The 41,941-nt window shown below is 34.4% G+C and carries 38 protein-coding genes; 28 read left to right on the forward strand and 10 right to left on the reverse strand.

Annotation, left to right across the window (positions count from 1 at the left end):
• Nucleotides 1-80 precede the first annotated feature (80 nt).
• A complete protein-coding gene (locus tag J8281_RS18430; RefSeq protein WP_210199142.1) occupies nucleotides 81-1,148 on the reverse strand; it encodes a branched-chain amino acid aminotransferase in 1,068 nt (355 codons plus the stop codon).
• 166 nt (nucleotides 1,149-1,314) lie between these two features.
• Here J8281_RS18430 and J8281_RS18435 point away from each other — a divergent pair, with 166 nt between their 5' ends.
• Genes J8281_RS18435 through J8281_RS18445 form a run of 3 tightly spaced genes read left to right on the forward strand, consistent with a single transcriptional unit; the run spans nucleotide 1,315 to nucleotide 3,495 of the window.
• Nucleotides 1,315-1,815, forward strand: coding sequence for a DUF4920 domain-containing protein (locus J8281_RS18435; protein ID WP_210199143.1), 501 nt, complete (start codon nucleotides 1,315-1,317; stop codon nucleotides 1,813-1,815).
• Nucleotides 1,815-2,528 (forward strand): tRNA (5-methylaminomethyl-2-thiouridine)(34)-methyltransferase MnmD, encoded by a 714-nt coding sequence (gene mnmD / locus J8281_RS18440; protein WP_210199144.1) that lies wholly within the window; start codon nucleotides 1,815-1,817, stop codon nucleotides 2,526-2,528. Before J8281_RS18435 ends, mnmD begins: the two co-directional genes overlap by 1 nt.
• A gap of 55 nt (nucleotides 2,529-2,583) precedes the next feature.
• The gene (locus tag J8281_RS18445; RefSeq protein ID WP_210199145.1) at nucleotides 2,584-3,495 is read left to right on the forward strand and encodes a TIGR01777 family oxidoreductase; all 912 of its coding nucleotides are present in this window, start codon (nucleotides 2,584-2,586) and stop codon (nucleotides 3,493-3,495) included.
• A gap of 201 nt (nucleotides 3,496-3,696) precedes the next feature.
• Here the strand turns inward: J8281_RS18445 and J8281_RS18450 are convergent, their stop codons facing one another.
• Nucleotides 3,697-4,368: a YceI family protein gene (locus J8281_RS18450; RefSeq protein WP_210199146.1), complete on the reverse strand. Its 672-nt coding sequence runs from the start codon at nucleotides 4,366-4,368 to the stop codon at nucleotides 3,697-3,699.
• 156 nt (nucleotides 4,369-4,524) lie between these two features.
• Between J8281_RS18450 and J8281_RS18455 the strand changes: the two genes are divergently transcribed.
• The 12 genes from J8281_RS18455 (at nucleotide 4,525) to J8281_RS18510 (ending at nucleotide 16,615) form a co-directional block, all read left to right on the forward strand.
• On the forward strand, nucleotides 4,525-5,067 hold the full coding sequence (locus J8281_RS18455; RefSeq protein WP_210199147.1) for a nucleotide exchange factor GrpE: 543 nt from the start codon (nucleotides 4,525-4,527) through the stop codon (nucleotides 5,065-5,067).
• A 6-nt stretch (nucleotides 5,068-5,073) separates the two neighbouring features.
• Nucleotides 5,074-6,183 carry a molecular chaperone DnaJ gene (gene dnaJ / locus J8281_RS18460; RefSeq protein WP_210199148.1) on the forward strand — a complete coding sequence of 370 codons (1,110 nt, stop codon included), beginning with the start codon at nucleotides 5,074-5,076 and terminating at the stop codon, nucleotides 6,181-6,183.
• Between the two features lie 656 nt (nucleotides 6,184-6,839).
• The gene (locus J8281_RS18465) at nucleotides 6,840-7,769 is read left to right on the forward strand and encodes an ABC transporter ATP-binding protein (RefSeq protein ID WP_210199149.1); all 930 of its coding nucleotides are present in this window, start codon (nucleotides 6,840-6,842) and stop codon (nucleotides 7,767-7,769) included.
• The gene (locus J8281_RS18470) at nucleotides 7,762-9,078 is read left to right on the forward strand and encodes an ABC transporter permease (protein WP_210199150.1); all 1,317 of its coding nucleotides are present in this window, start codon (nucleotides 7,762-7,764) and stop codon (nucleotides 9,076-9,078) included. The genes J8281_RS18465 and J8281_RS18470 overlap by 8 nt, the downstream gene beginning before the upstream one ends.
• Nucleotides 9,079-9,082: 4 nt before the next feature.
• Nucleotides 9,083-9,976 (forward strand): mechanosensitive ion channel family protein, encoded by an 894-nt coding sequence (locus J8281_RS18475; protein ID WP_210199151.1) that lies wholly within the window; start codon nucleotides 9,083-9,085, stop codon nucleotides 9,974-9,976.
• A gap of 37 nt (nucleotides 9,977-10,013) precedes the next feature.
• Nucleotides 10,014-10,916 carry a hypothetical protein gene (locus tag J8281_RS18480; protein ID WP_246849163.1) on the forward strand — a complete coding sequence of 301 codons (903 nt, stop codon included), beginning with the start codon at nucleotides 10,014-10,016 and terminating at the stop codon, nucleotides 10,914-10,916.
• A complete protein-coding gene (locus J8281_RS18485; protein WP_210199152.1) occupies nucleotides 10,916-12,079 on the forward strand; it encodes a sigma-54 dependent transcriptional regulator in 1,164 nt (387 codons plus the stop codon). The genes J8281_RS18480 and J8281_RS18485 overlap by 1 nt, the downstream gene beginning before the upstream one ends.
• Nucleotides 12,066-12,644: a hypothetical protein gene (locus J8281_RS18490; RefSeq protein ID WP_210199153.1), complete on the forward strand. Its 579-nt coding sequence runs from the start codon at nucleotides 12,066-12,068 to the stop codon at nucleotides 12,642-12,644. The genes J8281_RS18485 and J8281_RS18490 overlap by 14 nt, the downstream gene beginning before the upstream one ends.
• A gap of 54 nt (nucleotides 12,645-12,698) precedes the next feature.
• Complete coding sequence (locus J8281_RS18495) at nucleotides 12,699-13,577, forward strand: PPK2 family polyphosphate kinase (protein ID WP_210199154.1); 879 nt, start codon at nucleotides 12,699-12,701, stop codon at nucleotides 13,575-13,577.
• A 189-nt stretch (nucleotides 13,578-13,766) separates the two neighbouring features.
• A complete protein-coding gene (locus J8281_RS18500) occupies nucleotides 13,767-15,152 on the forward strand; it encodes a M28 family peptidase (RefSeq protein ID WP_210199155.1) in 1,386 nt (461 codons plus the stop codon).
• A gap of 19 nt (nucleotides 15,153-15,171) precedes the next feature.
• Complete coding sequence (locus tag J8281_RS18505; protein WP_210199156.1) at nucleotides 15,172-15,873, forward strand: hypothetical protein; 702 nt, start codon at nucleotides 15,172-15,174, stop codon at nucleotides 15,871-15,873.
• Nucleotides 15,860-16,615 (forward strand): hypothetical protein, encoded by a 756-nt coding sequence (locus tag J8281_RS18510; protein WP_210199157.1) that lies wholly within the window; start codon nucleotides 15,860-15,862, stop codon nucleotides 16,613-16,615. The genes J8281_RS18505 and J8281_RS18510 overlap by 14 nt, the downstream gene beginning before the upstream one ends.
• Before the next feature lie 8 nt (nucleotides 16,616-16,623).
• Here J8281_RS18510 and J8281_RS18515 read toward each other — a convergent pair whose 3' ends face one another.
• The gene (locus tag J8281_RS18515; protein WP_210199158.1) at nucleotides 16,624-16,989 is read right to left on the reverse strand and encodes a hypothetical protein; all 366 of its coding nucleotides are present in this window, start codon (nucleotides 16,987-16,989) and stop codon (nucleotides 16,624-16,626) included.
• Nucleotides 16,990-17,075: 86 nt separating this feature from the next.
• Between J8281_RS18515 and J8281_RS18520 the strand changes: the two genes are divergently transcribed.
• The 4 genes from J8281_RS18520 to J8281_RS18535 all read left to right on the forward strand — a co-directional run bounded on the left by J8281_RS18520 (nucleotide 17,076) and on the right by J8281_RS18535 (nucleotide 21,057).
• A complete protein-coding gene (locus J8281_RS18520; RefSeq protein ID WP_210199159.1) occupies nucleotides 17,076-18,446 on the forward strand; it encodes an MATE family efflux transporter in 1,371 nt (456 codons plus the stop codon).
• A gap of 599 nt (nucleotides 18,447-19,045) precedes the next feature.
• On the forward strand, nucleotides 19,046-20,131 hold the full coding sequence (locus tag J8281_RS18525; protein ID WP_210199160.1) for an OmpA family protein: 1,086 nt from the start codon (nucleotides 19,046-19,048) through the stop codon (nucleotides 20,129-20,131).
• Between the two features lie 111 nt (nucleotides 20,132-20,242).
• Nucleotides 20,243-20,467, forward strand: a complete 225-nt coding sequence (locus J8281_RS18530; RefSeq protein WP_210199161.1) for a hypothetical protein — start codon at nucleotides 20,243-20,245, stop codon at nucleotides 20,465-20,467.
• Nucleotides 20,468-20,481: 14 nt separating this feature from the next.
• Entirely contained in the window at nucleotides 20,482-21,057 is a 576-nt protein-coding gene (locus J8281_RS18535; protein WP_210199162.1) for a phosphatase PAP2 family protein, read from the forward strand.
• Between the two features lie 498 nt (nucleotides 21,058-21,555).
• Here J8281_RS18535 and J8281_RS18540 read toward each other — a convergent pair whose 3' ends face one another.
• Nucleotides 21,556-23,799, reverse strand: coding sequence for a transglycosylase domain-containing protein (locus J8281_RS18540; RefSeq protein WP_210199163.1), 2,244 nt, complete (start codon nucleotides 23,797-23,799; stop codon nucleotides 21,556-21,558).
• A gap of 221 nt (nucleotides 23,800-24,020) precedes the next feature.
• Nucleotides 24,021-25,559 (reverse strand): BCCT family transporter, encoded by a 1,539-nt coding sequence (locus J8281_RS18545; RefSeq protein ID WP_256437922.1) that lies wholly within the window; start codon nucleotides 25,557-25,559, stop codon nucleotides 24,021-24,023.
• A 363-nt stretch (nucleotides 25,560-25,922) separates the two neighbouring features.
• Between J8281_RS18545 and J8281_RS18550 the strand changes: the two genes are divergently transcribed.
• Nucleotides 25,923-26,207 (forward strand): hypothetical protein, encoded by a 285-nt coding sequence (locus J8281_RS18550; protein WP_246849165.1) that lies wholly within the window; start codon nucleotides 25,923-25,925, stop codon nucleotides 26,205-26,207.
• Between the two features lie 112 nt (nucleotides 26,208-26,319).
• On the opposite strand, the gene meaB is transcribed toward J8281_RS18550, so the two are convergent.
• Together meaB and J8281_RS18560 are read right to left on the reverse strand one after the other, a co-directional pair.
• Complete coding sequence (gene meaB / locus J8281_RS18555; protein WP_371812638.1) at nucleotides 26,320-27,393, reverse strand: methylmalonyl Co-A mutase-associated GTPase MeaB; 1,074 nt, start codon at nucleotides 27,391-27,393, stop codon at nucleotides 26,320-26,322.
• A 62-nt stretch (nucleotides 27,394-27,455) separates the two neighbouring features.
• Nucleotides 27,456-28,010: a DUF2911 domain-containing protein gene (locus tag J8281_RS18560; RefSeq protein ID WP_246849166.1), complete on the reverse strand. Its 555-nt coding sequence runs from the start codon at nucleotides 28,008-28,010 to the stop codon at nucleotides 27,456-27,458.
• 373 nt (nucleotides 28,011-28,383) lie between these two features.
• Here J8281_RS18560 and J8281_RS18565 point away from each other — a divergent pair, with 373 nt between their 5' ends.
• From J8281_RS18565 to J8281_RS18580, 4 genes are all read left to right on the forward strand, one after another.
• The gene (locus tag J8281_RS18565; RefSeq protein WP_210199165.1) at nucleotides 28,384-28,875 is read left to right on the forward strand and encodes an RNA polymerase sigma factor; all 492 of its coding nucleotides are present in this window, start codon (nucleotides 28,384-28,386) and stop codon (nucleotides 28,873-28,875) included.
• Entirely contained in the window at nucleotides 28,859-29,464 is a 606-nt protein-coding gene (locus J8281_RS18570; RefSeq protein ID WP_210199166.1) for a hypothetical protein, read from the forward strand. The genes J8281_RS18565 and J8281_RS18570 overlap by 17 nt, the downstream gene beginning before the upstream one ends.
• Nucleotides 29,448-30,836, forward strand: coding sequence for a hypothetical protein (locus tag J8281_RS18575; protein WP_210199167.1), 1,389 nt, complete (start codon nucleotides 29,448-29,450; stop codon nucleotides 30,834-30,836). Before J8281_RS18570 ends, J8281_RS18575 begins: the two co-directional genes overlap by 17 nt.
• Nucleotides 30,837-31,227: 391 nt before the next feature.
• A complete protein-coding gene (locus J8281_RS18580) occupies nucleotides 31,228-31,872 on the forward strand; it encodes a hypothetical protein (RefSeq protein WP_210199168.1) in 645 nt (214 codons plus the stop codon).
• A gap of 255 nt (nucleotides 31,873-32,127) precedes the next feature.
• Here J8281_RS18580 and J8281_RS18585 read toward each other — a convergent pair whose 3' ends face one another.
• Nucleotides 32,128-33,888, reverse strand: a complete 1,761-nt coding sequence (locus J8281_RS18585) for an ABC transporter ATP-binding protein (RefSeq protein ID WP_210199169.1) — start codon at nucleotides 33,886-33,888, stop codon at nucleotides 32,128-32,130.
• Between the two features lie 78 nt (nucleotides 33,889-33,966).
• Nucleotides 33,967-35,322, reverse strand: coding sequence for a DEAD/DEAH box helicase (locus J8281_RS18590; protein ID WP_210199170.1), 1,356 nt, complete (start codon nucleotides 35,320-35,322; stop codon nucleotides 33,967-33,969).
• A 612-nt stretch (nucleotides 35,323-35,934) separates the two neighbouring features.
• Here J8281_RS18590 and J8281_RS18595 point away from each other — a divergent pair.
• Nucleotides 35,935-36,513 (forward strand): hypothetical protein, encoded by a 579-nt coding sequence (locus J8281_RS18595; RefSeq protein ID WP_210199171.1) that lies wholly within the window; start codon nucleotides 35,935-35,937, stop codon nucleotides 36,511-36,513.
• A 121-nt stretch (nucleotides 36,514-36,634) separates the two neighbouring features.
• Here the strand turns inward: J8281_RS18595 and J8281_RS18600 are convergent, their stop codons facing one another.
• On the reverse strand, nucleotides 36,635-38,716 hold the full coding sequence (locus J8281_RS18600) for a prolyl oligopeptidase family serine peptidase (protein WP_210199172.1): 2,082 nt from the start codon (nucleotides 38,714-38,716) through the stop codon (nucleotides 36,635-36,637).
• A gap of 357 nt (nucleotides 38,717-39,073) precedes the next feature.
• On the opposite strand from J8281_RS18600, the gene J8281_RS18605 reads away from it, so the two are divergent.
• The 3 genes from J8281_RS18605 to pabB all read left to right on the forward strand — a co-directional run bounded on the left by J8281_RS18605 (nucleotide 39,074) and on the right by pabB (nucleotide 41,937).
• Entirely contained in the window at nucleotides 39,074-39,946 is an 873-nt protein-coding gene (locus tag J8281_RS18605; RefSeq protein WP_210199173.1) for a hypothetical protein, read from the forward strand.
• 122 nt (nucleotides 39,947-40,068) lie between these two features.
• Nucleotides 40,069-40,602 (forward strand): NADPH-dependent FMN reductase, encoded by a 534-nt coding sequence (locus tag J8281_RS18610; RefSeq protein WP_210199174.1) that lies wholly within the window; start codon nucleotides 40,069-40,071, stop codon nucleotides 40,600-40,602.
• Between the two features lie 9 nt (nucleotides 40,603-40,611).
• Nucleotides 40,612-41,937, forward strand: a complete 1,326-nt coding sequence (pabB, locus tag J8281_RS18615; RefSeq protein ID WP_210199175.1) for an aminodeoxychorismate synthase component I — start codon at nucleotides 40,612-40,614, stop codon at nucleotides 41,935-41,937.
• Nucleotides 41,938-41,941: the final 4 nt, after the last annotated feature.

The raw sequence follows: 41,941 nt of genomic DNA on the forward strand, positions 1-41,941 counted from the left end.
AACCTCAAACCTCAAACCTCAAACCTCAAACCTCAAACCTCAAACCTCAAACCTCAAACCTCAAACCTCAAACCTCAAACCTATATCTTATATCTCCATCCAAAAGAGTCTTCGGCTTCATTATATTGAATATCCATGAGCGCTTTTTTAAAATAAGCCGCATATGGATGCTCTTGCTTCTCTACTTCATAGTGTTCTCCTCTATAGCTAAAAGCTTTGATCGGACTTATCACTGCGGCCGTACCGGCTCCAAAAATTTCTTTTAAACTAGTGTTGGCATGAGCTTCTATGATTTCGCTTACCTTTATCGGGCGTACTTCTAGCGATATACCTTCCTTTTCAGCAAGTGTAATTAAACTTTTACGAGTTATACCGTCTAAGATACGATCGCTTACGGGAGCCGTTAATAATGTATCGTTAATTCTAAAAAACACATTCATCGTTCCGGCTTCTTCAATATAGTCGTGAGTGTTCGCATCAGTCCAAATAACTTGTTGATATCCTTGTTCTTTAGCGAGCTTTGTAGGATAGAACTGTCCAGCATAATTTCCGGCTGCTTTAGCATAACCAAAACCTCCGCTGGCAGATCGGCTAAATTTTTCAGCAATGAGTACACTTACATCTCCACTATAATACGATTGTGCAGGACAACATATGATCATAAATTTATACTCATCAGCCTCAGAGGCAGAAACGCTGGCTTGTGTAGCAATTACAAATGGTCGTATGTATAAAGAATTACCATAACCCGGTTTGATCCAGTCATTATCTAATGTTAACAACATATGTAAGCCTTCAAAAAAATAATTCTCAGGAAACTCAGGAATTGCCAAACGCTCTGCAGATCTGTTTATACGCTTAAAGTTTTCATCAGGTCTAAACAGAAAAGTATCACCGTTGTCATCTTTATAAGCTTTCATCCCCTCAAAAACTGCTTGTCCATAATGAAAAACACGAGCAGATGGATCTAAAGTTAAAGGTCCATAAGGCTCAATTTTAGGAGTTTGCCATGCTCCATCGCGATAATCACATGTAAACATATGGTCGGTAAATATTTTTCCAAAATTGAGATTTTCAAAATCTACTTGCCCTATTTTTGACTCGTTTACCTTAGTCACTTGTAATGTGTTGGAGATGGTACTTTTCATTGTGGTTCTACTATTTTGAAGGTTAGCAGGTCAACGACCTTTAGTATTTGTCCGAAAACTAAGACTAATCGACAGACAAACATCTGCACAAAAATACCGTTTTCTTATAAAATAGGAATTTTTAAAATGCGTAATTTTGCAGTAAAATCTCTATAACTAAGAAATCATGAAGAAATATATCCTTTTTTTACTAGTCACACTACTTATCTTAAGTTGTATGAATAATAAGGAAACAACCTTATCGACTAATGACATTGCGGTCGAGAATTACCAATTGTTTGGCAAAAAAGTAGTTGCAGCTCAAATATATGATAACAGTAAGATCGCAAAAAAGTATGATCATCTTAGTGTAGGGGATACCATTACTATTGCATTCACAGGTAAAGTTAATGCAGTATGTAAGGTAAAAGGGTGTTGGATGAAAGTTGCCCTTGATCAAGATACCGAAACAATGGTGAAATTTAAAGATTATGGTTTTTTTGTGCCAAAAGATATCGAAAATGATACGATTATAGCTCAGGGGAAGGCATTTGTTACTGAAATGTCTGTTGAAGACCAGCGTCATTTTGCAAGTGACGCAGGAAAAACAGCGGAAGAGATCGCAGCTATTACTAAACCCAAAAAGACATTTTCTTTCATTGCTGATGGTGTTTTGCTGAAGAAGTAATGAATAAGGAAGTAAAACGAGAAATTATAAAAACGGGAGATGGTTCGACTACGATTCATCTGCATGGTCTAAATGAACAATATCATTCTAAACATGGAGCAATTAACGAAGCTAAACATGTTTTTATAGCGGCAGGTTTGCATCATGTATTGAATTTAAATACGATCAAAACTTTACATCTTTTAGAAATTGGTTTTGGTACCGGATTAAATACATTTCTTACATTTCTGGAAGCTAAAGAGCTTGGTATAGAAATTAATTACGTAGGTATAGAAGGGTATCCCGTATCTTTTGAAGAAGTACAGTCGATGAACTACCCAGGGCAACTCAATGTTCCTGACCAAAAGGCTGTATTTGATTTTTTGCATCAAACTACCTGGAATAAGTCAAAAAAAATTACATCTCATTTCTCGCTTACAAAAAGAAAACAATTTTTTAGAGATATTCGAGATACAAACGAATATCATCTTATCTACTTTGATGCTTTTGGTGCAAGAGTTCAACCCGAACTTTGGACAGTTGAAATTTTTAAAAAAATGTATAATGCTCTTCGAGATACAGGTGTTTTAGTAACATATTCGGCAAAGGGGAGTGTTAGGCGGGCGATGCAAGAGGTAGGATTTGACGTAGAACGATTACCGGGCCCCCCTAGTAAAAGGGAAATGTTACGGGCAACCAAAAAAATCGCGAATAAACGATTGTTAAACCTATAATAAAGAAATAGGTTTTGTTAAAAGGTGATAGTACATTTCCTTAAAAATAAAGGGAATGAAGATTTTAATTACCGGAGCCACAGGTATGATTGGGCAGGAAATTGTTACGCTATGCCACCAATCTAATATTGACGTACATTATCTCACTACGAGTAAAAGCAAACTTGAAAAGACTGCGAATTATAAAGGGTTTTTCTGGGATCCTGAAAATAACCAAATTGATGTTGAATGTTTTGACGGGGTTGAAGTTATTATCAATTTAGTAGGAGCAACAATTGCCAAACGTTGGACCTCTTCATATAAACAAGAAATTATTAATAGTAGAGTAGAGACCGCTAACTTGATTTTAGCTTCACTTAAAGATATCGACCATCATGTTCGTCATATCGTATCTGCCAGTGCTATCGGTATTTATCCAAGTTCGTTTCAAAAATATTATAGAGAGGATTCTCCAGAAGAAGATACCGGTTTTCTTGGTAAAGTTGTCAAAAAGTGGGAAGATGCAGTGTTAGCATTTCAAAATATAGGAGTACAAGTAAGTTTGCTTCGAATTGGTCTGGTATTGTCTAATGATGGAGGTGCTTTTCCTAAAATTGCCCAACCCATTCGATACGGTCTTGGGGCAGTGTTTGGTAATGGGAATCAATGGCAGAGCTGGATTCATATCGCTGATCTTGCCAGAATGTTCATGTTTATTGTAAGAGAAGAGCTATCAGGTATTTACAATGCAGTTGCGCCAAATCCGGTATCTAATGAAAAACTTACTCATACTATTGCCAATACCATGAATAAAAAAATTATACTTCCTGGAATACCAAAATTTGTAATGCAGTTAGTTTTAGGAGAAATGCATGTGCTTCTTTATGCCAGTCAGCGCGTAAGTAGTACTAAGATTTCGAATGAAGATTTCAACTTCAAATATGAAAATGTAACACCTGCCGTTAAAGATCTTATTAATGGAAACTAGAGGTTAATATGAATGGAGGTCAGTGTCTAAAAACTGATCGCCTATAGTTTAAATTTCACAGATAATTACCTCCTGACCGAAAAAAGAAAAAACCGTCTAAAAAGTTGACATTTCTTCCAGTCCAGAAGTCAAAATACTTCGTTATGGTGTTCTTCAATGTTTTTTAGACAGTTTCTGATCTAGTTGAAAGTTATAAGTAAACTATGCTTTGTTCGCCTTAACACTTATTTTCAATTCGATATCGTCATTGATAAACTTATCACCAAGATTTTCAAATACCGATTTCGAGCCATAGTTTACACCCCATTCTGTGCGATTGATTGTAAATACTTCTGTATCTAATGTCATAGTATCACCATTAATTGATGTAGTTGCGGGAAAAGAAATATTCTTTTTTGTGTCCTTAATAGTAAGATTTCCTTCTAGATAGGTTTTTCCTTCTTTTTCATTGATTCCGGTAATTTCAAAAGAAGCCGTAGGATGCTTGGCCACATTAAAGAAATGATCCTCTTTTCCTTCACCTTCACCTTTCAAATGCCCTTCCAATGATGCCTTTTCATCACCTTCCAAATCAGTTACTGTAATAGAGTTCATGTCGATAGTAAATGATCCACTTTCTATATTTTCACCTTGTACTTTTACAGTACCGTCAGCCAGATTAAGTGTCCCTGTATGTTTTTCGGTAGGCTTTAAACCCGCCCATTCAATCGTACTAGCCGTAGGATCTATTTTGTAAGTAACTGCAGTTGCCGGAGCTTCGATCACCTCTTCCGCAGTTGTTGCTTCTGTTTGATTTTGTTTTTCTCCTTTACATGCTATCATAGTTACAGAAATAGAAACGATAGATAGCGTAGTTAATAAATTTATTCTCATGAGTATTAGTTTATGATTAGATATCAAAATTATTTTTTTAAAAAAGGTATACTCTTAAATTTTTACTAAAATATCCCAATGACATTATGACATTAATTGAAAAATGGCAGTACTTTTGTTATTTCAAATTGAAAACTTATAAAAGGTACGTGTTACATGAGTAAGAAAAATAAAAATACTGACGATGTAAAAGATCAGGTAGATGAAGTACTTGATACTCCTGTCGAAGATACAGAGAAAGAAGAAATAGATGCTGAAGCACAGCTGAAAGAAGAACTCGGAAAAGAAAAAGATAAATTCTTAAGACTTTTTGCTGAATTTGAAAATTATAAAAAACGAACTTCTAAAGAACGTTTAGAACTATTCAAGACGGCTAGTCAAGATGTAATCCAGGCGATGCTTCCTGTTCTAGATGATTTTGATCGTGCCTTAAAAGAAATAGAAAAATCTGAAGATAAAGATCTTATCAAAGGAGTTGAATTAATTCATAATAAGTTGAAAGAAACTCTGAAAAGTAAAGGTCTTGCCGAAGTTGATGTTGATGCAGGGGACACGTTCAATGCAGATGATCATGAGGCTATAACACAAATTCCTGCACCTAGCGAAGAGCTAAAAGGGAAAATTGTAGATGTAATAGAGAAAGGTTATAAACTAGGAGATAAAGTGATTAGATTTCCTAAAGTAGTAACCGGACAATAATTAGATATGAAGGAAGATTTTTACGACATTTTAGGAGTAAGTAAGGGTGCTAGCGAAGCTGAAATCAAAAAAGCATACCGAAAAAAAGCAATCGAATACCATCCGGATAAAAACCCTGGAGATAAAACAGCCGAAGAAAAATTTAAGAAAGCAGCTGAAGCTTACGAAGTTTTAAGCGATCCTGATAAAAAAGCACGTTACGATCAATTTGGTCATCAGGCTTTTGAGGGCGGCGGCTTTGGCGGCGGCGGCGGTATGAATATGGAGGATATATTCAGCCAATTTGGAGATATCTTCGGAGGTGGTTTTGGGGGTTTTAGCGGCTTTGGCGGTGGTGGCAGACAGCGACGCGCTAAAGGAGGCAATCTTCGAATTCGTGTGAAACTTACCTTAGAAGAAATAGCCAATGGTGTCGAGAAAAAAATCAAAGTCAAAAGAAAAATTCAGGCACCGGGTACTACCTATAAAACATGTAGTACCTGTAACGGTACCGGGCAAGTAACCCGTATTACCAATACTATTCTTGGTAGAATGCAAACGGCAACTACATGTACTACTTGTGGGGGATCAGGTCAATCTATCGATCATAGACCATCTGACGCCGATGCACAAGGATTGAAAGTTACCGAAGAAACCGTAAGTATTAAAATTCCAGCCGGAGTAGAAGACGGTATGCAACTTAAAGTTGCAGGAAAAGGTAATGAAGCACCAGGAGGAGGCGTGGCAGGAGACCTTTTAGTAGCTATAGAAGAGCAAGAGCATATAGAGCTACAAAGAGAAGGTAATAATTTACATTATGATCTGTATATCAGCTTTTCTGAAGCTGCATTAGGGGCATCACGAGAAATTGATACAGTATCAGGCAAAGTTCGTATCAAAATCGAAGAGGGTGTACAAAGCGGTAAGATCTTGAGACTAAGAGGTAAAGGTATACCAAGTCTTAACGGATATGGCAAAGGAGACCTTCTGGTTCATGTAAATGTATGGACTCCTAAAACCTTAAGTAAAGAACAACGCGAGTTTTTTGAAAAAATGGCAAAAGACGATCATTTTAGACCCAGCCCCGATAGTGGTGACAAGTCATTTTTTGAGAAGGTAAAAGATATGTTCTCCTAACTCAATGAATAGAAATCGATCTTAGGAATACTGAGTTTTATTCATGTCTGATTAGGAAAAATTCGTATATTTGGAACATCACTATGCTTATAGTGATAATTTTTCTTTTTCATAGCAATTTTTTTCCCATCCTTAATACTTGTATTTAGGGTGGGTTTTGTTTTTTAAGAGAATTTGATGAATTAAGTGTTGTATACCGAACTTATCTAGATTTTTTCGCTTATATCAATGCTACTTTAAAATTACTCAAATAGAAAGCAGTCATTTTTTGTTTAGACAAAAAAGAAAACTCAATCATAGCCGTAGCTACGGTTGCTTTTTATGTTGACCTATAAACGGAAAAGGACAATCCTGCTATCCGCTAGGTAGGCAGGTTTTGATGAGTAATTTTAAAGTGGAAGTGGTATTACATCAAAAAAGTTTAAACCAGTTCTAGTATAAGTTTTTTAGTTTTCGTATTATTCAGAATTGAAAATGAACGCGTATATACTTTTTATTTTTCAATAGATCGATGTATGTGAAAAAACCATAACACCAATGTGGTAAGAAAAATAAGAGGCTATCAATAAATTTCAGCTTTACAGTAAGTAAGCAGATTTTAGAAAATAGAAAGAGTCAAATGGTGTTCAATAATTAAAAACTTATGTATTTTATTTATGTCTAATCTTTTAGAGGTGAGACAAGTCTCAAAGCGGTTTGGTGCCTTCACTGCATTGCAAAATGTCTCGATCGAAGTGCCAAAAGGTAGTATCTTCGGCTTACTTGGCCCCAATGGTGCGGGTAAAACGACCCTGATTCGCATCATTAATCAAATTACACAACCAGATGAAGGAACCGTATGGCTGGATCATCAACCATTACATCAGGAGCACATAAAAGACATTGGATATTTACCTGAAGAAAGAGGATTGTATAAATCTATGAAAGTTGGCGAACAGGCATTATATCTTGCCCAACTGAAGGGTCTTAGTAAGAAGGATGCTAAAGAACGCTTGATGTACTGGTTCGAGAAATTTGAAATCACTAGTTGGTGGAACAAAAAAATACAAGAACTTTCTAAAGGGATGGCTCAAAAAGTGCAGTTTATCGTCACGGTACTGCATCGACCAAAACTTTTAATTTTTGACGAACCTTTTAGTGGCTTTGATCCTATTAATGCCAATGTAATTAAAGATGAAATCTTACAATTAAGGGCTGAAGGGGCTACCGTTATCTTTTCTACACACCGTATGGAAAGTGTCGAAGAATTATGTGATCATATTGCATTGATCAACAAATCGAAAAAAATTTTAGATGGTAAAGTATCTGATATTAAAAAAGAATTTAGATCAAATACCTTTGAGATCGGACTTCTAGCCGAGCATCCCAGTGAGTTATTAACAAACTTAAAACAAAGATATAGCGTTGCTCCGGCAGATTTCAAAACAATCGACGACCAATTTAAATTAAAAATAACATTGGATCCAAAAACTTCTTCTAATCAACTCCTTACATCTCTTTCAGAAAAAGCACAAATACTAAGATTTAATGAGGTGATTCCAAGTATTAACGAGATATTCATTAAAACCATTACTGCTAATGAGTAATCTAAAACTAATTATTAAGAGAGAGTTTATTGCACGTGTACGCAATAAAACGTTTGTTATCATGACATTTTTAAGTCCAATGATTTTTGTTGGAATGATTTCTTTGATTGCCTGGTTAGCTACTTTGAATAATGATGAGGTGCGCAAAATCGCTTTTTTTGATGAAACTGGTAAATTCGAATCTGATTTTAAAGACACCGATCATATTGATTACATTAATTACAGTAAATTACCTCTAAATGATGCCAAAGATTCTGTAGTGATTAACAAAATGTATGGATTGCTGTATATTCCAAATAAGCAAACCAACAATGAGCTCGCTTCTGCTATTCAATTTTATGCTGAAGAAGCGCCTAGTATTTCTATTCTGAATAATATAGAGTCTATTATTGCTACTAAACTTACCAACCAAAATATTAAGGAAAAGGGTCTTGATTTAGACGTTATTAAAAATTCTAGAGCCAAAGTACGCATCCAAATCGAAAATTTTTATGGCGAAAAAACATCCAAAATGACCAATTACGTAAAAATGTTTTTTGGAGGTGCTGCAGGATATCTTCTAATGATGTTTATTATTATCTATGGTAACATGGTAATGCGATCTGTGATTGAAGAAAAATCGAATCGCATAATAGAAATCATTATTTCATCAGTCAAACCGTTGCAACTGATGATGGGAAAAATTTTGGGAACCTCGTTAGCCGGAATTTCACAATTTATAATTTGGGTGATTTTAGGTGGTGTTTTAGTAACCGTAGCTACTGCCGTTTTAGGAATTGATACAACGGTCACCGCTACTGGGTTTGGATCTTCTATTCAAGCCGTCGAAGAAACACAAGGAGAAACCATAGCAAGTGCCACAGCCTTAGTATTAGAAATACAAAAATTGCCATTAGGGGTGTTATTGTTGTCCTTTCTGATTTATTTTGTTGGTGGCTACTTTTTGTACAGCTCAATTTATGCTGCTATAGGGGCAGCTGTCGATAGTGAAACAGACTCTCAACAATTTATGTTACCCATTATTTTGCCACTTGTTTTAGGGATATATGTAGGTTTTTTTTCGGTTATAGAAAATCCGCATGGTACTATTTCTATGGTGTTTTCAATGATTCCGCTCACCTCACCAATCGTTATGTTAATGCGCATCCCTTTTGGAGTACCATGGTGGGAAGTATTAATTTCTATTTTTCTATTACTAGGAAGTATTATATTTATGGTATGGCTAGCCGGAAAAATATATAGAGTCGGAATTCTAATGTACGGTAAAAAGCCAAGCTATAAAGAATTGTTCAAATGGTTAAGATATTAATGTAATGATTCAGGAAGAAATTGCAGATCAGGTAAAAGAAGTTATACAAGAAGACATTTGGGGTGTTATCAAAGGTTTTCTTGAATATGAGATTTTTCATTTTGGAGAAAAGAAGCCGATTGTGCTTACCGTTGGGCTTTTGTTGTTTGTGATTATTGTTTTTATCGTAACTTCTGTATTCTTGAAGTTTTTGAAGCGAATTGTAACTCGCAGAATGGAAAATCAAGACAAACAAAAATTCGAGTCGGTTTTCTCATTCTCTAAGTACTTCGTTTATTTTATAGTTATATTTTTTGCATTAGACAGTATAGGATTTAATATTACTGCCGTTTTTGCGGCTTCAGCGGCATTATTAGTAGGTGTTGGACTTGCTTTACAAACCTTTATTCAGGATATTTTATCGGGTATTTTTATTTTTATTGATAAAACCGTACATGTAGGCGATATTATAGAACTAGAAGATAAGATCGGTAGGGTAGAAGAGATTAAACTAAGAACAACCAGAACGGTGACTATTGATAATAAGGTCTTAATTATTCCAAATCACAAATATCTTACTTCAACCTTATACAATTGGACTCAAAATGGTAGTCTTACACGAGAGTCAGTACATGTAGGCGTAGCTTACGGTAGCGATACACAATTGGTCAAAGAGTTACTTATTAAAGCCGCTATATCTAATAGTTATGTACTTAAAGAACCACCACCGCTCGTTTTATTTACAGATTTTGCCGATAGTTCATTAAACTTTAAAGTAGTTTTTACAATAACCGATAGTTTTATGGCAAATATTCATAAAAGTGAAATACGTTTTGAGATAGATCGCCTGTTTAGAGAACATGATGTTAGTATTCCCTTTCCTCAACGTGTAGTTACGCTAATAAAAGATAAAGAATAAATATAAAAATTAAAGAACCGTATACATACACGCCCCTATGATGAGAAATAAAAATTTGTACATAATTTTATTGTTTCTTGGCGTGTTTTGTGAATTAAGCGCTCAAGTTACAGATTTGATGCGGGTTGAGTATGCTTATATACCTCAGTCTAATAGCGATAATACCTATCGTAGATTCCGGATGTCTGCCAATTATCCCATCAAAATTAATGATGAGGGTACGTATTTGGTGATTTCTCCTCAATATCGATACAATGATCTCAATATAAGCGACAGGCTACCTTTTGAAGAAGGTGGAGATTTAAATGTATTTCAAACATTTTCTTTAGAACTCGGGTATACCTTTAAAATGAAAAATGACTGGCGTTTCGGGGCAAAATTAGGTGCTGGGATGTCTTCTAATTTTGAAGGCTCAGGTATAGAAAGTGACGATTTCAGATATACTACATCTGTATTTTTTGTAAAAAGCTACAAAAAACTACAAGCTCCCAAAACGGCAAGACTTATTATTGGGTTGCGCTATGCTACACCTGCGAGTATTACTTTTCCTTTACCCATTATAAATTATTTCAAAAGATTTCATCCAAATTGGTCTTACTCTTTAGGAACTCCAAAAACAAGTATTAAATACTTTATTAACCAAAAAAATACGATTCAGACCTTTGTGGGGTTGGATCGATTTTACGGAAATCTACAAAATAATAGAAGGTTTACAGATCAGAACGGAGAAACAAAAATTGCAGAAAATGCATCTATGCTTAATATTATAGGAGCTTTAGGGTACGAATATTATTTTACGGAACATTTATTGTTCTACACCTATTCGGGATATACATTAAGTAACGAAATTCGCTTGCGAGATAACAATCAGCAAAATGTTTTGGTCATCAATGAGGCAAACACATTTTACATTCGCAGTGGTATAAAATTGAAAATATAATGGCAAAAATTTTAGTTATAGAAGACGAGGCAGCAATTAGAAGAGTATTGGTTAAAATTCTTTCTGAAGAGAATGATACCTATGAAGTTGTAGAAGCTGAAGATGGATTATCAGGAATAGAGCAAATTAAATCAGATGATTTTGATCTGGTGCTTTGTGATATTAAAATGCCAAAGATGGATGGTGTAGAAGTACTGGAGGCCGTAAAAAAAATCAAACCAGAAATTCCTTTTGTAATGATTTCTGGTCATGGGGATTTGGATACGGCAGTAAATACAATGCGATTAGGAGCCTTCGACTATATTTCGAAACCGCCAGACCTTAACCGTTTACTTAATACCGTTCGCAACGCACTCGATAGAAAAGAATTAGTCGTAGAAAATAAGATGTTAAAGAGAAAGGTGTCCAAAAACTACGACATGATAGGCGAGTCTAAAGCTATTTCAGATATCAAAGATATGATTGAAAAAGTAGCTACAACAGATGCCAGAGTTTTGATCACTGGATCAAATGGAACAGGTAAAGAATTGGTAGCACACTGGATTCATCAAAAAAGTGAACGTTCCTCGGGACCTATTATAGAAGTGAACTGTGCCGCAATTCCTGGTGAATTGATAGAAAGTGAACTTTTTGGACATGTTAAAGGCGCATTCACCTCGGCCAATAAAGATCGTGCCGGTAAGTTTGAAGCTGCAAATGGAGGAACTATTTTTCTTGATGAAATAGGGGATATGAGTCTTTCTGCACAAGCTAAAGTACTGCGAGCTTTACAAGAAAATAAAATACAACGAGTAGGTAGCGATAAGGATATCAAAGTCAATGTGAGAGTACTTGCAGCAACTAATAAAGATCTCAAAAAAGAGATTGCCGAAAACAAATTTAGAGAAGATTTATACCATAGATTAGCAGTGATTTTGATTAAAGTACCATCACTTAATGAACGACGAGAAGATATACCTTTACTAGTGAACTACTTTGCACAAAAAATTGCTACTGAACAAGGATCACCTGTAAAAGACTTTTCAGCAAAGGCAATCAAACAGTTGCAGCAATATGATTGGACAGGTAATATTCGAGAACTGCGTAATGTTGTAGAACGACTCATTATTTTGGGGGGTAAAGAAGTAAGCGAAGAAGATGTAAAACTCTTTGCAGCAAAGTAAGGTTGATATAGATGCTTCGACAGAGTCTCGATATATTCCCGTGATGAAAAAAATGCTATGTTGTATACTAGTTTGGTATTATACCTTTGATAGTTCAGGGCAATATGATCCTGATGCTATAAATTATGGTATTGTAGCGATTAAAAGTTTCGGATTAGAGAATGAAATTGCTTTGGGAGCCAGAATCGAATACGCATCAAATTGCTATACCACGTTTATAGGTGAATATAACAGAACTTTTGCCATCAATGCTACAGATACATATCAAGAATTTAATGAGTTTGCGCTTGGGGTCAATTTAATTATGTTTAATTGGTATCCTACTACAATTACTGCGGGTATAGGTTATTTAGTGAATGATTATGATGAATTTGAGGCTATTCAGGATGAAGCTTTTTTAGGATTCAGATCAGGAGACTTTAACCACGGTGCGCAAATTAAAATGAGAGCATTATATCAAATAACTACTCCCATACATATTTTTGCAGAACTAAATGTTAAGAGTTTAGGAAGAAGATTCGATACGTTCTTAGTGGGATTTAGCTACAATTTTAGTGCTAGGTAACATGTAACAGACCTAAAACTTTAGTATCTTTCGAGATATAACACACAAACATTTATGAAAAAGGTTAATCACGAAGATTTTAAGGTCACAAGTGCCGTTGAGCTGTCAAAAATCCCTACTCATTATGATCTCAAAGCCAGTGAGAAAAAAATTGAAGATGAACTCGAAGAGGTTCGTGAAAAATTAGGAGAACTTCAGGATACGTTATACGCCCATGGTAAATACGCGGTACTGGTTTGCTTACAGGGTATGGATACGGCAGGTAAAGACAGTCTGATTCGAGAAGTTTTTAAAGATTTTAATACTCGTGGGATTATTGTACATAGCTTTAAAGTACCCACAGCTCTAGAACTTGATCATGATTATTTATGGAGACATTACATTGCTTTGCCACAACGCGGAAAGTTTGGTGTCTTTAATAGAACACATTATGAAAATGTTTTAGTAACTCGCGTACATCCTGAATATATTATGAATGAAAATCTTCCGGGAATAGCAAATGTAGAAGATATAACTGATGAGTTTTGGGATAAACGTTTTGAACAAATTCGCAATTTTGAACAACATATTGCAGAAAATGGAACCCTGATCTATAAATTCTACTTGCACTTGTCAAAAGAAGAACAAAAGCATCGACTATTGCGTAGGCTAGAAAAGAAGGAGAAAAATTGGAAATTTTCAGCAGGTGACTTAAAAGAACGCAAGCTTTGGGATCAATATCAAAGCTGCTATCAGGATGCGATTAATCGTACCTCAAAAACGCATGCCCCGTGGTATGTGATACCAGCAGATGATAAACCTACTGCCAGATATATTGTTGCAAGAATACTATATGATACTCTAAAAACATATAAGGATATCAAAGAGCCAGAACTTGATGTAGAAACTATGGCGAATCTCGAAGAGTATAAGAAACAACTAGAAAACGAATAAAAATCAGTAGAGTCCCAATTAAAGAAATTAGACCGCTACACTTTTAGAGAATAGAACAAAGACTTAACTTTGTGAAAATTTGTTTATCAAAATCTTTAGAACGTTAATTTAACTAATACATAATTCGGATTAAATTTTTTGTCTGAAGCCACTACTCACAAAATAAATACATCGAATATAATTACGCTTATGTCAAAAAAAATAATTTTTATTCTTTTAGTATGGTCTACACATTGTTTTGCCCAAAATAAGGTACAGCAGGATTCTACAATGCTCAAAAAATTGTATGACACTTCGTTACTTAATGGCAAAAGCTATACATGGTTGGATTATTTATCAAATCAGATAGGGGGTCGGCTTTCTGGTTCTGTTAATGCTCAAAAAGCAGTAGAGTGGGCTGAGAAAGAATTAAATACCTTGGGGTTGGATAAAGTTTGGCTTCAGTCGGTAATGGTTCCAAAATGGACTCGGGGTGTAACAGAGTTTGCCTATATTGAAACTGAACCCGGTAGAACTACAAACGTACCTATCTGTGCTCTAGGAGGATCTGTTCCTACGCCTATCGGTGGTATCAAAGCTTCGGTAGTAGAAGTAAAAGGAATAGAGGATCTTCGAAAATTGGGATCAGATCAAATTACAGGAAAGATTGTGTTTTTTAACCGACCTATGCAGGCAGATCTTATAGAAACATTCAAAGCCTACGGAGGATGTGTTGATCAAAGGTATTCTGGAGCTGCCGAAGCTGCAAATTTTGGAGCAGTAGGTGTAATTGTACGATCAATGAATTTGAGACTAGACGACTATCCGCATACGGGAGCTATGAGTTATGGTAATTTACCAGATGCCGATAAGATTCCGGCAGCAGCGATAAGTACGAATGGCGCAGATCTATTGAGTTCTATGCTTACGCTTAATCCTGATATCAAGTTTCATATCAATATGAATTGCCGAACCTGGAAAGATGTAGAGTCATTCAATGTGATTGGTGAGATTACGGGTAGCGAATTGCCTAACGAATATATGGTGGTTGGTGGCCATTTGGACTCCTGGGATTTAGGAGATGGTGCACATGATGATGGGGCCGGGGTGGTACAATCTATGGAAGTATTACGATTATTTAAAGAAATAGGGTACGCCCCTAAACGATCTTTGCGGGTAGTATTATTTATGAATGAAGAAAATGGATTAAGAGGCGGTAAAAAATATGCAGCAGTAGCAAAAAGTAAAGGTGAAAATCACGTTTTTGCTCTAGAAAGTGATTCGGGAGGGTTTACTCCACGCGGATTTTCGTTTGATTGTGATGATGCCAATTTTGAACAAGTCAAAAGCTGGACTACATTGTTTGAGCCTTATTTGATTCATTATTTTGCCAAAGGCGGAAGCGGTGCTGATATTGGTCCGTTAAAAAAAGAAGGTATAGTACTGGCCGGATTGCGACCAGATTCTCAACGCTATTTTGATTACCATCATGCTAAAAACGACACTTTTGATGCCATAAATAAGCGCGAACTCGAATTAGGAGCAGCAACCATGGCTAGTTTGGTGTATCTTTTTGATAGGTATGGGGTAAAATAATCAGTATTTAAATTTTTTGATGAAAGAAAATGTAATCGGGATATTAATACTTATCTTATATTTTTCTCCCGTTCTGTACCAATTGGTTATTGTTCTAAAGGAATATAAAGCAGGAAATAGAAAACCTTTCAAAAAGCTCAAAAGATTCTTGAAAGTCAGTTTTCTAATTCTAATTCCCATCCTAATAATATTCGTAATATTAAGCCATACAAATTATCTCAATTATGAAAGTCCTATCACATACGATAGGATTGACCAAATTACTTTTGAAAATTTCAGAGGGATAGAATTTTTTAAGAAGTCGTTATACGGAAATAAGCGTTTTGCTTACGTTGTCACATCAATAGAAAGTGATATTGATGGTAATGAAGTGACTGTTCAATCATATTTTCATCCATCCAGGTCATTTGTGTATAATAATCATTCTACTAGTAAGGAATTATTATCTCATGAATTGTATCATTTTAAAATTACGGAGTTGTACACTAGAAAATTAAAAAAGAAACTATCTAATCTTAAAACTAACAATACTGCGGTTATTGAAGAAATCATAAGCAACACTCGTATAGAAGAAAGAAGCTACCAAAAACAATATGATTATGACACTTTTCACAGTTACGTTTATGGAGAGCAAAAAAAGTACGAGAAAATTATTGATAGTTTATTAAATTTGCTTTCCAAATTTAAACAACCAAAAGTAATTATTAATGATGAGAGTTAAGTTTTTTTTACTCGTATTGGTAAGTCTTTCCTTTATCAAATGTGACGATAAAAACGCTAAATACCCTACTGATAAAAGGTATTGGGATCCAATGGATTATGCTAATGTTATAACAGAACTAAAGTATGGTTACGAATCAGATGAGGTGTTGCCGAGCTATAAAGATCCAGAAAGTAAAGTTGTATTTGAAAAATTGATTGATCAACAAAATTTCAAGGTGATCCTGGATGATGATGAACTGGGTAAAAAACATAGAAATGAGGTTGCATCTGACTTTTTCATGCGTTGGAGAGATATGAATTCAATTTATAGGCAACGAGACAGAAAGGATAATTTCATTTATGACCGAGAATTGATTAAAGTTTGGCATTTTGGTTTGAGTTTACAATTAAGATATTTCAAATTGGGAAATGATGTGATAACTAAAACTTCAGCAGATCCAAATTCTGGACAATCAAGTAGGTTGATAAATTCGAATATAAGAAGTTTACTGAGCAATTTCAATAATTATCTTGATGAAATTAATGAGGAAAAATCTTTTTCTGAAGAAGGAAAGAAAATGATTAGCGAAGGAATTGATGAATACTTTTCAAAATTAGTTGATTTGTATCCAGAAGCTAACTATAGCGCGATACAGAGGAATATTGAATTGTTAAATAAAAAGTCTCAATCTTCAGACATCAAAGCATCTTTAACAAAATTGAATGATCTAATAAAATCTAAAAAAGAAACGCAGGTGTAGTTTCATCATCAACAATCAAACGCTCCATCGCATACAATCATGATATAACATATTGCTATACAACTTACCATGATATTCAGTAACGGTAGGCTGGCAAATACAATGGTTCCAAGATTTCGTTTTTTAACAAACAAAATCCATGCGACGATCAAGCTTATACCCGTAATAAAAGGATACACTAAAAAGCTTATAAAAAGTAGTAGTGTAGGTAGGCTATCTTGAGATCCTGAACTGTCAAACATCATGACCGACATCATAATCACCAGTAAAGACGGAATGATAAGTAATCCAAAAATAAGTGTAGTGATAATAAGATAGTTTCTAGTATAGTTTCTTTTTTTATTTTGATTGTCTAAAGTGGGAGGATGGGACATAATTTTAGATTTCGACAGTTAAATATACAATAACATTAGCTTATTTTAGCTAGGTTCTTCTACCTTTACAGCCCTTAAATTAAGAAATGCTGCAACACTACACTAAAGAGTTTCGATACAACCTTACTCTAGCTGCTCCTGTAATGATGGGGATGATAGGGCATACGCTTGTTGCATTGGTCGACAATATTATGGTCGGGCAATTAGGAACGGCAGAACTGGCAGCCGTATCTTTAGGAAATAGTTTTATGTTTATAGCTATGTCACTAGGGATCGGATTCTCTACGGCAATTACCCCGTTAATGGCAGAGGCAGATGCCGGTCGTAATTTTAAAAACGGTAGATCTATCTTCAAAAACGGTCTTTTTTTATGTACGACACTAGGTATCGTACTATTCGTGCTTATTTTGTGGGCCAAACCGCTCTTATACTTTATGAAACAACCTGTCGAAGTAGTAGAATTAGCATTGCCTTATCTTGATCTGGTGGCTTTTTCGCTGGTTCCTTTAATAGGTTTTCAAGGCTTAAAACAATTTTCTGATGGACTGTCGATGACCCGATACCCTATGTATGCAACCTTAATTGCTAACGTGGTTAATGTATTTCTGAATTATGTTTTGATTTTTGGAAAGTTTGGTTTTCCAGAAATGGGAATAGTTGGAGCTGCCATAGGGACCCTGGCTTCGAGATTTGTAATGGTTATATTTTTATGGATTTTACTAAAGGCTAATAAAAAATCGAAGGTGTATATCAAAAATTTTCAAGTTTTTGTTGTAGAAAGTAAAATGATCAAGAAAATAATTGCATTAGGCTTTCCTTCTGCTTTACAAATGTTTTTTGAAGTTGCTATTTTTACAGCAGCCATATGGTTGTCGGGTATTTTAGGAAAAAATCCTCAAGCGGCGAATCAAATTGCTTTAAATCTCTCGTCGATGACCTTTATGGTGGCTATGGGATTAAGCGTTGCAGCAATGGTTCGTGTAGGTAACCAAAAAGGACTTCAAAGGTTTGCCGACTTACGTAGAATTGCAATTTCCATTTTTTTATTGAGTTTTTTGATAGCCACCCTTTTTGCACTGGTTTTTATAATTTTTAATCAAATGTTACCTAAAATATACTTAGATGTAGAGGATCCAGAAAATATAGCAGACAATGTTGAGGTTATTCAAATAGCGGCACGTCTTCTTCTTGTCGCCGCATTATTTCAAATATCTGATGCGATACAAGTTACTGTTTTGGGGGCTTTACGAGGGTTACAGGATGTAAAAATACCTACATTCATCACCTTTATTGCCTACTGGATTATCGGTTTTCCCATAAGCTATTATTTAGGGTTGTATACAGAATTTAAAAGTTCAGGGATTTGGATAGGTTTACTTGCAGGTCTTACGGTTTCTGCAATATTGCTATACCTTAGATTTGACTTATTGACAAAAAATCTAATTAAAAAAGGGTAATTTGTAGATCGCAATACATTGAAAATACGTATTGGATACTTTATGTGTTTAAACCTTTTTTGGATATCCGTTTTATGTAATAAAGACATTTTTTAGCGTCATTCCGAATTTATTTCGGAATCTCATCTTGCTTATAAACAACGATTTATAACGAGATCCTGAAACAAGTTCAGGTTGACGGTTATATTTTATTCTTCATTACGGATATTCAATAAATATTTTAATTATTTGAAAACCGAATAATTAAAAAATTAAGAACGTAGGTAACCGCTACGCTCTCAAATTAAAAAGTTTTACGAATATCCGCAATTTAACCTAAACGGTTTGCGTCAAGCTGAATACTGAAACGAGTTCAACACAGGCTCGTTTCAGCTTCTCATCTCAATGTACTGAAAATAAACTTCGTGAGATCCTGAAATGAATTCAGGATGACTTCTCAGTTAAATTTTAGGTATAATAATAGACAATCAATAAAAGTTTAAACCAGTTCATTCCCTTTTGTGAAGTAATTTTTAAAATTTTATTACTATTCGTTTTTTGCGTTTATTTGCTAATAACTAATAATTAACTATCTTTCCAAAAAAACAGATCATACAAAAATGAGAGTCCCAAATTCTAAATTTTGTCTACTGCTGGTTTTATGCATGGTATTTATAAGCTATGATATCAACAGCCAGGATTTTGAACATAGTAGAACTCAAAATCTTATACCCAATCCAAGTTTTGAAGAAGTACATACTGCGTTAAGGCGTATTGAAATGGAAATGCAAAATTTTAGCATTATGAAGGATTGGAAAGCTTCGATTAATACTCCAGATGCTTATCATCCTCAATTAGAACTTGTTAAATTTACACACCGTTCTCCTAATTTTTTAAAACAATTTGGAAAGCAAGACCCTCGAACTGGAGAAGGAAAAGTTGGAATGTATATCGCAGGCGGTACATATAAAGAGGGAGTAACCGCAAAACTGAAGCGTCCTCTCGGCGCAGGAAAGTATTATTATTTTCATATGTACGTGTCTTTGGGAGAAGGAATTTCTAACTCATGCACCTCTTCAATAGGATCTTATTTTAGTGCAAGAGATCCTAAAATAACATTGACTTCCAAACTTCAACTACATGTAGAATCCTCAAAAATGGTGTGCGATACTAAGCAATGGGTTAAAGTTTGTGGTGTGTATCGTGCTAAAGGAACAGAAAAATACATTTCATTAGGCTATTTTTCAGACAGCCCCAGAGGTAAGTCTGTAAAAGGTGGTAAATACGATACAGGCTATTATTTTGTAGATGATGTATTACTTATGGAAATGAGAGCTCCTAAAAACCTAGTTGCAGGTCAGATTTGTAACATGGCGCTTGATTTTTCACCAATTGAGTTTTTAATAGGAGAAAGTGAAATCTATACCGAAATCCAGAAAGCTCTAGATTCGTATATTCAATATGTGACCATATTCAAAGTTAATTCAGTTAAAATTATTGGTCATGCCGATGATGCTGGTTCTGCTTTCGAAAATGAAATTATGTCTGCTATGAGAGCGAGTAATGTAAAACAGTATATGATTGAGAAGGGAGTAGAAGAATCTTTAATAGAAATCGTTGCTGCAGGAGATACAATACCAGTGGTTGATGAAGATTCTGATTTGGATCCTGATTCGAATAATAGGGTTGAAATCAAAATCGAGTAACACTTTTTCGGCTTTGCCATGACAAGTTATTTTTAAACGCGCCGACATATAAAAGACTTACTTTAAGGTTCTCTGCCTTAGTAAATTTTATGGATTGAAAACACTATATTTATGAACTTTCCAAAATTTCTCTTGGGCGATAATACCGATTACCCTACCGCAATTTTTGTTATCCATACCGAGTACCCAAGGTTTATTATTAATTTGGAAAATGATGAGGTAGAATGGCTCGAAGAATTTGATAAAAATGATGAGAAAGAGTTGGTAGAGGAAGCAGAAAATCTTTTTCAGTCGGCGAATGACTTTTATGACCGCGAAATAGAACGATACGAGTAAATTCAAAATAAATAATGGAAACGCTAATACAATTAGATAAAGATCTGTTTTTATTTCTTAATAATCTGGGTACTTCAACATGGGATGGTTTTTGGTTATTTATGACCGAAAAATTTTATCAAATACCTTTGTACCTCGTATTGCTCTTCTTTTTTTATAAATATTACGGCATACGTGGCACTGTAATCACATTGCTTTTGGTAGCAGTATTAATTACTGCATCAGATCAATTGGCTAATTTGTTCAAATATGTGTTATTTCAAAGACCTCGACCTTGCCGTGCAGAAGGTGTAGCAGAGTTTACCCGATATATTGCTGAGCGCTGCGGTCGATATGGCTATTTTTCTGGTCATGCTACCAATTCGATGGCACTTGCCTTTTTTACGGGATTGGCCCTTTGTACCCATCTAAAGTATATCTTTCCATTTATGGTGATTTGGGCCGTAATCGTGAGCTATAGTAGAATATATGTGGGAGTACATTATCCGGCAGATGTTATTACAGGAATGGCAGCCGGAATTCTATTAGGTGTTGCCGCGTTTAAATTGCATTCGTATTTGATTATGCGATATGGTAAAGAAAAGCCTTAAGAATTTACATTAAGTATAGAATAATCAAAAGTTCTATATAAATTGAGCTAAGGGATTTTAACATAATTTGAAATCCACAAAATTAATTAGTGAAAAATATATAAAATATCATTAGTGTCCGATAAAAAAGTTGATAAGCTCTGAAAACCTCTATTACCATTAAAAAATTATGAGTTTATTGAAAAGACACCTTGCTTTTCTAAAATTTAGACAACTTATTTTGAAAATGAATCGCTTTTACTTCAAAAACCATAATAGAAAAGTATTTACAAATAAGTCTTTGTTCTATTTTCTAGCAGTGCAGCGGTCTATTTTCTTTAACAGACAATACTGATTAAAAGTATAGAAAATAGAGTTCGCAATAAGAATATTCATTTGAAAACCAGTTTTAGCGTAAAAATTTCTTGAAAAAAATGATGATGATTATGCATTTTATGTAGTAGCCACCACTTGATCTGACAGTTATTATTTATCTAACATCATGCCTTTGCGCCAAATTTATTCTTTTCCAAACCTTCTCTTTTTCTTCTTCTTACCAAAAATACGTTTCAATAAATGATCACGTTTTTCAGGGTTACAATCTAAGTCGTTTTTTACTTTTTCATCGGGGAGTTCGAATTTCGAAGTAGTGATAGGATTAAAATCAGGTTCTTTGCTCATCTTTTGATATAATTTGGCGAAAATCGGAAGCGCAGTGTTCGCTCCCTGACCTAGAGTCGTAGTTTTAAATCCAATTCCATAATTGTCGTTTCCAACCCAGGTGACAACCACCAGTTTTGGAGTAATACCCACGAACCAGCCGTCTTTATTATCCTGCGTGGTTCCTGTTTTACCTGCAATATCGTTGTCAAGATCATATTTTGTTCTTATTCTTTTTGCCGTTCCTTCTTCTACTGTAGATTTCATCATTTCTAATAGTACTTGCCTTGTGTAAGGACTATATGCCGGCTCTATAACATGATCAGGTTCAAAAGTGGCAATGAGATTACCATTTTTGTCTTCAATTTTAGAAATATAGTACGGTTTTACAGCTTTACCTTCGTTAACATAACTTGCGTAAGCCCCTGCAAGATCTTTGATTTTAATTCCGTCAGTACCCAATGCCATAGCAGGTTCTTGGGCTAGAGAATCGGTTATACCAAGTTTTTTTACTTGATCTACTACTATTGGAATACCCACCTCATTCAACACTTTAACAGCTATAGTGTTTACAGAAGTGCTCAGTGCTTTTTCCAACGTATAATTTATATAGGGATCATCGTTATCACCAGCATTTTTTGGGGTCCAATTATCCAGGTTGGTATATATAATCTCTTTAGTCGAAAAGTAAGAACAAGGTTTCATTCCGTTTTCAATAGCTGCGGTATATACAAAAGGCTTAAAAGTAGACCCCACTTGTCTTTTGCTTTGCGAAACATGATCATATTTAAAGTATCTATAATCGATTCCGCCAATGTAGCCCATCACGGCACCGGTATTAGGATCTATCGCAATCATGCCGGTATTGAGAAACTTAAGATAGTGTTGCATACTGTCTAGCGATGAGAATTTCTTTTTTTTGTTACCTTTCCATTCGAAAACTTCAATGTCCTTTTTTATGGATAATGAATCTTCAATTTGCTGTTTAGAAAGGCCAAGGCTTTTCAGTTTTTGATATGCATCCAGGTGTGTTAAAGTGGTTTGAAGTAGCTTTTCATTAGTTTGCCACGGAGCATCATTACCATATGAAATTTCATATTCTTGCTGCAATATCTGCATATGTTCTTTCATCGATGCCTCTGCCATAGATTGCATACGAACGTCTAATGTGGTATGTATGATCAAACCGTCTTTATAAATATCGTAGGCACTACCATCTGATTTTTTGTAGTCTAGAATCTTTGTTATTGCATCTTTTTTTACTGCTTCTCTAAAATAAGGAGCTATGCCTAAATCATGATTAAAATACTGATAATCTAATGCTATAGGTTTGGTTATAATTTGCTGAACCCGAGCCTCACTTATATACTCGTATTTTGCCATTTGTTTGAGTACGACATCTCTTCTACGCTGACTCCTTTCAGGAAATAGCCTGGGATTATAACTATGATTTGCTTTAAGCGAACCAATAAGTACCGCCGCTTCTGGCAACGATAATTCGTGTGTGGGTTTACTAAAAAATTTTTGTGCAGCACTTTCTATTCCGTAGGTATTATCAGGAAATGGAACGGTATTGAGGTATAAGGTTAATATTTCTTTCTTTGAGTATATATCTTCTATTCTCTTCGCGATAAAAGATTCTTTCAATTTATTGATTACCGTACCAAATACACGATAATCTTTGCGGCCAAATAAATTTTTAGCAAGTTGTAAGGTAATCGTGCTTCCGCCACCTGCAGACTTGTCCCTTAACAAAATGGTTTTAAAAAATACCCTGAGCAAACTTGTATTATCAACCCCATCATGTTCGTAAAACCGAACATCTTCTGTCGCAAGTAATGCATCTAATACATGTTGGGGAATAGCTTCAAAAGTAATAGGCTGCCTGTCGTAAATGAAATATTTTCCGATAAGGCGACCATTTTTATCTAAGACCTGAGTGGCTTCAGCTTGTGTAAGCTTACTTAATTCTTTTTTGTCAGGAAGTTTTCCGAAAGCACCAAAATAGATACTCAGATAAAAGCAAAAAAATAGTATGAAAAGTGCTAAAATACCAAAGAGTAGTCCTTTGAACCATTTTTTGTGTACTATTTCTTTTATCATAAATGAGGTTTGAACTTTTTTAATTTAGCCATAACGCCGAATTATCAAGATTATTTAAATGATATCACTTTTATGAATATCCGTAATTTAACCTAAACGGTTTGCGTTAAGCTGAACTCATTTCAGCTTCTCATCTCAATGTACTGAAAATAAACTTAATGAGATCCCGAAATGAATTCAGGATGACTTCTCAGTTAAATTTTAGGTATAATAACGGACAATCAATTATCACTTTTGTAATTTTTTCTGAAATCTATGATAAACAATACAATCATAAAGACCATAAGTATAGCAAATGGAAGTGAGGTAATAATCAATAGCTTTTGCATCGCTATTAATACATTAATTTCTGCTTTTACATTTCCTAATAAGAGAATTCCTATTGAAAAGATGAATACGATAACACTCCACAAAAAACGATGTCGTTTTGAAGGTTCTTGTCTTCCGTTATCGGTGAACATACTTAAAACGAAAATTGCAGAATCTAGAGAAGTTACCAAAAAACTTATCAAAAGAAGTACAACAATAGTATTAATTATTCCTTGAAAAGGATAATGTTCAAAAAATATAAAAATAGAGCTAAATACATCGTCAAATTGTCCCTGGTACGTTCCCATATCTTCTATAATAGAGAATGCCGATTGCCCAAAGGTAGTGAACCAGAAAAAAGTACCCAACGATGGCACAAGCAGTACCCCCAAAATTAATTCTCGTAACGTTCTACCTTTAGAAATTCGTGCGATAAAAATACCTGTAAAAGGTGCCCAAGCAAGCCAAAATGCCCAATAGTAATAGGTCCAGTCTGTCAAAAAGGCTTCTCCGGGGTTGTAATTGCCGTAGGCTAAACTTAACGGGATAAAATCTACGATATAGTGGTATAATGAAACGATAAACTGTCTTATGATATGTATGCTATCACCTTGAACGAATATAAAAAGCAAAAGCCCTATGGTACAATAAATATTCAAAGTTGAAATTACTTTGATCCCTTTATTAACTCCTCTAAATACAGAGATAAAAGCCAATATAGAAATAAGAAGCAATACGAGTATGGTAAGGGTAAGTCCCATATCGTGATGTAAGAGATGAGTAAGCCCACCTTTAATTTGCGTAGTGCCTAGACCAACAGCAGCCACCAGACCAAAAACCGTGGTGAGGATTGCCAGGATATCGACACTATTAAAAATTAAATGTTGTTGTTTTTTAGAGGTTATAAAATTTTCGACAGAAGAAAATGCACTGCTAGACAATACTTTTTTTGATCTCACGAAAAGATAATATCCGATTGCAATAGCAAAAACGGCATAAAACGCCCATGCCGTAAATCCCCATTGATAAAATGTATATTCTAGAGCTATGATATCGGTATGTGTGTCTATGCCTAGCGGAGGGTGATTTTTCATAAAAACAGGTTCTTGTACAGCTCTAAGCAATATACCCGCTCCCATGCCTGCACTATACAACATAGATATCCATGCTAGGCGAGAAAACTGCGGTCGGTCACTTGGGATTCCAAGTCGTCGTTTTCCCCATTTTGAACATGTCAAAACTATTAATAGTAGCACGCATAAGAGACCCAGCCATAAATAGAATCTTCCAAATCGTTGGCGTATGATCACCGATAATAATTCAATTTTATGATATGTTTGTAAGGTAAATACATAAAGAAAGAACGACAAAAAAATCAGAATGCTTAATGAAATATAAAGAAGGCGGTTTTTTTTGAATTTGAACGTTATACTAGAAAATTTACGTGTCAAAATAGTTGTTTCTTTAGCTAAGCAATCTGCATGACCAATATCATAAAAAGTTTTTAGAATACTTTAATTTAGTTGGTGTAATTTCGAATTTTGAAGCTATCGCAAACATTTTGGTTGCAGAATGAACCTCTTTCCTAATTTTAACAAGTAAAAATCTCAAAAAAATTATATTTTTTTTGAGCCGTATTTCTTAAAAGTATCGTTTTTTTTAATAAACTTGTAATAGCATAGGACTAGAAATGCGAAATACCCGAATAGAACGTTACTTGGGGTTTATTGAGTTAGATAATCCCAAGGTTTGTATTATAGCAAAAGATATAAACTTTACTATAAGTTATTTGTAACTAACTAAACCTGCAAACCATGAGAAGAGTAATTGTTGACTACAAAAAATTAAATAAGAATATTTTAAATCTTCTTGTCGAAAAATTTCCAGATGGCTATGACGATAGCGATATAGTTTCATTTAAAAATCATCATAATGAAGCTATCGAGGCTGTCGAAGTTCGAACTGAAGATACAGTGTATCTGGTGAAAATTAGCAAACGCCTCGCAGACACTATGGAAAGTTTTGATGATGATTCTTCTAGTGTTGATGTTCCTGAAGAAGTAGGTGATGATCACGCTGGTGATTTGGGTGATAAATAACATACTCCTAATCAACTTCAGATGTTAAGTCTACAGTTAATCGACCTGAAAAAGTAAACTTCTTTGGTATAAATCCTCTGGAGGTGCCTGTAAAATTAAGGTCAATTAGGTATCATTCTTTAAATAAATCAAACAACAGCCTAGCCGCGGCAAAAGGTGTAACCTCGTGTTGCTGTACTGCTTCTATTTTAGCTTGTAATGCTTTTTTAATACGAGGATGGGTATAAAATGAAGATTTTAACTGCTCTTCTATGGTTTGTAATAGCCAGAATTTGTTTTGTTGCTTTCTGTTTTGATAAAAAAAGCCGTTTTCGACAGTAAGAGTTATGTATTTTTCGACGAGTTCCCAGATTTCTGTAATCCCGGTATTTTCTATAGCACTACAGCTAAGCACCTCTGGCTGCCAGCTACTTTCTGCAATAGGGTACAGGTGCAGCGCTTTTTTGAATTGGTTTTTAGCTTCTCGTGCGCGTTTTACATTATCTCCATCTGCTTTATTGATAATAATAGCATCTGCCATCTCAATAATTCCTCTTTTAATGCCTTGCAATTCATCACCGGCACCAGCGAGTTTGAGTAGTAAAAAAAAATCTACCATACTATGTACTGCGGTTTCACTTTGACCAACACCCACTGTTTCTATAATTATCACATCATAACCCGCAGCCTCGCATAACACGATAGATTCTCTTGTTTTTTGTGCAACCCCTCCCAAAGAATTTCCAGAGGGCGAAGGTCGAATGTATGCCTTATTAGACCGCACCAGGGATTCCATTCTGGTTTTGTCGCCTAAAATGCTTCCATGAGAAACCGTGCTGCTAGGATCAACAGCAAGAACGGCTATTTTTTTACCTTGCTGAATCAAAATAGTGCCCAAGGCTTCAATAAAAGTGCTTTTCCCTACACCGGGAACACCAGTAATTCCTATCCTGATAGAGTTATTAGCAAAGGGTAAACATTTTTCTATAAGTTGTTGTGCTTTGGTTGCATGCGTTTTTTGAGTGCTTTCGATTAGCGTAATCCCCTTACTTAGAGCTACAGTATCGCATGAAATTATATTGTCAAAAAGCATCTCGACAGAAATTTGTTTCTGCTGTAATTTTTTAAACTTTTTAATAACCTGATCATTAGTACTGACAGGTACCTTCGAAGTCGAATTTGTATTTTTAGAAAGATGTTTAGACACAAAATAGCTTTATCACAAAGTTATAAATTCCTTTTTTGGAAAGGGTATACTACTAAAATAATCTAGTTTTTTGTCGCTACTCTAATAGGAATCGCTACAGCAGTTCTATCCCAGGCTAAATAAAGTAAAGAAAAATCGTTGGCGCTTTCAAAATATATACTAAACTGTTCTTTACGATTAAAAAGAGGCATAACAGGCACTTCGATAGTAAGAACATCAAACTCAGATTCGTATTGCAACGTACCATCTATATGTACCGCCCAATGGTAGGGCTTACTATTAAAAATAATTTTCCATGAGGAAGGATTAGGAATAGTCCATAGTGTATAAGTTCCCTTTTTTAGTAATGTTCCGTCTATTACAAGGTCGCTGCTTGCTGTAAATGTTGTTGCTTCGTTGGCACCGGTTCTCCATACTTCTCCAAAAGGGACTAATCCTCCAAAAATCTTTCGGTCTTTTTTATAAGGTCTGTTATAGAAAATAGTGATAGTAGCATCTTTAATAGTATGTTCAATCGTTTCTTCTGGGCTATATTTTTTGGTATGCTGTTTTAAAAAATAAAAACCACCTATTGCGATTAGCACTACGCTAACTAATGATATTACTAGTATTTTCAAGAAATTAGACATAGCCAAAAATGTAAATAAGAATACGAAGATAGTCTATTTTACATCTATAAAAAGGGCAATCATTAGTTTGTTTGGTTAAAGACCTCAAACTGATCGTGTACACATAGAATAAAGAATGAAATTCTATTTTAATAATGCTATGACGAAACCTATTATATCTCCTGATGCATCTACATGGTAGTACAACAAGATGAGTTTTAAATTTTGATATTTTTATCGATAAATTTGCAACAAGTGCCAAGATATCACGTCTATATAAAAAAGATGATGCAATCAATGCTATTCACTAACCGTAAGTAAAATAAGTTTGTTACAGAGCGAGCTCATAGAAAAATGTAGGACTAACGATCGTAGAGCCCAAATGAAGCTGTATAATAAATACTGCGATGGGATGTATTATGTCGCGTTACGATTTTTAAAAGATCCTTTCGAGGCTGAAGAGGCTATGCAGGAATCTTTTATCAAAGCCTTTACCAGGCTTCATCAATTTACAGGAGATGTGACATTTGGTGCTTGGCTCAAACGAATCGTAATCAATAAGAGTATTGATATGTTGAAAGCAAAGAAAATGAATATGGTAGCGATTAATGAACAAGTAATGAGTACGGTAGAAGAACAAAATGATTGGTCGGTATCTGATACTGTTACTGTAGAAGAGGTTAAAAAAGCAATAGAAAAATTACCAGAGAAATATAGATATGCCGTGATGTTGTTTCTTATAGAAGGATATGATCACAATGAAATAAGCGAGATATTAGACATTACCCCTGTAGCTTCAAGAACATTAGTACATAGAGGTAAGAAACAACTGCAAGAACAATTAAAATATTTAAGAGATGGCACAGGATATTAGAGAACTTCTAAAACAGGATCGGCAAATTCCTGTAGAAAGAATACGAGAGGGGCACAAACAGAGATTTAAATTACGATTAGAAAAAGAGCTTCCTAAAAAGACAACTACTTTTACTTATAATTGGTTAAAGGTGGCAGCAAGTATCATTGTGATTTTTTCTGTTTCTATGCTTGCCTATACAAAATTGGGAAGTACAAACGCTCAGGTTGATCAACTCGTAGAAAATTCAACAGTAAAAAATGCTACCGTAACGATGAATAAACAATCATCTACGTTGGCAGAGATATCTCCAGAGTATGAAGAGGTAGAAAATACAATTTTAACAAGTATTAAATTTCAATTATCAAGTATAAAAGTAAACGATACCAATAGAGAGCTAGTAGAAAGTTTTAAAACTCGATTAGATAATTTAGATAAAGAGTATCAAAGATTGAATACAGAGTTGATTCAGGTCGGGCCCAATGTACAAAGTGTAGAAGCAATGATGGAAAATTTGACAATTCGACTATCTCTTTTAAGCAGACTAAAAGACAAATTAAAAGAATTGGAGAGCATTGAAAATGAAATTTATAATGAAGTACAAGCTTAGTTTTACAATTACAATAGTAAGTGTATTTTGCTATACTGGCTTGCTGGCGCAGGATCAACAAAGCAAGTTAAATGAAAAGATTACGGTGAACAGAGATGTTGTTGTTCGCCTTAATACGAGTCATACTAATGTAATTTTTGAAACTTGGAATAAGAATACTGTAGAAATCAACGCGTACTTAGAGGGGGATCTGACCAATGATACTAGTAAACATATTCTAGATAGCTGGCAGGTAAATGTAGTAGGCGATAGTAATGAGATTACTATTAACTCTGCTGCTGGTAATCTATGGAGAAGAGATGTTACAGCTTCTAATATTAAGGTAACCAAAGACAATCTTGAAGATTTAAGAAGATTGAGCCCCCTGATTGCGAATATGCTTAGCCCGCTTATAAAAAATATTGAAAAAAACCCCATGCCCAATACACTTACCCAAAATCGGTCAAATGTTAACTACGGCGCCGCTAATTCAAATAAAGGTGAAGAAAAGTATGTCGAGCAATGGGAAAATCAAATTCGAGAAAAATTTAGCGATGATTTAGAGAAATCAAAACAAAAATGGGCATTACAGCTTCAAGAAGAGCATTCGAATATAGTTGCAGGGCAAATGGAAATTCGTTTAGAAACATCTTGGGGAGCGCAGTATGAAAAGCAAATGAACACTTGGGCAGCTCAACTTACAAAGGATATAAATAATCAACAAAAAGGTGTGGCCAATGTGACTTTTTATCAATACCGCTCCAATAATAACAAAACTACTTCTCATAAGGTGAGTAAAGTGATCAAGGTGTATATGCCAAAAGCTGCACAATTAAAGCTTAATATACGTCACGGAGATGTGCAATTGGCAGAGCGATCTACCAATGTAATAGCTTCTTTATCTCACACAAAACTTTCTGCAAAAGTTATAGATGGAGATCAAACATTTATTAAAGCTTCCTATTCACCTGTTTTCGTTCGACAATGGGATGATGGGAAACTTGTTGTAAACTATGTTAAAAATTGTAGGATACAAACAGCCAACAATCTTCTTGTTAATTCAGATTCGAGTAACATTTATATCCAACAGTTGAATCAAAATGGAGCAATTTCGGGAAGTTTTGGGGTTATTACTATAGAGAATTTGGGAGCATCATTTTCTACCTTGGATTTAGTTGTTCGAAATAGCGATTTCCATTTAAAATTACCTGAAACCGCTTTAAATCTCTCATATAGTGGCGCTCAAAGCCTTATTTCTTTACCTAAAACTATGCAAATAAGCTCAAGAAGAAATTTTGGGAATGTATTTATCAATGGTTTTCAAAAGACTCGTAGTACTGATAAAATGATAACTATTAATGCAAAATATAGCGAAGTGGTACTTAGTAAATAGTACGCTAGTTTTTACTATAATAAGTGTAGTGTTAATTTTAGAAGAGCCTTATTGATTCATGAATAAGGCTCTTTTAGTATTCAATACTATCTTAGATTAGTAAGTTTTTAGTAATAAAAAGTAAGAATTTTTTTAAAATATATATTTTCATCTATGTAATTAGTCTTTTTGTCTATATTTATTTACTTGATTTTATATAAAATATTGATTTATAGAGTTTTGATTATTTTTTTGTGCAGATTTTAACAATTATTATGTTCTTTATCGAATATCGCAAACATTTGATCTAAAAGTCTGACTTATAGTTTGTAAAACTATAAATTAACCTTATTCTTGTGCGGTAAAACCATAAAAATTATATCAAAAACCTATACCAAACAGCCCTAGAATAATGAAATCAATTCTATATTTTTTAAGTCTTTTTCTAATCATGAAATGTTTCGCCAACAGTAATGATGAAACATTGGTCGTAGAAAAAGATGGATTCGTAGTCGAGGTCGTCGATTTCGAGGATGGAGATAAAATCAAATTATTTGAAATCGAAACCGGGGATCATATTTTATCAAAAACACACGCACAGATAGATTTAAGCCAATTACCGGTGGGCTCCTATTTGTTGGAGAATAACGAAGGAAAATCTGTAGTAATCGATAGGTTAGAAAAAGATCTGCGAGTAGATGGTGCTATTAGTGCCATCCATAACGACTTTTTATTAGAACAAGATAGTAAAAGATCTTTGATACCTGCTAACATAAATGTTGAACAAGAATTTATTCAATATTATGAAAATTCTGAGACCGATCTTTTAGAGATAGAAAGAGAGGGAGATTTGATCACTGTAGTTAATTTTGAAGAAGGTGATAAAATTAAATTGTTTGAGGTTAAAAATACGGTTCATGTATTATCTAAAACCTCAAATTTTGTAGATTTAAGTCAATTACCTGCAGGTGTATATGTTTTAGAAAACAATAAAGGAGAATCTGTAGTTGTTGAAAAGCTTTCAGCTCAAAACGCCTCTTTCGCGGCAGACGAGTAACAGGTACAAGTTAAAATAAATTGATCACCTATCTTCTATCTAAGGGGGTAGGTTTTTTTATTGTAAACTACCGAAAAGTAAATCTCACAGGATTTAGATCTCAATTATCGAATGAATTTATTTGCAGATTATAAAAGAATTAGAATAGTAGCCATAAAATAAAAACTGATCAAACGAATAGTAATATAACTTTTAATGTGAGAGCATAGCGGTTACATGCGTTCTTAATTTTTTAGAAAGAATTGCATTTTAATTTTAAATCCTAGCCTGATACGTATAAAGATCAAAGTACCTGCCTTTTGCTGCAATAAGTTGATCATGGTTGCCACGCTCTGTAATACGCCCTGATTCTATAACCAGTATTTGATCTGCTCTTTTTATGGTACTTAATCTGTGGGCAATGACAAAAGTTGTTCTACCTTTCATTAATTCACTTAAGCTTTTTTGAATTAATGCTTCGCTTTCTGTATCCAGGTTAGAAGTAGCTTCGTCGAGAATAATAACTTTTGGATCTGCAAGTATTGCTCTGGCAATGGCAATACGTTGTCTTTGTCCTCCAGATAATTTAACACCTCGTTCACCAATCAGTGTATCTAACCCGTCATCAAATCGATCTGTAAATTCGTTAACATAAGCAGCGTTTACTGCTTGTAAAAGTTGGTGATCGCTAGCATTGGGCCTTGGAAAAAGTATATTTTCCCGTATGGTTCCTTCGAATAAAAAATCATCTTGTAATACAACACCTAGATGGCGCCTGTAGCTATGTAATTTAACTTTAGAAATATCATGTCCATCAATAGTAATTTGTCCGGATTCAGGATTTAGAAATGTTGCTGCCAAACCTGCAATGGTTGATTTACCAGATCCAGAGCTTCCTACCAGAGCAGTTACAGATCCAGATGAAGCACTAAAACTAATATTATGCAACACCTCTTTTTCTGCTTCGTAAGAAAAAGAAACGTTATCAAAAATAATAGTTCCTTTTATATGATCTAGTGCGATGGTACGATCTTCTATTTCCTCTTCCGGAGTCATATTCATTAATTCTTCGGTACGATCTAACCCGGCTAGTGCTTCAGTGAGTTGGCTACCGATATTACTCATTTGTACTATAGGGGCAATCATGAATCCAAGTAAGAGGGTAAACGATAAAAAATCTCCTACGGTAAGCTCATCAATCATGATTTTATAGCCTCCGATACCCATGATTCCTGTTGAAGCGATGCCTAATAAAAATGTAGAAGAACTAGTCATTAATGCAGTGGCGGTTAAACTTTTCTTCACATTCTGAAATAAACGATCAACACCTTCTTCAAAAGTTTTATTTTCTTGAGATTCTGCATTAAATCCTTTAATTACACGCACTCCGGCAAGAGTTTCTGTAAGCCTTCCTTTCACTTCAGCATTAATAACACCCCGCTTTCTAAAAATTGGTCTTATATAGGTAAAAGCTTTTAAAGCAACTAACCCAAACACTGAAACAGGAAGTAAAACAAACAACGTCATCGACAAACTGATACGAATTAATAAAACCAAGGATATAATTGCAGTAATGGTGCCTCCAACCAACTGTACTAATCCTGTACCCATAAGATTTCTAACTCCTTCTACATCACTCATAATACGGGATACTAATGCTCCTGATTTTGTGTTGTCAAAAAAGCTTATAGGTAAAGAGAGTACTTTCTTTTGAACTTCTGCCCTTAGTTCAGAAATTAAGAATTGTGCCTGTACACTTAGAATTCTAGTGAGTAGAAAAGAAGTAATCGCCTGTATAAATATAGCCAGACCCACACCCACCAAAAGCCATTTTAACATTTGATAGTCTTTTTTGGCAATTACATCATCCATAAGATATTTGCTGGCAACGGGTAATACCAAACTTGCCAAACGACTTAGCACAATTAATAACAAACCTATAAATACCAAATGACGTCTTGGCCAGATTATGGTTTTAAATGCTTGGCCGATAGTTACTTTGGATTTGTGTTCTTGTTTGGTGTGAGGCTTTTTCATGAATGGGTATTGGCGAACAGAGGCAGGGGTTTAGTAAAAGTTATATCAACTTCCTTTATGCCAGGTTTACATGTGTTCTTATTTCTTTCTTCTCTTTTTATGTTTCAAATTAAAGGTCTTATCTCCCTTAGTTTTTGGTTTTTTATATTTTTTTTTAATCTCTCTTTTATATCTTCCGCCAAGGTTTACCTTTTTATTTTTTTCTTTTTTTTCATGAAAGGCAGGCCCTATTTCATCATCATGCTTATTAGGATTGTAAATTTCTTTAACCTTTGGTTGTTCTTCGGGAGTTAATTCTGTAGCAGTTTCTACAGTATCAGGAAACGCTAGCTGTTCAATTTTCATTTCCATCAAGGTTTCAATCTCTCTAAGATATTCTCGTTCTTTTTCGGTAGTGAGTACTATAGCAATACCTTGTTTTTGAGCTCGACCCGTTCTGCCAATACGGTGCATATAATTTTCGGGGTACTCAGGAGTATCTACATTGATCACATGCGTTATATCATCTATATCTAGTCCTCTGGCCATAACATCGGTGGCAATTAATATTCGATGCTCTCCGGTTTCAAACTGCTCGATACTACGCAAACGATAATTTTGTGTTTTATTGGAGTGTATGACCGCGCATTGATCTGTAAACGTTCTTTCAAACCGTTCAAATAAACGATCTGCCATACGTTTGTTAGCAACAAAAAGTAACACCTTGCTATATTCTTTTTCGTTTTGAAGCATGTGTACTAGAAGGTTCACCTTACTATAGAAATTTGGTACATCGTATCTATATTGTTTTATATTGTCGAGTGGGGTTCCGCTTTTGGCAATAGATATTTTTTGAGGATTAACAAATATCTCCGTAAGTAAAAGTTCTACTTCTGCAGTCATGGTTGCAGAAAACATAATATTTTGTCGCTGCCGCGGAAGAATATCAAAAATATTCATGAGTTGATGCCTAAATCCAAGATCCATCATGACATCTACTTCATCTATAATCAATTTCTGGATCGATTTAAGTTGTACAGCTTTACTCACTGCCAGGTCGTAAAGACGACCTGGTGTCGCCACAACAACGTCTAAACCTTGAGAAACTACCTTTTTTTGAGTGTTGATATTGGTACCGCCATATACTCCTGCAATTCGAACGTTACTATAGGTTGTAAGTTTTTCTATGTCTTTAACCACCTGTAATACCAGTTCTCTTGTTGGCACCAAAACTAAAACTCTTGGATTTTGTTGTACCGAGTATTTCAATGTTCGTAAAACAGGTAACATATACCCATATGTTTTACCCGTTCCGGTTTGTGCGATGCCCACGATATCTTTACCCGACATGATGGGTGAAAACGCCTTTTGTTGAATAGGAGTGGGGGTAGTATATCCCAGATCATCTAAGGCATTAATAAGTTGCGTACTTAAATTTAAATCACGAAAAGTCAAAAGATCAATTTTTGTGACACAAAGGTAGGTTTATTTTTGGGATAGTGCTGTGGCATGCTCGTGATATCTTACGCTGCTGTAACGCTCAAATTATAAGTTGAATCTATCTCTAAAAAATTAAAACTATCTATTTAAATTAAAAAGAGTACTATGAGCTTCGTAAAAACGACAATCCATAAAAAAACAAGTGAAACGAATAGTAAAAAAAATAATGTGAGAGCGTGGCGGTTACATACATTCTCAATTTTTTAATTATTTCGTTTTAAACATTTATAAACATATAAATGTATGAAATGAAAAAACCTGAAACTTATGCTTACACTCAATATCATTATGTTGATAGTAGCATTATACACTTTTATATCATTATACGAACCTTCACTTTTACATTTTTTAGATAGTAATTAACTATCAATTTGATCGAAACGCTACGTCACATCGAGTGATCCGACGGTAGGAGGATTGTATCGAGATGTATTATGAAAATGAAAAGACCGTAAATTAAAATATCAAAAGGTTCTCGATACATATGATCAGCCAGTATTCTGTCCATTCATTTGCACTCAACACTTATTATTCAGATATTTATCATCAACCATTTTTCACACAACGATGACAAATACGCTTAACGATACATATAAATTTGAACTACGCTTTGCTTCAACAAAAGAAATTGAATCTTTGATAGAATTCCTCGCTGAAAACAACTTTAAAGATCGCTTTTTTAATAAAGAAATTGATATAAGACAAATTGTTAAAGAAAGAAACGATTTTGTAAAAAAAGAGAGAGCTATTATACAAAACCTGGTAGGCGATAAAGTAATGGTACAGGATTTTAATACATACAACATATCAATTTATGTCTACAACTACATTCAGGAATTTGAAGAACACAAAATAACATCTATAACCGCTAGAGTACTCAAAACACCTAAGGGTATGATGATTCTAAAAAATGATGATGTCATCTTTGATCTGGAACACATAGAAAATTTCACTGTTAATCGAAGTGACACGAGTAAAGGAAGACCAAATAAACCTACTGACAGGTCGATCCAAAAAACCTTAGAGATTAACGAATTTATAAGAACCAATTCAAATAAAAATATTGCTGCTATTTGTAAAAACTTTGGTATCAGTAAAGCTACGTATTACCGTGTAATAAAGTGGTTGGAGGTAAGAAATGTTTAAAAACTACACTTACGGTGTTTATTTAGGGAGATTTTGATAATAGGATTTTCAACAGAATATATACATAATACTTAAGCTTTAATTGTGAATCAAGAAGGTTAATATTGTCCTATATTTTAAATTATTCAGGCTGATAATCGGGGTGACCGGTTTGCCAGAGAATAAAAGTGTAAAAATCAGCGTATTTCTGATACATTTTCATTTTGTTGTTACCTGTACTATGCCCAGATTCAAAATCTACGGAAAATAGAACTGGCTTATTTGATATGGTAGCTTCTTGAAGCCTTGCTACAAACTTTGCAGGACTCCAAACAGGAACTCTATAATCATTATATGAAGATGCTATTAGAACTGCAGGATAACGGGTATTGTCTTCAATATTATGGTATGAATCCATTTCTAGAAGTGCTCTGAATTCGATAGAATCTTTTACAGAACCAAATTCTTTTACACTATTACTTCCATTAGAACCAATTTCAGAACGAATCATATTCATCGAAGGGACATCACCGATGGCTACTCTATATAAATCAGGTCTCTCTGTAATAGCTCTACCCATTAATATTCCACCGGCGCTACTTCCTAAAATGGCAGTTTTATCTTTTGAAGTATATCCTTTATTAATAAGATATTCCGTACAAGCAATAACATCTTTCCAGGTATTGGGTTTTGCAGTTTTATACCCATCCTCATACCAATCATTTCCTTTTTCACCACCTCCTCGAACGTGAGCATAGACCAAAATACCTCCTTCTTTTAACCACGTAATAGTTGATGGATAAAACGTAGGTTTTATCGAAGATCCATAGGAACCATAACCTCTAATCAATGTAGGATTAGAACCATCCATTTTTATACCGGCATTATGAATTATAGATAAAGGAACCATAGTGCCATCATGGGATTCAATTTCTAATTCCTTTACTTGTATATCACCAAAAGTATTTGAAATATTATTTGTTGAAATATCATTGGGTATAAATCTATTGTCCCTAAAATCATAAAGATATCTCTTAAACGGGCTGGTCCATCCTGTGGTAATTACTTGTAAGTATGTACTATGTAATCCATCGGAATGTATAATTACTCTTCCTGAAATCTGTGGTAATTCGATTTCAGTTTCTTTATTATTAGAAAAACGGAATAATCTCTCAAGAACTCCATTTTTTAACGTTGTATAAAACAATCCATGATTTGTGTAAGCCATACTTGTGATCACCTCGTTTTTCTTTTCGGGGATCATTGTGATTGGGTTTGCAAAATTGGGTTTTTTTAGAGATGTTTTACAGATTTTAAAATTCGAAGCTCCTTTTGAGGTTAAAAATAGAATTGAATCTTCTTTATAAATATGCTTTTTAATTTTTTCTTGTTTAGAGAATAAAAATTTCCAGTTGATTTTAGAATTGTTTAGTTCGTTAATATTCGCATAATAAGTATCGGCATATGGAGTAGGGCCCGCAACAATCCCAGAGAGGTACTGGTCATCTCTTTGGTTATAAGAAACAATAGGAAAATCCTCAGGTTTAAGGTTTAGCTCGGGATGTGTCGCTCTTGAAAATAGTATTTTATGATTCTTACTTGCGATAGTATATAATATTGCTTTTGTATTATGAAAATAGCTCGAATCATTATTTTTAAACTTTGGAGTACGTTGGTAAATAAACCCTGAATTATCTGATAACCATCGTATTCCTTCAAGTGATGCGGGCGCTGCATTCGAACTAATATCAAATATTTTCTTTTTTGTTTTCAGATCTATTAGCATAAGTTCAGAGATTTCTTTTCCGGGCTTACTAAGGCTAACTACAATCTGATTTCCATCCCAATCTGGTCTTATATAATTAATTTTACAATCAGTTCCATTTTTGTAGGTAGAGGGATCAAAAACCAAAGAATCTTTTACTTCATAACTAGATCTAAAATATAGCTTGCTATACTTTTCATCAAACCTCTGTTTTAAGAAGAAATATGTACCATTCGCTGTTCTTCTTTGCCAAGAGATTTTAAATTCTTGATTTTTGTCGAATTGTTTTTGAAATGCTATTAATTGTTCTCTTTTATTATTGAGTTTATTTAGAGTCTTTTCTGCTAAACTATCCTGTCTGTTCAACCAATTAATCACATTTGGATCTTTCAAATTCTCTAAATCTCTAAATTTATCTATGATATCCAAACCATGGTAATTAGTAGTCGCGTAATTCATATTAATTTTAGGATAGTTATATTCTATGGACTTCTTGCATGAAGAAATAATTGAGAGATTAAAAATTACAATCATCCAATACTTACTATTAAGTTGAATTCTTAACGCATCGAAATAAAACATATAGATTGGGAATAATTAGTGATATCGTTGTTTTACTAAAATTAGTTAAATAATAAAGATAATGAAGCCCTTAAACTTCTTTTTAGTTAGCATCGTTGTAATAATTTCAAAAACAAAAAGCTTACCCTTTTCTATTTCAAATAAATTTTGAAGTGCCAAATTATAAGTTGAACCCTTTTTGGGTGGAGTTCACTGTATTTTCGAATATCAATTAACATACAAATCATAATACTGATGAAAAACATAATGAAAATGTTAACCCTATTACGAAAACAACAACTAATCGAAACAGTTTTAAATTTAAAAGTACTATTATTTTTCTTGCCTTTGGTTTTTATGAATTGTAGCGACGACTCGTCTGAAGAGCAGACGCCAGGCGAAGGTACAGATACTGAAGTTGAAATTGAGATCGAAGATTTTGAAAATTTTGAAGAGGATACGAAATTTAGAGAATATGTAGAGCAGTTTACACTCACTATAAGTAAAATCAAAGATCCTGAGAAGGTGTTAGAGCTTTTGGAAAATAAAAAAGCAAACGATAATGCAAAAGACGCTCAACTAATCGAACTTGCTTTAGCTTTGGGGTTTGAAGGAGTCGAACAAATGAATGTTGAGTACGAAAAGCTCGATAAAGCATGGGATAGACTAGCATTACGATTTGATCTTCAAAATCAAAGTTCTTATGTAATCGACAATTTAATGTTTAGAACTTTAATTGGTTTTCGTTATAGAGAAAGAGTGAATGCCCCTCAATCTGGAAAAGATGACCTCAGTGATTTAACTAATGAAGAAGTACACTGCTATTACGAAGTATGTGGTGCAGGTTTGATCGAAGACCATCAACCTTATAGTGAAGCTTTAGAAGAATGTGATAGATTAAAAGATACTGAGGTTGAATATCAAAAATGTAGAGACAGGATTAGACAAAAATTCTCTGCACAACTTCGACAAGCCGAGGTTAATATGGCTTGCTGTTTAAAAAATGTTTGCAAATTAGAATATCCTATGTTAGCAGGTGAACCTCCTTTTGATTATAGTCAGTGTTTGACAGGACCAGGAGGACCGGGAGATCCAGACATACCTATTTCTATAGTACACCAACCATAGTTAGTTCTTATCTAAATATAGATCAAACTGGGTTAAACAGCTGTTAGTATCAGAACTGACAGCTATTTTTTTGTTAAGTAATTGAGTGAATTTAGCTATTTTTGAAACTCAATATCGTGTTAATGAAAAAAATCCTGGCCTTTGCGGGCTCAAATAGTAGTACATCAATCAACCAAAAATTGGTGACTTATATTGCTTCAGAATTAAAGGATCACAAAGTTTCGGTTCTCCATTTGGTCAACTATGACATGCCCATGTATAGTGAGGATGAAGAAAAAAAAGGCTTTCCTGCTATGGTGATGGGACTCAAACAAGAAATCTCAGAAGTTGATGCTTTAATCATTTCACTTAGTGAACATAATGGTAGTTGGAGTGCTTTTTTTAAGAATATTGTAGACTGGTTATCACGTTTGGATCGCAATTTTTTGGCAGGGAAGAAAATCTTACTTACTAGTACTTCTCCCGGTAAAAGAGGGGGGATGAGCGCATTAGAGCATGCAAAACTTATTTTGCCACGGTTTGGAGCAGATATTGTAGAAAGTTTTAGCTTTCCTTCGTTTTACGAAAATTTTTCTGAAGAAACCTATACGTTAACCAATGAAACCTTAGAATTGGGGTTAAAACAGGTGCTAAGCACTTTTGCGCATCAAGTCTAAGGTGAATAGATGCGAAGTGTTAAGAAGTATACCATAGAAAACCCATCAGAGTTGAAAAATCAATTGCTGCATTGGGCGCAACAATTTGAAGATGTAGTGTGGTTAGATTCAAATCAATATACACAGCGTTATTCCAGTTACGATGCTGTATTAGCGGTAGATGCCTTTACAGCTATTAAAACTGATGTACATGATGCTTTTGAAACACTGAAAGCATATCAAGAGCAAGCTACAGATTGGATTTTTGGCTATTTATCCTATGATCTTAAAAATGATATCGAGACACTATCATCTTCAAATCTTGATCAACTTCACGTTCCGGATCTGTATTTTTTTCAGCCTAAAAAACTTTTTCTGTTAAAAAATGACACTTTAGAAGTACACTATTTAAACGTAGTTGACGATGAGAGGGAAGAGGATCTGGCACATATCAAAACTATCTCTCAAACAGGCGATAGCTCTAGTCGTGAAAAATCTACAAATGGTCGTATAAAAATAAGCGCACGCATCACCAAAGATGAATATGAAAAAAAGGTCAATACAATGTTGACTCATATTTATCGAGGTGATATATACGAGGCCAATTTTTGTCAGGAGTTTTATGCAGAAGATAGCTACATTGATCCGTTGCAAACGTATGCTCGTTTAAATGAAATTTCGGTATCACCGTTTTCAGCATTTCTTAAAATAAATGATCTGTATGTATTATCAGCGTCTCCCGAAAGATATTTGCGAAAAGAGGGGCGAAAAATTATTTCACAACCTATTAAAGGCACTGCAAAACGATCAAAAGACAAAATACATGATCAAAAGTTGGCATTTGATTTGCGAAATGATCCCAAAGAACGCTCAGAGAATGTGATGATTGTTGATTTGGTGCGTAATGATTTATCACGTACTGCAGAGAAAGGATCTGTACATGTAGAAGAGCTTTGTAACATATATAGCTTTGAGCAGGTACACCAAATGATTTCTACAGTAGTATCGACAATTAGTGATAAAATTGCACCTGTAGACGTGATAAAAACCACATTTCCTATGGGTAGTATGACCGGTGCGCCTAAAATTTCTGCGATGCAAATAATTGAAAAGTTAGAAGCTTCAAAAAGAGGGTTGTACAGTGGTGCTGTAGGATATTTTACGCCTAAAGGTGATTTTGATTTTAATGTAGTGATACGAAGTATTTTGTACAACAAAGCTAAAAGATATACCTCATATACCGTAGGAAGTGCGATAACGGCAAAGTCAAATCCGGACAAGGAATATGAAGAATGCTTGCTCAAAGCAAAAGCAATGCGCCAGGTGTTGGAAGAAGTTGCTAGGATTGAGGATTGAGGTG

The organism is Aquimarina sp. U1-2 (assembly GCF_017897595.1).
Taxonomy (GTDB): domain Bacteria; phylum Bacteroidota; class Bacteroidia; order Flavobacteriales; family Flavobacteriaceae; genus Aquimarina.

Coding starts and splice junctions, on each gene's coding strand:
- J8281_RS18515 (WP_210199158.1), bottom strand. CDS start 16,989: ATGTCCCATCCTCCCACTTTAGACAATCAAAATAAAAAAAGAAACTAT.
- J8281_RS18565 (WP_210199165.1), top strand. CDS start 28,384: ATGAAGCTGTATAATAAATACTGCGATGGGATGTATTATGTCGCGTTA.
- J8281_RS18530 (WP_210199161.1), top strand. CDS start 20,243: ATGAACTTTCCAAAATTTCTCTTGGGCGATAATACCGATTACCCTACC.
- J8281_RS18500 (WP_210199155.1), top strand. CDS start 13,767: ATGTCAAAAAAAATAATTTTTATTCTTTTAGTATGGTCTACACATTGT.
- J8281_RS18465 (WP_210199149.1), top strand. CDS start 6,840: ATGTCTAATCTTTTAGAGGTGAGACAAGTCTCAAAGCGGTTTGGTGCC.
- J8281_RS18520 (WP_210199159.1), top strand. CDS start 17,076: ATGCTGCAACACTACACTAAAGAGTTTCGATACAACCTTACTCTAGCT.
- J8281_RS18470 (WP_210199150.1), top strand. CDS start 7,762: ATGAGTAATCTAAAACTAATTATTAAGAGAGAGTTTATTGCACGTGTA.
- J8281_RS18510 (WP_210199157.1), top strand. CDS start 15,860: ATGATGAGAGTTAAGTTTTTTTTACTCGTATTGGTAAGTCTTTCCTTT.
- J8281_RS18535 (WP_210199162.1), top strand. CDS start 20,482: ATGGAAACGCTAATACAATTAGATAAAGATCTGTTTTTATTTCTTAAT.
- J8281_RS18485 (WP_210199152.1), top strand. CDS start 10,916: ATGGCAAAAATTTTAGTTATAGAAGACGAGGCAGCAATTAGAAGAGTA.
- J8281_RS18580 (WP_210199168.1), top strand. CDS start 31,228: ATGAAATCAATTCTATATTTTTTAAGTCTTTTTCTAATCATGAAATGT.
- J8281_RS18540 (WP_210199163.1), bottom strand. CDS start 23,799: ATGATAAAAGAAATAGTACACAAAAAATGGTTCAAAGGACTACTCTTT.
- J8281_RS18455 (WP_210199147.1), top strand. CDS start 4,525: ATGAGTAAGAAAAATAAAAATACTGACGATGTAAAAGATCAGGTAGAT.
- J8281_RS18575 (WP_210199167.1), top strand. CDS start 29,448: ATGAAGTACAAGCTTAGTTTTACAATTACAATAGTAAGTGTATTTTGC.
- J8281_RS18610 (WP_210199174.1), top strand. CDS start 40,069: ATGAAAAAAATCCTGGCCTTTGCGGGCTCAAATAGTAGTACATCAATC.
- J8281_RS18430 (WP_210199142.1), bottom strand. CDS start 1,148: ATGAAAAGTACCATCTCCAACACATTACAAGTGACTAAGGTAAACGAG.
- J8281_RS18445 (WP_210199145.1), top strand. CDS start 2,584: ATGAAGATTTTAATTACCGGAGCCACAGGTATGATTGGGCAGGAAATT.
- J8281_RS18570 (WP_210199166.1), top strand. CDS start 28,859: ATGGCACAGGATATTAGAGAACTTCTAAAACAGGATCGGCAAATTCCT.
- J8281_RS18595 (WP_210199171.1), top strand. CDS start 35,935: ATGACAAATACGCTTAACGATACATATAAATTTGAACTACGCTTTGCT.
- dnaJ (WP_210199148.1), top strand. CDS start 5,074: ATGAAGGAAGATTTTTACGACATTTTAGGAGTAAGTAAGGGTGCTAGC.
- J8281_RS18505 (WP_210199156.1), top strand. CDS start 15,172: ATGAAAGAAAATGTAATCGGGATATTAATACTTATCTTATATTTTTCT.
- pabB (WP_210199175.1), top strand. CDS start 40,612: ATGCGAAGTGTTAAGAAGTATACCATAGAAAACCCATCAGAGTTGAAA.
- J8281_RS18585 (WP_210199169.1), bottom strand. CDS start 33,888: ATGAAAAAGCCTCACACCAAACAAGAACACAAATCCAAAGTAACTATC.
- J8281_RS18605 (WP_210199173.1), top strand. CDS start 39,074: ATGAAAAACATAATGAAAATGTTAACCCTATTACGAAAACAACAACTA.
- J8281_RS18450 (WP_210199146.1), bottom strand. CDS start 4,368: ATGAGAATAAATTTATTAACTACGCTATCTATCGTTTCTATTTCTGTA.
- J8281_RS18550 (WP_246849165.1), top strand. CDS start 25,923: ATGAGAAGAGTAATTGTTGACTACAAAAAATTAAATAAGAATATTTTA.
- J8281_RS18480 (WP_246849163.1), top strand. CDS start 10,014: ATGATGAGAAATAAAAATTTGTACATAATTTTATTGTTTCTTGGCGTG.
- J8281_RS18600 (WP_210199172.1), bottom strand. CDS start 38,716: ATGAATTACGCGACTACTAATTACCATGGTTTGGATATCATAGATAAA.
- J8281_RS18525 (WP_210199160.1), top strand. CDS start 19,046: ATGAGAGTCCCAAATTCTAAATTTTGTCTACTGCTGGTTTTATGCATG.
- mnmD (WP_210199144.1), top strand. CDS start 1,815: ATGAATAAGGAAGTAAAACGAGAAATTATAAAAACGGGAGATGGTTCG.
- J8281_RS18435 (WP_210199143.1), top strand. CDS start 1,315: ATGAAGAAATATATCCTTTTTTTACTAGTCACACTACTTATCTTAAGT.
- J8281_RS18475 (WP_210199151.1), top strand. CDS start 9,083: ATGATTCAGGAAGAAATTGCAGATCAGGTAAAAGAAGTTATACAAGAA.
- J8281_RS18495 (WP_210199154.1), top strand. CDS start 12,699: ATGAAAAAGGTTAATCACGAAGATTTTAAGGTCACAAGTGCCGTTGAG.